At 42.0% G+C, this 57,671-nt stretch carries 62 protein-coding genes and 1 riboswitch (2 of these 63 running past the window's edge); of the genes, 57 read left to right on the forward strand and 5 right to left on the reverse strand.

Annotation, left to right across the window (positions count from 1 at the left end; genetic code table 11):
* The 5 genes from H2672_RS09285 to H2672_RS09305 form a co-directional block, all read left to right on the forward strand.
* Positions 1-16 carry the end of an ABC transporter substrate-binding protein gene (locus tag H2672_RS09285; RefSeq protein ID WP_186671028.1) on the forward strand. Its footprint begins 1,280 nt before the window's first position, so only the last 16 of its 1,296 coding nucleotides appear in the window; the start codon falls outside the window, past its left edge; its stop codon occupies positions 14-16.
* Between the two features lie 37 nt (positions 17-53).
* A complete protein-coding gene (locus H2672_RS09290; protein WP_186671029.1) occupies positions 54-938 on the forward strand; it encodes a carbohydrate ABC transporter permease in 885 nt (294 codons plus the stop codon).
* Between the two features lie 8 nt (positions 939-946).
* Complete coding sequence (locus tag H2672_RS09295; RefSeq protein WP_186671030.1) at positions 947-1,774, forward strand: carbohydrate ABC transporter permease; 828 nt, start codon at positions 947-949, stop codon at positions 1,772-1,774.
* A gap of 104 nt (positions 1,775-1,878) precedes the next feature.
* Positions 1,879-2,889, forward strand: a complete 1,011-nt coding sequence (locus tag H2672_RS09300) for an SIS domain-containing protein (RefSeq protein WP_186671031.1) — start codon at positions 1,879-1,881, stop codon at positions 2,887-2,889.
* Between the two features lie 341 nt (positions 2,890-3,230).
* Positions 3,231-4,046, forward strand: coding sequence for a Cof-type HAD-IIB family hydrolase (locus H2672_RS09305; RefSeq protein ID WP_186671032.1), 816 nt, complete (start codon positions 3,231-3,233; stop codon positions 4,044-4,046).
* Positions 4,047-4,314: 268 nt separating this feature from the next.
* On the opposite strand, the gene H2672_RS09310 is transcribed toward H2672_RS09305, so the two are convergent.
* Positions 4,315-4,644, reverse strand: coding sequence for a DUF3889 domain-containing protein (locus H2672_RS09310; protein ID WP_186671033.1), 330 nt, complete (start codon positions 4,642-4,644; stop codon positions 4,315-4,317).
* Between the two features lie 440 nt (positions 4,645-5,084).
* Between H2672_RS09310 and H2672_RS09315 the strand changes: the two genes are divergently transcribed.
* Positions 5,085-6,296: a NupC/NupG family nucleoside CNT transporter gene (locus H2672_RS09315; protein WP_186671034.1), complete on the forward strand. Its 1,212-nt coding sequence runs from the start codon at positions 5,085-5,087 to the stop codon at positions 6,294-6,296.
* A 353-nt stretch (positions 6,297-6,649) separates the two neighbouring features.
* Here H2672_RS09315 and H2672_RS09320 read toward each other — a convergent pair whose 3' ends face one another.
* Entirely contained in the window at positions 6,650-7,552 is a 903-nt protein-coding gene (locus H2672_RS09320) for an aldo/keto reductase (RefSeq protein WP_186671035.1), read from the reverse strand.
* Between the two features lie 316 nt (positions 7,553-7,868).
* Between H2672_RS09320 and H2672_RS09325 the strand changes: the two genes are divergently transcribed.
* The 12 genes from H2672_RS09325 (at position 7,869) to H2672_RS09380 (ending at position 18,635) form a co-directional block, all read left to right on the forward strand.
* The gene (locus H2672_RS09325) at positions 7,869-8,414 is read left to right on the forward strand and encodes an NUDIX domain-containing protein (protein ID WP_186671036.1); all 546 of its coding nucleotides are present in this window, start codon (positions 7,869-7,871) and stop codon (positions 8,412-8,414) included.
* Between the two features lie 174 nt (positions 8,415-8,588).
* Complete coding sequence (locus H2672_RS09330) at positions 8,589-9,104, forward strand: hypothetical protein (protein ID WP_186671037.1); 516 nt, start codon at positions 8,589-8,591, stop codon at positions 9,102-9,104.
* Between the two features lie 94 nt (positions 9,105-9,198).
* Positions 9,199-9,657, forward strand: coding sequence for a ferric iron uptake transcriptional regulator (fur, locus tag H2672_RS09335; protein ID WP_186671038.1), 459 nt, complete (start codon positions 9,199-9,201; stop codon positions 9,655-9,657).
* Between the two features lie 123 nt (positions 9,658-9,780).
* A complete protein-coding gene (xerD, locus tag H2672_RS09340) occupies positions 9,781-10,680 on the forward strand; it encodes a site-specific tyrosine recombinase XerD (RefSeq protein ID WP_186671039.1) in 900 nt (299 codons plus the stop codon).
* Positions 10,681-10,719: 39 nt separating this feature from the next.
* Positions 10,720-11,913, forward strand: coding sequence for a phosphopentomutase (deoB, locus tag H2672_RS09345; protein WP_186671040.1), 1,194 nt, complete (start codon positions 10,720-10,722; stop codon positions 11,911-11,913).
* 8 nt (positions 11,914-11,921) lie between these two features.
* Positions 11,922-13,226, forward strand: coding sequence for a pyrimidine-nucleoside phosphorylase (locus H2672_RS09350; protein WP_186671126.1), 1,305 nt, complete (start codon positions 11,922-11,924; stop codon positions 13,224-13,226).
* Between the two features lie 324 nt (positions 13,227-13,550).
* Entirely contained in the window at positions 13,551-13,904 is a 354-nt protein-coding gene (locus H2672_RS09355) for an anti-sigma factor antagonist (protein ID WP_186671041.1), read from the forward strand.
* Positions 13,894-14,340 carry an anti-sigma F factor gene (gene spoIIAB / locus H2672_RS09360; RefSeq protein ID WP_186671042.1) on the forward strand — a complete coding sequence of 149 codons (447 nt, stop codon included), beginning with the start codon at positions 13,894-13,896 and terminating at the stop codon, positions 14,338-14,340. The genes H2672_RS09355 and spoIIAB overlap by 11 nt, the downstream gene beginning before the upstream one ends.
* A gap of 3 nt (positions 14,341-14,343) precedes the next feature.
* Complete coding sequence (locus tag H2672_RS09365; RefSeq protein ID WP_186671043.1) at positions 14,344-15,132, forward strand: SigF/SigG family RNA polymerase sporulation sigma factor; 789 nt, start codon at positions 14,344-14,346, stop codon at positions 15,130-15,132.
* Between the two features lie 4 nt (positions 15,133-15,136).
* Complete coding sequence (locus H2672_RS09370; protein WP_186671044.1) at positions 15,137-16,588, forward strand: spore germination protein; 1,452 nt, start codon at positions 15,137-15,139, stop codon at positions 16,586-16,588.
* A gap of 66 nt (positions 16,589-16,654) precedes the next feature.
* Positions 16,655-17,983 (forward strand): diaminopimelate decarboxylase, encoded by a 1,329-nt coding sequence (lysA, locus tag H2672_RS09375; RefSeq protein ID WP_186671045.1) that lies wholly within the window; start codon positions 16,655-16,657, stop codon positions 17,981-17,983.
* A 289-nt stretch (positions 17,984-18,272) separates the two neighbouring features.
* Positions 18,273-18,635, forward strand: a complete 363-nt coding sequence (locus H2672_RS09380; protein ID WP_186671046.1) for a GNAT family N-acetyltransferase — start codon at positions 18,273-18,275, stop codon at positions 18,633-18,635.
* Here the strand turns inward: H2672_RS09380 and H2672_RS09385 are convergent, their stop codons facing one another.
* Entirely contained in the window at positions 18,636-19,148 is a 513-nt protein-coding gene (locus tag H2672_RS09385) for a DUF309 domain-containing protein (RefSeq protein WP_186671047.1), read from the reverse strand.
* A 46-nt stretch (positions 19,149-19,194) separates the two neighbouring features.
* On the opposite strand from H2672_RS09385, the gene H2672_RS09390 reads away from it, so the two are divergent.
* From H2672_RS09390 to H2672_RS09445, 12 genes are all read left to right on the forward strand, one after another.
* Entirely contained in the window at positions 19,195-19,944 is a 750-nt protein-coding gene (locus H2672_RS09390; protein WP_186671048.1) for a segregation/condensation protein A, read from the forward strand.
* 1 nt (position 19,945) lies between these two features.
* Positions 19,946-20,557: an SMC-Scp complex subunit ScpB gene (scpB, locus tag H2672_RS09395; protein WP_255485626.1), complete on the forward strand. Its 612-nt coding sequence runs from the start codon at positions 19,946-19,948 to the stop codon at positions 20,555-20,557.
* Positions 20,554-21,555 carry a D-alanyl-D-alanine carboxypeptidase family protein gene (locus H2672_RS09400; protein WP_186671050.1) on the forward strand — a complete coding sequence of 334 codons (1,002 nt, stop codon included), beginning with the start codon at positions 20,554-20,556 and terminating at the stop codon, positions 21,553-21,555. The genes scpB and H2672_RS09400 overlap by 4 nt, the downstream gene beginning before the upstream one ends.
* 321 nt (positions 21,556-21,876) lie before the next feature.
* Entirely contained in the window at positions 21,877-22,608 is a 732-nt protein-coding gene (locus H2672_RS09405; protein ID WP_186671051.1) for a pseudouridine synthase, read from the forward strand.
* A 94-nt stretch (positions 22,609-22,702) separates the two neighbouring features.
* Positions 22,703-23,233: a thiol-disulfide oxidoreductase ResA gene (gene resA, locus H2672_RS09410; protein WP_186671052.1), complete on the forward strand. Its 531-nt coding sequence runs from the start codon at positions 22,703-22,705 to the stop codon at positions 23,231-23,233.
* Positions 23,234-23,249: 16 nt separating this feature from the next.
* Entirely contained in the window at positions 23,250-24,899 is a 1,650-nt protein-coding gene (gene resB, locus H2672_RS09415) for a cytochrome c biogenesis protein ResB (protein WP_186671053.1), read from the forward strand.
* Positions 24,899-26,083, forward strand: a complete 1,185-nt coding sequence (gene ccsB, locus H2672_RS09420) for a c-type cytochrome biogenesis protein CcsB (protein WP_186671054.1) — start codon at positions 24,899-24,901, stop codon at positions 26,081-26,083. The genes resB and ccsB overlap by 1 nt, the downstream gene beginning before the upstream one ends.
* Before the next feature lie 400 nt (positions 26,084-26,483).
* Positions 26,484-27,203 (forward strand): response regulator transcription factor, encoded by a 720-nt coding sequence (locus H2672_RS09425; protein WP_186671055.1) that lies wholly within the window; start codon positions 26,484-26,486, stop codon positions 27,201-27,203.
* Entirely contained in the window at positions 27,196-28,980 is a 1,785-nt protein-coding gene (locus H2672_RS09430) for an ATP-binding protein (RefSeq protein WP_186671056.1), read from the forward strand. The genes H2672_RS09425 and H2672_RS09430 overlap by 8 nt, the downstream gene beginning before the upstream one ends.
* 45 nt (positions 28,981-29,025) lie before the next feature.
* Positions 29,026-29,589, forward strand: a complete 564-nt coding sequence (gene sigX / locus H2672_RS09435; RefSeq protein WP_186671057.1) for an RNA polymerase sigma factor SigX — start codon at positions 29,026-29,028, stop codon at positions 29,587-29,589.
* Complete coding sequence (locus H2672_RS09440) at positions 29,555-30,787, forward strand: hypothetical protein (RefSeq protein WP_186671058.1); 1,233 nt, start codon at positions 29,555-29,557, stop codon at positions 30,785-30,787. The genes sigX and H2672_RS09440 overlap by 35 nt, the downstream gene beginning before the upstream one ends.
* Before the next feature lie 812 nt (positions 30,788-31,599).
* Positions 31,600-31,731, forward strand: a riboswitch (FMN riboswitch).
* Between the two features lie 209 nt (positions 31,732-31,940).
* Positions 31,941-32,522, forward strand: a complete 582-nt coding sequence (locus tag H2672_RS09445; protein ID WP_186671059.1) for an ECF transporter S component — start codon at positions 31,941-31,943, stop codon at positions 32,520-32,522.
* Positions 32,523-32,588: 66 nt separating this feature from the next.
* Here H2672_RS09445 and H2672_RS09450 read toward each other — a convergent pair whose 3' ends face one another.
* Complete coding sequence (locus H2672_RS09450) at positions 32,589-32,840, reverse strand: ferredoxin (RefSeq protein WP_186671060.1); 252 nt, start codon at positions 32,838-32,840, stop codon at positions 32,589-32,591.
* A 109-nt stretch (positions 32,841-32,949) separates the two neighbouring features.
* Here H2672_RS09450 and H2672_RS09455 point away from each other — a divergent pair, with 109 nt between their 5' ends.
* The 6 genes from H2672_RS09455 to H2672_RS09480 all read left to right on the forward strand — a co-directional run bounded on the left by H2672_RS09455 (position 32,950) and on the right by H2672_RS09480 (position 38,781).
* Positions 32,950-33,990, forward strand: coding sequence for a YpbB family protein (locus tag H2672_RS09455; RefSeq protein WP_186671061.1), 1,041 nt, complete (start codon positions 32,950-32,952; stop codon positions 33,988-33,990).
* On the forward strand, positions 33,990-35,426 hold the full coding sequence (locus tag H2672_RS09460; RefSeq protein ID WP_186671062.1) for a RecQ family ATP-dependent DNA helicase: 1,437 nt from the start codon (positions 33,990-33,992) through the stop codon (positions 35,424-35,426). Before H2672_RS09455 ends, H2672_RS09460 begins: the two co-directional genes overlap by 1 nt.
* Positions 35,427-35,565: 139 nt before the next feature.
* Positions 35,566-36,234, forward strand: a complete 669-nt coding sequence (locus tag H2672_RS09465; protein WP_186671063.1) for a LysM peptidoglycan-binding domain-containing protein — start codon at positions 35,566-35,568, stop codon at positions 36,232-36,234.
* 359 nt (positions 36,235-36,593) lie between these two features.
* Positions 36,594-37,256 carry a metallophosphoesterase gene (locus H2672_RS09470; RefSeq protein WP_186671064.1) on the forward strand — a complete coding sequence of 221 codons (663 nt, stop codon included), beginning with the start codon at positions 36,594-36,596 and terminating at the stop codon, positions 37,254-37,256.
* Between the two features lies 1 nt (position 37,257).
* Positions 37,258-38,232: a YpdA family putative bacillithiol disulfide reductase gene (locus H2672_RS09475; RefSeq protein WP_186671065.1), complete on the forward strand. Its 975-nt coding sequence runs from the start codon at positions 37,258-37,260 to the stop codon at positions 38,230-38,232.
* 327 nt (positions 38,233-38,559) lie between these two features.
* Positions 38,560-38,781 (forward strand): hypothetical protein, encoded by a 222-nt coding sequence (locus H2672_RS09480; RefSeq protein WP_186671066.1) that lies wholly within the window; start codon positions 38,560-38,562, stop codon positions 38,779-38,781.
* A 259-nt stretch (positions 38,782-39,040) separates the two neighbouring features.
* Here H2672_RS09480 and H2672_RS09485 read toward each other — a convergent pair whose 3' ends face one another.
* On the reverse strand, positions 39,041-39,979 hold the full coding sequence (locus H2672_RS09485; RefSeq protein WP_186671067.1) for an asparaginase: 939 nt from the start codon (positions 39,977-39,979) through the stop codon (positions 39,041-39,043).
* Between the two features lie 60 nt (positions 39,980-40,039).
* Here H2672_RS09485 and prsW point away from each other — a divergent pair, with 60 nt between their 5' ends.
* The 21 genes from prsW to ndk all read left to right on the forward strand — a co-directional run.
* The gene (prsW, locus tag H2672_RS09490) at positions 40,040-40,723 is read left to right on the forward strand and encodes a glutamic-type intramembrane protease PrsW (protein ID WP_186671068.1); all 684 of its coding nucleotides are present in this window, start codon (positions 40,040-40,042) and stop codon (positions 40,721-40,723) included.
* Between the two features lie 74 nt (positions 40,724-40,797).
* Positions 40,798-41,589: a spore cortex-lytic enzyme gene (gene sleB, locus H2672_RS09495; RefSeq protein ID WP_186671069.1), complete on the forward strand. Its 792-nt coding sequence runs from the start codon at positions 40,798-40,800 to the stop codon at positions 41,587-41,589.
* A 93-nt stretch (positions 41,590-41,682) separates the two neighbouring features.
* Positions 41,683-42,969 carry a PepSY1/2 domain-containing protein gene (locus tag H2672_RS09500; RefSeq protein ID WP_186671070.1) on the forward strand — a complete coding sequence of 429 codons (1,287 nt, stop codon included), beginning with the start codon at positions 41,683-41,685 and terminating at the stop codon, positions 42,967-42,969.
* Positions 42,970-43,094: 125 nt separating this feature from the next.
* Positions 43,095-43,736 carry a flagellar brake protein gene (locus H2672_RS09505; protein ID WP_186671071.1) on the forward strand — a complete coding sequence of 214 codons (642 nt, stop codon included), beginning with the start codon at positions 43,095-43,097 and terminating at the stop codon, positions 43,734-43,736.
* Between the two features lie 384 nt (positions 43,737-44,120).
* Positions 44,121-44,798: a (d)CMP kinase gene (gene cmk, locus H2672_RS09510; RefSeq protein WP_186671072.1), complete on the forward strand. Its 678-nt coding sequence runs from the start codon at positions 44,121-44,123 to the stop codon at positions 44,796-44,798.
* Positions 44,795-45,379, forward strand: coding sequence for a lysophospholipid acyltransferase family protein (locus tag H2672_RS09515; protein WP_186671073.1), 585 nt, complete (start codon positions 44,795-44,797; stop codon positions 45,377-45,379). Before cmk ends, H2672_RS09515 begins: the two co-directional genes overlap by 4 nt.
* 78 nt (positions 45,380-45,457) lie before the next feature.
* Entirely contained in the window at positions 45,458-46,606 is a 1,149-nt protein-coding gene (gene rpsA / locus H2672_RS09520; RefSeq protein ID WP_186671074.1) for a 30S ribosomal protein S1, read from the forward strand.
* 292 nt (positions 46,607-46,898) lie between these two features.
* Positions 46,899-47,597 carry a peptidoglycan recognition protein family protein gene (locus H2672_RS19945; protein ID WP_186671075.1) on the forward strand — a complete coding sequence of 233 codons (699 nt, stop codon included), beginning with the start codon at positions 46,899-46,901 and terminating at the stop codon, positions 47,595-47,597.
* A gap of 101 nt (positions 47,598-47,698) precedes the next feature.
* Positions 47,699-47,926 (forward strand): transcriptional regulator, encoded by a 228-nt coding sequence (locus tag H2672_RS09530; protein WP_222439352.1) that lies wholly within the window; start codon positions 47,699-47,701, stop codon positions 47,924-47,926.
* A 312-nt stretch (positions 47,927-48,238) separates the two neighbouring features.
* Complete coding sequence (der, locus tag H2672_RS09535; protein ID WP_186671077.1) at positions 48,239-49,549, forward strand: ribosome biogenesis GTPase Der; 1,311 nt, start codon at positions 48,239-48,241, stop codon at positions 49,547-49,549.
* Positions 49,550-49,582: 33 nt separating this feature from the next.
* Complete coding sequence (locus tag H2672_RS09540) at positions 49,583-50,605, forward strand: NAD(P)H-dependent glycerol-3-phosphate dehydrogenase (RefSeq protein ID WP_186671078.1); 1,023 nt, start codon at positions 49,583-49,585, stop codon at positions 50,603-50,605.
* Positions 50,606-50,803: 198 nt separating this feature from the next.
* Positions 50,804-50,998: a DUF2768 domain-containing protein gene (locus H2672_RS09545; RefSeq protein WP_255485644.1), complete on the forward strand. Its 195-nt coding sequence runs from the start codon at positions 50,804-50,806 to the stop codon at positions 50,996-50,998.
* Entirely contained in the window at positions 50,998-51,720 is a 723-nt protein-coding gene (locus H2672_RS09550) for a hypothetical protein (RefSeq protein WP_370569627.1), read from the forward strand. The genes H2672_RS09545 and H2672_RS09550 overlap by 1 nt, the downstream gene beginning before the upstream one ends.
* 77 nt (positions 51,721-51,797) lie before the next feature.
* Positions 51,798-53,276 (forward strand): stage IV sporulation protein A, encoded by a 1,479-nt coding sequence (spoIVA, locus tag H2672_RS09555; protein ID WP_186671079.1) that lies wholly within the window; start codon positions 51,798-51,800, stop codon positions 53,274-53,276.
* Positions 53,277-53,438: 162 nt separating this feature from the next.
* Positions 53,439-53,711 carry an HU family DNA-binding protein gene (locus H2672_RS09560; RefSeq protein WP_067210384.1) on the forward strand — a complete coding sequence of 91 codons (273 nt, stop codon included), beginning with the start codon at positions 53,439-53,441 and terminating at the stop codon, positions 53,709-53,711.
* Between the two features lie 185 nt (positions 53,712-53,896).
* Positions 53,897-54,466 carry a GTP cyclohydrolase I FolE gene (folE, locus tag H2672_RS09565; protein ID WP_186671129.1) on the forward strand — a complete coding sequence of 190 codons (570 nt, stop codon included), beginning with the start codon at positions 53,897-53,899 and terminating at the stop codon, positions 54,464-54,466.
* Between the two features lie 68 nt (positions 54,467-54,534).
* A complete protein-coding gene (gene mtrB, locus H2672_RS09570; RefSeq protein ID WP_067210381.1) occupies positions 54,535-54,756 on the forward strand; it encodes a trp RNA-binding attenuation protein MtrB in 222 nt (73 codons plus the stop codon).
* 50 nt (positions 54,757-54,806) lie between these two features.
* Complete coding sequence (locus tag H2672_RS09575) at positions 54,807-55,541, forward strand: heptaprenyl diphosphate synthase component 1 (RefSeq protein WP_186671080.1); 735 nt, start codon at positions 54,807-54,809, stop codon at positions 55,539-55,541.
* A gap of 18 nt (positions 55,542-55,559) precedes the next feature.
* Positions 55,560-56,258 carry a demethylmenaquinone methyltransferase gene (locus H2672_RS09580; RefSeq protein WP_186671081.1) on the forward strand — a complete coding sequence of 233 codons (699 nt, stop codon included), beginning with the start codon at positions 55,560-55,562 and terminating at the stop codon, positions 56,256-56,258.
* Between the two features lie 24 nt (positions 56,259-56,282).
* Positions 56,283-57,263 (forward strand): polyprenyl synthetase family protein, encoded by a 981-nt coding sequence (locus tag H2672_RS09585; protein WP_186671082.1) that lies wholly within the window; start codon positions 56,283-56,285, stop codon positions 57,261-57,263.
* Positions 57,264-57,348: 85 nt separating this feature from the next.
* Positions 57,349-57,671, forward strand: the 5' portion of a protein-coding gene (gene ndk, locus H2672_RS09590; RefSeq protein WP_186671083.1) for a nucleoside-diphosphate kinase. The gene runs 124 nt beyond the window's last position; 323 of the gene's 447 nt are visible here — the first part of the coding sequence; its start codon is at positions 57,349-57,351; its stop codon lies off the right edge, out of view.

Below are 57,671 nucleotides of genomic sequence, written 5' to 3' on the forward strand. Positions count from 1 at the left end.
TGAAGCGAAATCATAATTATTGGCTACTTAACTATTCTCTGGGGGGGAGAAGGATGAAGTCTTTTCAAAATACGAAATCGGCACTTTTCTATATTTTGCCGGCGTTCCTTCTTATCTTAACGTTTGTATTCATCCCGATTATTTTTAACTTGTATTATAGTTTTTACAGTTGGAGCGCATTTAATATGGATGGAGTTTTCGTTGGCCTAAAGTATTATATAAAGCTCTTTAAGGATCCTGTATTCTATATCGCCTTAAAAAACAATTCATTATTCGCTATTATTTCAATACTAGTCCAAGTGGGTGGTGGACTAGTGATAGCGGCAGTTTTAGAGGATAAGGTGATTAGAAGATGGCAACCCGTGTTCCGTACAATCTTCTTCATCCCGTCCGTTATTTCAATTGCAGTAGTCGGGTTATTATGGCAGTTGCTATATAATCCCGATATTGGTTTGATTAACGAGGCGCTAAGGGCCCTAGGACAGAGCGAGTTGGCCCATGCATGGCTAGGAGATAGTAAAACTGCGATATATGCGATAGTTGCTATGTCTCAGTGGCAATATACAGGATATATTGTCATGCTTTTTTTGATTGCCATGCATAAAGTTCCAGGAGAATTTTATGAAGCCGCCACAATAGATGGAGCAAATCGGATACAAACATTTTTCCATATAACGATTCCTCAAATTAGAGAGATGATTTTAGTTGGTTCTATGATTACAGTTATTGGAGCTTTTAAAGTATTTGATGAAGTCTATATTATGACTTTTGGTGGCCCGGGTCGTTCCACTGAGGTGCTTGGTACGATGCTTTATAGAGCAGCTTTTCGTAACGATGAGATGGGATATGCTTCAGCAATTGCTACTGCAATATTTTTAATCACATTAGGATTGTCATTGCTCCAGATGAGATTAGCAAAATCGGGTAAGGAGGATTGAAATAGCTTATGAGAATTACAGAAAATATTTTCCGTATTTTTGTACTGATCTGGTTTATTGCCTATTCAATTGCCATTATCTACCCATTGATCTGGTTAGCAATGAATGGATTAAAATCTAATAGCGAGTTCTTTTTAAATACATGGTCATTTCCAAAAGAACCGATCTGGGGAAATTATGTAGATGCATGGAATGCAGGGGTAGGCAAGTTCTTTTTTAACAGCTTATTCGTAACGGCTGTATCAATCACGATTATTGTATTACTTGGGTCAATGGCTGCTTACGGATTGAGCCGCTTTAAATTTAAAGGAGTAAATGTCTTTTTAGTCATTATCCTAAGTGGGCTAATGTTGGCGCCACAAGTAAGTTTGATATCCCTATACAAAATGCTTCAGATCATGGGAATATACAATACGTATTGGGCATTAATTCTTCCTTACGTCGCATTCCAATTACCTTTTGCTATTTTTTTGATGAGATCTTATTTCCTTGCCATACCCAAAGAATTGGAGGAATCAGCGATAATTGATGGCTGTAATACATGGAAAGTATATTTGCATATCATACTGCCTATGGGTAAGCCTATTATTATTGCTGCCGCACTGTTAGCAACTATGAATGTTTGGAATGAGTTTGCATTTGCCTTAGTTTTTATTGAAGACTCTGCATTAAGGACAATTCCAGTTGGTCTAATGAATTTAAGGAGCCAGCTCAATACAAACTTTGGTGTTCAATTAGCAGGATTAGCTATTTCTGCAGTTCCGATGATTGTTGTTTTTATAGTTTTTCAAAGAAGTTTTGTTCGTGGCCTTTCCGAGGGTGGGGTAAAGGGTTGATTATATTATATAACCTTTGAGAATCTTGCTGAGTGGTATATACCATAAGACGAACTTAAGTGAATACCGATTTTTTCTGGTGTTAATAAAAGGAGGATGAAATAATGTTGAAATTTAATAAAGAAGTGTACTTAGAAAATGGGCGTATTACGTATGAGACACGGAATGAGATTGAAAGAATTGCTGATGAGATTTCAAATGAAGGCTTTAAAAATATATTTTTCATATCTGCAGGCGGATCTATAGCAATCATGTGGCCAATCCAAGAAATGCTAAAACAACTAACAGATGTACCCGTATATGCGGAGCAAGCTGGCGAAATTGTTTTAACAGGTCATAGACAATTAACAAAAGACTCGATTGTTATTATGGCATCGAAATCTGGCGATACAAAAGAGACGGTTGAGGCTGCAGAGTGGTGCCGGAATAATGGCTATCGAGTTGTGTCATTATTAGGAAAGCCGGAGACACCATTAGAAAAGTTAAGTAATTGGACTATACCAAACAAAGCTTTGAATGGAATTGAATTCCAGTACATGCAGTTGTTTCTTCTTGTGTTTAAGTTACTCTCTAATCGAAATGAATTTGCGGGGTATCAAAAGTTTGCAGACCAATTAGAAAAGCTTCCTGAAAATCTTTTGAAAGCAAAGCAGAAATTTGAACCAATAGCGGCTGAAATTGCCGAAAAGTATTACAATGAAGAGTATACGATTTGGATTGGGGATGGAGAGATGTGGGGTGAAGTCTACCTTTATTCTATGTGCGTTTTGGAAGAATGCCAATGGATGCGCACAAAGGCTGTTACCTCAGCTGAGTTTTTCCATGGAACACTAGAATTAGTTGAAGAAGACGTTCCTGTATTTCTAGTAAAAGGCGAAGGCAAACGTCGAGCAATTGACGATCGTGTGGAAAGATTTTGTGAAAAGTATACAAATAAATTAGTTGTCATTGATACAAAGGATTATGCCTTAGAAGGGATCGATGATGAATTCCGATGGATTTTAGCTCCGACTATTTCTTCAACACTATTAGTTGATCGACTTTCCCGCTACTTTGAAAAATATAGTGGTCATGATCTAGATACTCGTCGTTATTATCGTCAATTTGATTATTAATTAATAAGAAGTGAAGGCATGGATTATTTCCCTGCCTTTTATTATTGTTTTTTTCTTCTTCGGTGGTTAGATATAACATTTTAGAAGGAAGCTGTCGAGAAATCGTTGCAGCCTTACTCATAACAAAAGCGACGCATCTACTTTTAATGAACTTGCTATTTTTGTCAGTAGCCCACTAATACTGGAGGGGATTGCTGTAGTAACATGGGTATATGTTAAGGTTTGTTCTTATCTCAATATACGGTTTCATTAAATCAACCATAAAAAACATCTTCACTAGACAGTGCAGGCCACAACATGCGAGGATAACTAGATAGTATTAAGTAAAGGGGGAAGATTTCGTGTATAAACTAATTGCGATTGACCTTGATGGGACATTACTTACGGATGAATTGCAGATTACACCAAGAACAATCAAGGCGATTCAAAAAGCAGTAGAATTAGGATCGGTTGTCACGATTGCGACGGGGCGCATGTTTCCATCCGCAAAATTATTTGCACAGCAACTTGGCATAAAAGTACCGGTGATTACATATCAGGGTGCAATCATTAAAAACATTGATGACAATGAAGTGATGTATGAGCGACTTATTCCGCCTGACATTGCACAAAAGTTAGTTGAGATTGCTCGTGATAAAAAAATACATTTACAAGTTTATCAGAATGATATTCTTTATACCGCATCAGAAAACGACAAGATTATTGAGTACTCCGAAAAATCAAAGGTCCCATATAAGATAGAACCGGATCTCGGCAAACTTGTGGAACAAGGATTTACGAAAGCACTCTTTATCGAAGAGCCTGCCTACCTTGCAACCTTACAGGATGAATTGAGGGCATTGTTTGGAGAGGACGCACATATCGCCAAGTCTCTAGTAAACTACCTTGAAGTGTCACATCCGGAAGCTAATAAAGGATGTGCTTTATTGCACCTGGCGGGTAAGCTTGGTATCGATCGTACAGAAATTATCGGTATAGGTGATAATCACAATGATATTGAACTGATAAAGACGGCTGGTCTAGGCATCGCGATGGGTAACGGGGTCCAGGAATTGAAAGACATTGCGGATTATATCTCACTGACGAACAATGAAGAAGGGGTACTCCATGCTATCGAGAAATTTGTTTTAGAGCCTATGGGAGCAATAATTGAATGATGGTGAGGACCAGTTATTTTGATGTTGAAAATAGTTAAATAAGGCTAGCCCAAGAAAAAAACACCTTCGATAAATTCACTTTCATAAGTGGATCATTTACGAAGGTGTTTTATATTGTCTTAGTAATTTAGGCTAGTGCGAAAATTCCTGAATCATCAAGGGCTTTCTCGAATGCTTTTTGTATTTTCAGGTCTTGATGTATTAGTGGTTTTTGGTTTGCTGTAAATGCATTATCAATTTCAAATAGAATAGTCTCAACTAAGATAATTTATCTAGAAGTTTCTTCAAGTTTAATAGTAACTACTTTTTCAGTTGCGGTAGTATACTCAATTCTTACAAAAACGCCGAATTCGTTGTCACCATCTTTTAACCATAGCTTAAACTTTTCGATAGTTGAATCCTTTATCGATTCGCTTCCTTCATGCAAGTAGTCAACAATATTCGCATTGGGATATTTTGATTGTGTCTCTTTTATAGCAAGCTTTCCCCACTTGGCATAGGCTGGAATTTCTGGTTGTGAATGCTCAACAGTTGGGATATGTGTTGGTGCTGAATTAACTGTAGTAAAAACTCCGAGCGCAATAATTATTTTCCTCATAATCGATGACATCTCCTTTTTTATAGGATGAGTAATTTTCTTGAAATCATTCTAGGATCTATTCCTTGTCCTCGTTTAATCCACTTATCAATTTCAGCTGTTTTTTTCTTCGTAAATATTAGAAGACAATTGTAATCGGACTATCCATTTGGTCAGCTGTATTGACTTTAAGGGATAGTCTTTTGTCCGTGACTGAAAATGTGAGCAAATTCAAAAAATGACGGGTAAATGCGGATAAATGTGGAATACTAACCACTGAATCGTTTTGAAAACATAGTTTTCCCTGATTTCTGCACAATTTATTTACTTATGTCATTTCGTTTGCTAAACTCATTTAGTTGTCCGACGTCAGACGACAAAAAAGGTGTTTACATAGTGCGAATTGGCGTATTAGTAACAAAACTATAAATGGGAAATTTCCATATGAAGAGGTGTACTAGTTGAATTTATTGTGGGGGCTTTTAGGGATAGTTGTGGTGTTAGGAATTGCATTTCTTTTATCTAATGGAAAGAAATCGATTAATTACCGGACTATCGCAGTTGGATTAACTATTCAAGTGACATTTGCATTCGTCGTCTTGAAATGGGAAGCGGGGAGAACTGGGTTAATATGGTTTTCCGGACTCGTGCAAAATGTTATTGACTATGCGGGAGAAGGGGTTGCGTTTCTTTTTGGTCCGGCAGCGGATGTTAAAGGATTCGGTTTTGTTTTTGCGTTCCAAGTGTTGACGATCATCATTTTCTTTTCTGCCTTGATTTCCGTGCTATATTATCTTGGAATTATGCAGATGGTTATCAAAATGATTGGAGGCGCTTTATCGAAACTGCTTGGCACGAGTAAAGCTGAATCGGTTTCTGCGGCAGCGAATATATTTGTCGGACAGACGGAAGCTCCACTGGTCATCCGTCCATTTCTGGCAAACATGACGAAGTCTGAGCTTTTTGCAGTCATGACAGGAGGACTTGCATCTGTTGCAGGTTCTGTTCTCGCGGGTTATGCACTCTTGGGTGTTCCACTTGAGTATTTGATTGCAGCAAGCTTCATGGCTGCACCAGCCGGGTTAGTGATGGCGAAAATATTGATACCCGAAACCGAAAAGTCGGAAGTTGCCGATTTTGAGATGGGTAAGGATCAGGAATCAGTAAACGTTATTGATGCGGCAGCGCGTGGGGCAGCGGATGGATTAAAACTTGCCCTCAATGTCGGTGCAATGCTACTGGCGTTCATCGCGCTTATTGCGATGATGAATGGCATGTTAGGTGGACTCGGTAAGTTCGTTGGTTTCGAGTCGTTAACGGTTGAGGGGATTCTAGGCGTTGTATTTGCACCGCTTGCATTTGCCATTGGTGTGCCTTGGTCTGAGGCGGTTATAGCAGGGGGATTCATCGGTCAAAAGCTTGTGTTGAATGAGTTTGTTGCATATGCGGCATTCGCACCGGAAATTGCTTCACTTAGTCCTAAAACGGTTATCGTCGTCAGCTTTGCGCTTTGCGGCTTTGCTAATTTAAGTTCATTGGCGATCCTTCTTGGGGGCTTAGGTTCTCTAGCGCCAAGTCGACGTCCTGACATTGCACGACTGGGTATTCGTGCGGTGGCAGCTGGGATGCTAGCGTCGTTATTGAGTGCAGCTATTGCGGGGATGTTTATTTAATTAATAAAGTATGAAAAGCACATCCATTGGGTGTGTTTTTTTACGTTTCGTGTGCTTTTGGAGCCAGTATCTGGAGAGAAATCTAGTCCAAGTTGAAGCAATAATATAAGAGAACGTTAATTGAACTGGAAAAAGGAGCATAAACCATAGTGGTTTGTAGCTCCTTTTTTGTGCGGGGATTCCGTGCCGGTCATAAACAAAGCCATGGAGAGCATAACAGGTCCCATGGCGGTGATAACGAGCTCTATGCCGGTCATAACCAGGTGAACGGTCGCTGTCTACAGCAAGAAATGCCTTGAACCTGACGGGAAGTAACGTATACAGTTCATTGTTTGTTCCTACTTAGACGAGAGTCAAACGCGATGTTCTTTGTAATTGTGTATTTTTGTGATATTCCCTAACAGAGTGATTTCTTCGCCTGTCGTTTTTTTCTCATAAGCAATCACAGAATCAAGCAACTGATCTGTTGTGCGCGCACCAACGAGGGCGGATGCCACTGTATTGTCATGAAGAGTGAAAGCAATTGCCGCCGCGTGCAGGTCAACTGTTTGTTCACTTAGCGCTTGAACGGTACGTGTCAATTCACCGGCATCATACTCGACAAATCCATTTGCTTTTGCGGCTCTTGTCAAGCCTTCAGATGTCAAAAATCCTTTGGCAATGGTCCCACGCGTAATAACAGAGGCACTGGCTTTCTGGATCATTGGAAACCATTCTTCTGGTCTGCGGTCAAGCAGATTATATTGCATCATGACTGAGACTGCTGAACTAGTATCCAAGAATCGCTTAATGACATTTGGACGAATTGAAGAAATGCCGTATTGACGAATAAGCCCGTCTTTTTTTAAGCTTTCAAATGCATCAATTGTTTCCTCCGCGTGGTCTTCCATTGTCCCACCATGAAGCTGATAGACATCGATATAATCAGTGTCAAGGCGCAATAGGCTCTGTTTGACGGCTTCCATAATATGCTTTTTAGAAGAATCCCATGTCCATCCTTCACCCTCGGGATTCATCTTATTACCGGCTTTCGTCGCAACAATAATTTCATTCCGTCTTCCTTTTAGCGCTGATCCTAGAAGTTCTTCATTGTTACCGCCATTATACAAATCGGCTGTATCAAAATAATTGATGCCTGCGTAAATGGCGGCGTCGACGATGTTTTTCGATTCAACTAAGTCACCTGGCAGCGACATGCAACCAAGGCCAATTTCGGAAATGTATAGACCACTTTTACCCAACTCTCTTTTCTTCATGAAAGCACCCCCTGTTTTCTTCATGTCTAGACTTCAGCGCCTAGCCCCTAGGCCCACACGAAGTGGATCATACAGCTATTGCGACAGGACGTCGCGAACTTAGGCTGCCTTCCTCTGTCGCTTCAGTCCTTAAGTTAAAGGCAAAGATCGTCTTTATCTTAAGACCCTTCGACGTACAGGACGTACTAGTGCCGACGTCGCCACAGGACGTGGCGAATTTAGTCGGCCAGCGCTTTTCGGGTCTACCAAGGCGCTTGCGCTTTTCTTCATGGTACAATGACGTCACACTATTATCCATAAAAAGGAGTCGGAAACGATGAATAAATATGAAGAAAAGACAATTTCAGGTGAAACACTTTATAAAGGGAAAATTATCACACTGCGTGTTGAGGAAGTGGAACTTCCAGATGGTAAGAAAGCGACACGTGAATTGATCAAACATCCGGGGGCAGTTTCCATCATTCCGATTACTGCTGATGGAAAAATTGTGCTCGTTGAACAATATAGAAAAGCGCTGGAACGTACACTTATTGAAATTCCAGCGGGGAAAATTGATCCGGGAGAAGAACCGGCATTGACGGCGGTCCGCGAACTTGAAGAAGAAACGGGGTACGGGGCGAAAAAATTTACTTACATCCAGTCCTTTGCAACGTCTCCTGGTTTTGCAGATGAAGTCATTCATATGTATTTAGCGCAGGATCTTTATAAAATCGAAAACCCTGCTGCGGGAGATGAAGATGAATTCATAGGACTACTAGAAGTGACTCTTGAAGAAGCGCAAGAAATGGTTGAGTTAGGAAAAATTTACGATGCAAAAACTGCGTTCGCTGTTCTTTATGCCAAAAACCTTTTAACAAAGTGACCTAATTTTGAACGGACAAGCATATGTTGAATAAGGTGAGCCTTCAACCGGTGGAGAGGAGCTACATTCCCTATCGATTGAGGCGGAACTCAGACTAATTACGCCACGTCTTGTGGCAATGTCTGAGTTACCTAATGCCCGTTAATGCGGGATTAACTATGCGGAGGTGTAGCTATGGTCCGTTCTTTATCGTTCATCCACTTATTTGTCATTCTTGCAATTGGCTTTATCGGGGGAGCGCTACTATTTCGTGAGATGCCTGCGACTGCGGTAGAAAGGGTGGTTGCTTTTTATGATGCTCGGGTCGTTCTAGGGCACGAGGCAGGTTATATTAAACCTGTAGGCATGGCGGCCCTATTTTTCGTCGTTGCATTCGTACTGGCGGCGTTTAGAAAAACACGATTCACCGTATTATTTTTCGGTGCAGTGAAATGTGTTCTTTTCGGCTTGTCATCTTCCTATTTACTAGCTTCGGGCACGAAAATAATGGCCTATTCAATTTGGTGGTTTCCGTTTCAGTTCCTTATTTGTTTTCTATTTCTAGTGTATTGTGCGATTTTAAGTCCACCTTACTTTATGCGTTCAACGATGGGGAAAGGCCCCAATAAACGTGCATTACCGACGATAATTGGCATGTCAATTGCAATACTTGCTATCGAAATTATCGTCTTTCAATTCATTTTTAGGTAGAATAGGTTCTTCTTTAATTAACTGTCTGCTCCCTTTCTGTTGTCATAAGGAAAGCCCATTTGTTATAATGGAGACAGTTTGAGGGGGGCGTCGTATGGAGAGCCGAATCGATCGGATAAAAAAACAATTGCATGGGGCCAGCTACAAGCTGACACCTCAGCGCGAAGCGACGGTTTTGGTCCTCCTTGAGCATGAGGAAGACCATCTGAGTGCTGAAGATGTATTTTTGCTAGTCAAAGAGAAAGCACCGGAAATCGGGCTTGCTACCGTGTATCGTACGTTGGAATTGCTAACCGATCTTAAAGTAGTCGATAAAATCAATTTTGGTGACGGTGTATCGAGATATGATCTGCGGCAGGAAGGTGCTGCCCATTTCCATCATCATCTTATTTGTATCGAATGTGGAACAGTGGATGAAATTCAGGATGATCTTCTCGGAGATGTCGAAAAGATTGTTGAAAGTCGCTTTGAATTCGCTATTAAAGACCATTGGTTAACTTTTCATGGTATTTGCAAAAGATGTAAATCCGATGTGGATGAAAGTGAAAAGTGAGAAAAGGGATGGCATAATGCTGTCCCTTTTGTCGTTGGACTTAAACCTGTACTAACCGAAGGGGGGAAGGGATTTGTTCAAATTAAAGGCAGTTGGAAACTGTTTTTCTGTTTCCCGCTGGTTATGAAAGACATCCGTTTTGCGCTTGAAGATTATATACACTTCCTAAAAGTGGAGCGGCAGTTGTCAGGAAATACAATTATATCTTATAAGCGCGACCTAAATGAATACCTAGACTTTATGGAACAAGCAGGATATAAATCAATGGATGATGTCGATCGTCCCGCTGTAGTGGGGCATTTACATCAATTGAAAGAAGGCGGGAAATCGGCTAGGACCGTCTCTAGACATATTTCATCAATCCGTTCATTTCATCAATTCCTTCTTCGGGAAAAGGTCACGTCTCAGGATCCGACAGTCCATTTAGAGCTTCCAAAACTTGAACAGAAATTACCACGTGTTTTATCTATGGACGAAGTAGATAGACTAATCGAGGCTCCAGATTGTTCAAAGTCACAGGGTGTAAGAGATACTGCGTTGCTTGAAATTTTGTACGGGACGGGTATGCGTGTAAGTGAACTGATTGGACTTAATATGGATGATATTCATCTTTCGATGGGATTCGTCCGTGTATTTGGTAAAGGCGGGAAAGAACGGATTATTCCGCTTGGTGGGAAATCAATTACGGCCTGTAAGCGTTATATCGAAGAAGCACGGCCCATTTTCATCGAAAAACAAAAAGGTGCCGAGGCCTTATTTGTCAATATGAGGGGAACTAGGCTAACAAGGCAAGGTTGTTGGAAGTTGTTGAATGGACACGCCCTAAAAGCGGGTATACAGAAAGAGTTGACGCCACATATATTGCGTCATACGTTCGCTACGCATCTCATCGAAAATGGAGCGGATCTGCGGGCGGTTCAGGAAATGCTTGGTCATGCGGATATTTCCACAACACAAATTTATACACATGTCAGTCGTTCAAGGTTGAAAGAAGTCTATGTGAAATTCCATCCAAGGGCATAGAATTCTACAGGAAAGCTTATTTTTTAGGAGGAATAACTTATGGAGAAAAAACAATTTAAACGTGTCCATCTGATCGTGCTCGATTCTGTGGGCATCGGGGAATCACCGGATGCTCCTAGTTTTGGCGATGCAGGTGCAAATACGCTAGGGCATATCGGAGAAGCAATGGGAGGCCTACATATGCCGAACATGGGCAAACTTGGTCTTTCCAACATTAGTGAAATTAGCGGTATCGCCGTTGTAGATGAACCACTCGCTTTTTACGGTAAAATGCAGGAAGCATCTGTCGGGAAAGATACGATGACGGGGCATTGGGAGATCATGGGTCTTAATATTGACAAGCCATTTAAAGTATATCCAAACGGTTTCCCACAGGAATTGATTGCAGAACTTGAACGACGAATAGGACGTAAAGTGATTGGCAATAAACCGGCTAGTGGCACTGCAGTCATTGATGAATATGGCGAGGAACATATGAAGACTGGAGCAATTATTGTCTATACGTCTGCGGATCCTGTGCTGCAAATCGCTGCACATGAAGGGATCATCCCAATTGAAGAACAATACCGGATTTGTGAAATCGCACGTGAGTTGACATTGGAACCAGAGTTTTTAGTTGGTCGCGTCATTGCACGTCCATTTGTTGGAGAACCGGGTAACTTTACAAGAACAACGAACCGACATGATTACGCACTCAAACCATTTAATCGTACAGTTATGAATGAATTGGTATCCGCGGATTATGATGTAATGGCGATTGGCAAAATCGCCGATATTTTTAACGGTGAAGGCATTACAGAATCCGTTCGTACCGTGAGCAATATGGATGGCGTCGACAAATTACTGGATGTTATGAAAAAAGACTTCAAGGGTCTCAGTTTCACGAATCTCGTTGATTTTGATGCGTTATTTGGGCATCGGAGAGATCCGCTTGGTTACGGCAATGCACTACAAGAATTTGATGTAAGGCTACCAGAAATCTTAGAATCGTTGCTTGATGACGATCTACTGATCATTACAGCGGATCACGGCAATGATCCAACTTATCCAGGTACTGATCATACCCGTGAATATGTCCCACTCTTGGTTTATTCGCCTTCATTTAAAAAAGGGGGGGAAATGCCACTGAACGAGACATTTTCAGATATTGGTGCTACGATTGCGGAAAATTTTGATGTGAAAATGCCCGAGTTCGGTAAGAGTTTCTTGCGTTTATTAGATGAAAAGGTGTGATGAAGATGATCAGAATGGTAGATGTAATTGAGAAAAAACGAAATGGCGAAGTTCTTACAAAAGAAGAAATCACCTTATTTGTGAACGGCTATACAGATGCTTCCATCCCAGATTATCAAGCAAGTGCGTTTCTTATGGCGATCTATTTTAAAGGAATGACTGCTGAAGAACAGGGATACTTGACGATGGCGATGGTTGAATCTGGCGATCAGATCGACTTATCTGCAATCGAAGGGATTAAAGTCGATAAACATTCTACAGGCGGTGTTGGCGATACAACGACATTAATCCTGGTGCCACTCGTCGCGGCCTGCGGCGTTCCTGTCGCGAAAATGAGTGGTAGGGGTCTAGGTCATACAGGCGGGACACTCGACAAGCTGGAGGCCATAGAAGGGTTCCATATCGAATTGACAGAAGAGCAGTTCGTCAAGCAAGTGAATGATTTGAAATTAGCGGTCATCGGTCAAAGTGGCAACTTGACGCCTGCTGATAAAAAACTCTATTCATTGCGCGACGTGACGGCTACTGTTGACAGTATCCCACTAATTGCCAGCTCAATCATGAGTAAGAAGATTGCTGCGGGTGCAGATGCGATTGTGCTTGATGTGAAAACGGGTGATGGTGCATTCATGAAAACAGAGGCGGACGCGAGAGCACTGGCTCATTCGATGGTGGCGATTGGTAAACAAGTCGGTAGAAATACGATGGCGATCATTTCTGATATGAGCCAGCCGCTGGGGTTCGCAATTGGTAACTCACTTGAAGTGATTGAAGCGGTTGAAACGCTAAAAGGGAATGGTCCTGAAGACTTGACGGAACTTTGTCTAGTTCTTGGTAGTAAGATGATTGTTGCGGGAGGAAAAGCTCCTTCTGATGAGAAAGCTAGGGACATGCTGAAAGCAGTTATTGCTGACGGTTCAGCACTTGAATTGTTTGGTAAATTGATTGAAGCGCAAGGTGGAAATGGGGCAATCATTCATGATACATCCCTATTACCGACAGCCAACTATCAGATAGAAGTACCTGCGCTATCTTCGGGTTATGTAACGAAGATGGAGGCGGATGATATTGGTGTTGCCGCGATGCTTCTTGGTGCGGGTAGAGCGACAAAAGATGATGTAATCGACCTTGCAGTAGGTATTGTGCTCACTAAAAAAATCGGGGATGCCGTGCAAGAGGGAGAGCCACTTGCTATTATCCATTCGAATACGGAAAATGTAGAACAATCCATGTCACTGATCCAAAAACATATAACCATTGGAAAAGAAGCAGTGGCAAGCCCTCGCCTTATAGGCGACATGATTACGGGCTAAGAGTAGTTGAAACTCAAAGCTACCCTATCAACCAAATTTGGTTGATAGGGTAGCTTTTTGAAATTAAGGAATTGAACCTGACCGCAGTCCGACCTAGCATATCCCGTCCCTGACCAATGATAACCGAACCTCAATCAACCATAACACTCCAAAAACATTTCTTTTTTAGCGGATGTGTAAATCGTTTGGAAGACGTACATACTTTCATTAGTAGTGGGCAATGTCGAAACATAAGAACTTTACGCTGACTGTGACTAGTTCTGTCAGGAGAAAGGGTTTCGCCCTCCAAATGTGGAATATTTCGCAGGAAGGAGGGGGTTCAGCATGGCTGACATCGAAATTATTGATAATGGGATTTTAATTGCTACACTGCAAGGGGAATTGGACAATCATGAGGCAAATCGAATCCGGTCCCACATTTCTTCATCTATTTATAGCGGACAAGTTCGGGCGATTATTTGGGATTTGTCGAGACTTGGATTCATGGATAGCGCAGGAATCGGGCTCATTCTTGGAAGGATGCGCGATTTAGCACCTGTGGAAGGGGAAACGCTCATTTTGAATCCGTCCACGACAATGGAGAAGATATTTACATTTTCCGGTCTTGGACCAAATATAAGGCATTGCACGGTCGATCTAGCGATCGGGGAAATCGGAGGGGTATTACATGAACAATGAAATGACGTTATCATTCGTCGCAATTGAGGAAAACGAAGCGCTGGCAAGGATGGCAATGACTTGTTTTATAACGCCGCTGGACCCGACTATCGAAGAAATTTCAGAATTTAAGACCATTGTATCGGAAGCTGTAACGAATGCAATCATTCATGGCTATGAATGTGATGGGAAAAGCCTCGTCACTGTTCACGCTGTGATTGAAGAAAACAAAGTTACGATGACAGTCCGCGATGAAGGTATGGGTATTTTTGACGTAGAACAGGCGATGGAACCGATGTTTACCACTCGCCCCTTCATGGAGCGGTCGGGTATGGGATTTACGATAATGGAGAGCTTTGCCGACAGTTTGTCAGTCGAATCTGTATTAGGAAATGGAACAATCGTCAAGTTCGAGAAAACGTTTTCTCCGGTCCCGGAAGCAAGCAGAATGAGGTGACCCATGGACGCATCCGTTGAAATAAAACCGGCATTGTTGACCCAAGAAAAGATGAGGGAACTCATTAAAGTTTCACAAGAAGGTGATAAAGAAGCGAGAAGGATGATGGTGGAGGGAAATACGCGGCTTGTCTGGTCCATTGTCCAGCGGTTTGCTTCCCGTGGCGCCGACCCAGAGGATTTATTTCAAATTGGTTGTATCGGACTTATGAAATCGATTGATAAATTTGATTTATCGTATGAAGTGAAATTCTCTACGTATGCGGTACCTATGATTGTCGGAGAAATTCAGCGTTTTCTAAGGGACGATGGAATGGTGAAAGTGAGTAGGTCCATTCGTGAACTTAGTTTCAAAATCCGTCATGCAACGGATGATTATATTAAATTGCATGGTAAATCGCCATCAATTTCGGAGGTTGCAGCAGTTCTTGAAGTGTCCGTTGACGATGTCGTTCTCGCCTCTGATGCTTTACGCGACCCAGCGTCACTTCATGAACAGTTATATGAAAGTGAAGGGGATAGCTTAACGCTGATGGATCAGTTGCGAGATGACAGATCTGAAAGAGTGTTCGACCATATCCCGCTACGTGATGTCATTTCTAAATTAAATAAACGAGATCAAACGATTATTTATATGCGCTACTACCTGGATTGCACGCAAAGTGATATTGCAGAAAGAATTGGCATATCGCAAGTTCAGGTATCACGGCTTGAAAAGAAAATATTAGCCCAATTGAAATTATGGATGGGCGTTGATTCGGAAGAAATTATACTAAATGTGAGGACGGATTGAACTAATGGAAAAGCTATTCCAATCGGTGAATGAAGGGGAAGAGTGGTTCTATACCTGTTTCGGTAAAGATAAAACGTTCGATGCTACTGCCAGATCATTGCATCTTTGGGATATGCCTGTTCTGTTGCTTTATATTAATGGACTCATAGACGGTGATACAATCACGACTTTATTGACAGAAATGCAAGGGGCTAAAGGAAGGGAGGATGGAGACCAGGAGGATGGAGGGGAACGATTCCTCTCCTTTTTCCCGTATCACGCTGTTTCAACTGTGGGAGATCGAAACGAATTACTTACCTCGATATTAAGCGGACAAGCTGCCTTTATCACGCCTGAGGGCTATGTGTTTACGATTGACATTCGATCTTATCCTGGCAGGCAACCTGCAGAACCTGACAATGAAAAAGTCGTCAGAGGATCGAGAGATGGATTTACGGAGAATCTTATCCAAAATACCGCGCTTATCCGAAGGCGGCTTCGTACTGAGGATTTACGATTTGAAATGCATAAAGTGACGATGAATGGAAAAACAGATGTCTCAATCACTTATATGCAAGGGGCGGCAAGTGAAGAACATCTTGCTTATATCCGTGAAAGGCTTGATGAAATTCACCACGACGGACTGACAATGACGGATAAGTCGCTTGAAGAATTTTTGTTTAAACAGCGCTTTCATCCAATGCCGTTCGTTCGTTTCACGGAGCGTCCTGATATATGTGCGGCACATTTATTGGAAGGGCATATCGCAATCATCGTGGATACATCCCCCTCGGTTATACTTGTACCGGCCCCATTATTTCATCATCTCCAACATGCGGAAGAATACCGTCAGGCACCGCTAATTGGAACGTTTGTCAGGATTATGCGTTTATTTGCGGCTGTCATGAGTCTTGTTCTTTTACCATTTTGGTACCTAATCGCAACGAAACAACACTACTTACCCGATTTCCTCAGTTATATCGGACCGAAAGACATCGGGGAAATCCCATTACTTGTTCAACTTCTTATCGCAGATGGCGGAATCGAGATACTTCGTATGGCAGCTATTCATACGCCGACACCGATGTCGACCGCGATGGGGCTTGTTGCAGCGATTGTTATTGGACAAGTAGCGATAGACGTTGGTCTTTTCACCCCTGAAGTTGTTTTGTATGTGGCGGTAAGTGCCATTTTCACATTCTCAATACCCTCTTACGAATTAAGCCTTACGACAAAAATTTTCAGAGTGTGTATTCTGTTGTCTACCGCATTACTCGGAGCACCCGGCTTTTTCTTATCAGTCGCCGTACTTTTCTACTATTTATGTGCATTGAGGCCAATGGGCGTACCGTATTTATGGCCCGCTGTACCGTTCTTTCCAAAGGCAATGTTACGTGTCATTATTAGGTTTCCGATGACTGCCGATGCTCCTAGACCATTCATAACAGACTCTCCAGATAGAGATCGTATTTCTTAGATCATTGCCTCTACCCTTCTTTATATGATAAAATTTTAGTTATCTAATTCGAGAGGGGAAGGCAACATGCATTTTTACGGAACACAATCAGTCAACGAACGTGGCCATCTGACAATTGGCGGTACGGATACGGTTGATCTTGCACATACTTATGGAACACCACTTAACGTCTATGATGTTGCCTTGTTCCGTGAACGGGCAAGCGCCTTTAAGAAAACTTTTGAAACGATGGGTATCCATGCGCAGGTCGCTTATGCGAGTAAGGCATTTTCGTCCATTGCTATCTACGAAATTGCTGAACAGCAAGGACTTTCTCTGGATGTCGTTTCTGGGGGAGAACTGTTTACTGCAGTTTCTGCGGATTTTCCGCGCAATCGAATTCATTTTCACGGCAACAATAAAAGCTACACTGAGTTACAATTTGCATTCGATGAAAAAATAGGATGTATCGTTATTGACAATTTTTCTGAAATCGAACTGGTTAAGGAAATTGCTGAAACTCGTAAAGAATCCATGAACGTGCTTATCCGAGTAACACCAGGAGTGGAAGCCTCTACACATGATTATATTACGACAGGTCAGGAAGACTCCAAGTTTGGATTCGATTTAAAAAATGGCCAAACGGATGAAGCTTTCCTTCAGTTGTATAATCATCCCTACATAAATTTGTTGGGCATGCATTGCCATATCGGCTCTCAAATATTCGAAACAGATGCATTTCGTTTAGCGGCGGAGGCACTAATGAATAAGATGGTTGCTTGGCGCGATAATCACCAATTCATCTGCACTGTCCTAAACTTGGGTGGCGGATTCGGTATTCGTTATACCGAAGAAGACAAACCCCTTGAACCGTCTGTATACGTTGAAGAAATGGCGACTGTTGTTCTTTCAATGACACGAAGTTTGAACTACCCTTTGCCCGAAATTTGGATTGAGCCCGGCAGATCGCTTGTTGGAGATGCAGGGACAACACTGTATACTGTTGGTAGCTCAAAAGAAGTGCCTGGTATTCGGAAATATGTCGCAGTTGATGGCGGAATGTCTGATAATATTCGGCCGGCGTTGTACGGTGCAAAATATACTGCCGTTTCGGCAAACCGGATGGACGAGCCTCACGTCGATAAAGTGACGATAGCCGGGAAATGTTGTGAGTCCGGGGATAAGCTTATTGAAGAGGCTCAGCTCGCTAACCCGACCGAAGGGGACATCATCGCTGTTTTCTGTACTGGTGCTTATGGCTATTCAATGGCAAGTAATTATAACCGTCTTCCAAAACCGGCCGTCGTGTTCTGTGAAAATGGAGAACATCAGCTTGTTGTACGCAGGGAAACCTATGAAGACATTGTCAGATTAGACATTCCGTTGCAACTAGTTAGACGGGGGGAGAGGATTTGAGAAAACGCAACATCCTCCTTTTCATCTTTATTGTAGTTGCAGCAATTATGTGGGGAGCGGTATACTGGAAGTTCGTCATGCCAATCATTGATCCGCGATAAAGTAAAATTTCAATCAGTGGGTAGTTTAAATATCACTGATTGTTAGTTGCGGCCACAGGAATTATGTTCCGATTGGTCGGGCTTTTACTGCCCGTTACTGCGCGATAAAGGAAACTGCTTATCATTGGGGAACGTAGTTAGTTTTTCCCGATGACCAAAGTATTTTCAGAAAAGAAGGGATTCAATTGATGCTTTTGCGTTATAAGAAAATATATGAAAAAATCGCGATGGGGCTACTCTCTTATATGCCTGGCGATAAAACCGTCAAGAAATTGCAGGAATGGATTCACCGATATGAAACAGATGATAGTTGGCAGTTATATCTTTTGAAAAAAGATGAGGACTTCATCGGTTTAATTGGCATCGAATTGAGGGAAGAGGACTATACATTACAGCACCTTTCTGTCAATCCATCTTTCCGTGGTGAAGGAATTGGTCAAGAAATGGTGTTGAAGCTGCAAGCGCTCTTCCCTGATAAAGTCTGTATTGGAACTGAAGAAACTGATTTATTCATACAGAAATGTAAGCCTAAAGAAGAAGGTTCAGACTAATTAATGTCTGCCCTTCTTCTTTTCTTCGCGTTCCCGAAGAATATCACTGCGGTCTCTGAGCATATGTTTATGAATGACAGCATCGCTGCCGAATGGTAGAAGTGTCATAGATTGTTCTAACTTACTAGCCAGGCCGGTAATGCTAGCTGATAGGATAGTGAGTGGGAACGATTCGAATGGCAGATCTAGTTCCAACCGGTTGACTGCTTTTGTAACATCGTAAACTAACTTGTCAAAATCAATTTCTTCCGTGTATACAGGATAATTGGCAATGAAAGTCGGGAATTTTTTCATTGCCTTGTTGAGAGTACGGGATGCTCCTGGCTTATTGCCTCTGCGCCAATGATACATTCCTGTTGCAAGGAGGATATAAGCCGTCAGTGGGTGATCTTTATCACTGTCGGGAATAGACTTCCAATACTCCTCCAGTACTTCGTGGCATTCAAAGTAATCTTCATTACTATTGAAATAAACTATAAAATTTACGAATAGCGGATGATGATACGGGTGCATGTAATCAGCCCTTTCCATAGTCTGAAAGATAGGTAGGTGTCACGGAATGACATATCAAGTAAAATTAGAGGCTTTTGAAGGGCCACTAGATCTATTATTGCATTTAATCAACCGACTTGAAATTGATATATATGATATCCCGATGGCGGAACTGACAGCGCAGTACATAGAACACCTCCAAGCGATGCGCGTATTGCAATTAGATGAGCTAAGTGAATACCTTGTCCTCGCTGCGACGCTGATTGAAATTAAGAGCAAAATGCTTTTGCCAGTCCATGAAGGTGAAGATTTTGATGACGACTTTGATTTTGACATGGATGATGATCCACGTGACGAGTTAGTTGCGCGCTTGATTGAATACAAAAAATACAAAGAGGCAGCAATTAGTCTGAAAGAATCTGCAGATGAGCGATCCGGTCATTTTACCAAACCACCCGAAGATCTTACGGAGTTTGGTGAAATTGTGGCAAGTGAGTCGGATGAAAGTTTGAACGTCTTCGACTTAATTGGTGCATTTCAAAAGATGCTTAACAGGAAACGTTTGAAGGCACCTATGACAGCAAGTATATCTAGGACAGAAGTTTCTATCAGTGAAAAGATGGATGAAATTATGGCAATACTAGAAAAAGGCGGCGGGAAATGTGATTTCTATTCCTTATTCGAAAAGGGCGAGACAACCGATCTTGTCGTAACTTTTCTATCTTTGCTTGAATTGATGAAACGGCGGGACATCATTGTCAGTCAGGCTGGAAATTTCGACGATTTGACAGTGGCGTACCGACGGGAGGATGAGTGAAATGAAATTTAAAGACCGTTTGCCCGGGATGATTGAAAGTTTTTTATTCATAGTAGGGGATGAAGGGTTAACGATTAAACAGTTAACCTCTCTAACTGAGTGCAAAGAATCAGAAGTTGGAAAGGCAATTGATTTGCTGCAAATGAGTTATGAAGAACGCAAAGAGAGCGGCATTATGCTGAAGCAGTTTGGAGGGGCGTATCGCCTAGTGACGAAAGCTGATTTCGCAGAGGATATAAAACGGTTGTTGGAAAATCCATCTCCGAAATCGATGACTCAGGCATCCCTTGAAGTATTGGCGATTATCGCATACAGGCAACCTGTGACGCGTGTTGAAATCGACGATCTTCGAGGCGTCAAATCAGAGGGGCCTATTAACACGCTGATTGCCAAGGGACTCATAATGGAAAAAGGCCGATCAGAAGGAAGTGGACGAGCGATTCTCTTTGGCACAACAGACTTGTTCCTGGACCGTTTCGGGTTAGCATCACTAAACGGATTGCCACCCCTATCGCAGGAAGAAGAAGGCGAAACGGTGGAAACAGACTTGTTCATGACAAAGTTCCAAGAAGCATTTGCGATGGAAAATGACGGAGGAGGAAATATTTCTTGAAACGGGCGATAATCGTTGTCCTATTTTTCACGTTACTAGTTGGCGGAAGTTTGAAAGAAGTTGCTGCGTCTGGTCAAGCATGGGCCGTTATTGACGCTGACACGGGCAGATTATTGGAAGGGCATAACGAAAACGTTAGACTACCGATTGCTAGTCTAACAAAAATTTGGACGGCGTTTACGTTCATTGAAAGTGTTGCAACGCCCGAAGATGTCATCATTTCGCCACAAGCTGCATCTGCGGAAGGATCGTCCCTTTATTTACCGCAAGGGATGAAGATTGAAGCAGATGCCCTGCTAACTGGTCTGATGCTACGGTCAGGCAACGATGCGGCACGTGCGCTAGCAGAACATGCGGGCGGTTCAATGGATGGCTTTGTAGACCTGATGAATGACAAGGCACTGATGTACGGATTGAATGATACTGTCTTCTCGAATCCGTCAGGTCTGCATGATGAACGTCATTTGTCTACTGCGTACGAAACGGCGCTTATGCTACATTATGCGATGGGAAATGATCAGTTTCGTACGATTGCTACCACCAAGAATTTTAGTTACCAGGGGAAGGATCAGGCTTATAGCTGGCGTAACAAACATCGCCTCCTTCATTCCGAACCGACTGCGATTGCAGGAAAGACTGGTTTTACAAAAGCCGCGGGCAGGACACTTGCAACCTATTTCGAGAAAGACGGCAAAAACATCATTGTTGTCACTTTGAACGATGGTGACGACTGGAATACACATAAAAACTTGGCGAATAAAGTGTTTTCCTCTTTCAAAATGGTGACTGTCGCTAAAAAAGGGGTATATGATATTCTTCCTGGTGTAGAAGCGGAGCTGGCCAGGCCCATCCGCTTGTTGTTAAAAAAAGGGGAGAAATCGAACTTGTCGAATGTCCTAATTATCCCCCGTGGGAAAAATGAAAAGAGTACGGGGCATTGGACCGTGTCGCTCGGCGATGAGCCACTGATTACGGCGGAAGTCATTATAAAACAATGAAACATTGTTAATGGCGAAAAAAACAGTAAACTTCAAGCGTTTATTAATTGGTAAAATGCAATTGTGACGGTTTGGGGAAGACTGACGCTATATAGGTCAGTCCTCTTTTCATTTGCTACAAAGTGTGACATAATTTTTTCAAAGGTAAGAAAGTAAAAGTTTTTTGACTTGGAACAGTGTCTAGACTTCAGGCGCCAGCCGCTTGGGTCATAAGCAATCCAGCTATGTGGCAAAAAACGCCACTTCACTGGATTGACTTATGCCTGTCGCGTCTAGTGGGCGCCTTTCGCTTTTCTTACAGAATGAAGATGGGGTGACTTAATGGAAAGATTACAGAAAGTGTTGGCACAAGCAGGTGTGGCATCACGCAGAAAATCAGAAACACTAATTGTTGCAGGAAAAGTGAAAGTGAACGGTGTCGTTGTAACAGAGCTTGGAACAAAAGTATCTAGTTCGGATCGTGTAGAAGTTGAAGGCGTTCAGCTTGTTAAAGAGACTTACGTCTACTTCTTATTATATAAACCAAGAGGGATCATTTCGACAGTGGATGACGAGAAAGGCAGGAAGACAGTATTAGACTTATTCCCGCAAATCGAACAACGGATTTTCCCAGTTGGGCGTCTTGACTATGATACATCCGGCGTTATTATCATGACGAATGATGGCGATTTCTCTTACTTAATGACACATCCGAAATTCGGTATTAAGAAAAAGTATATTGCGAAAGTAAAAGGAATTCCTGGTCGTGAAGCGCTGCGCAAACTTGAGAATGGAATTGACCTAGAAGACGGCAAAACTGCCCCTGCACATGTAAAAATGCAGTCAGTGGATAAAAAAAGTGAAACTGCACTTATTGAGATTACAATACATGAAGGAAAAAACCGTCAAGTACGTCGCATGTTCGATGCGATTGGATGTCCAGTCCAAAAACTTCGAAGGGAATCATTTGGTAACGTAACGACTCACGGAATGAATGCTGGAGAAGCTCGGGAATTAACAAAACATGAAGTGAAACAGCTACGAGTCCTCGCGGAAACAGGGAAAATAGGCTGATTGTTCACAATCCCTTCAATTATGGTGCGTCTTTACAAAAGGCTATTTGTTATAATTAAAGGCAGAACTTATTTATTGTTAGGGGGCAGAACGTATGGCTAAGGCGGATCAAAAGAAAACACGTCTTATTATAAGGACAATCGTCCTGTTACTTCTCGTTTCGGCAGTTGTCTATACAATTGCATCGAAAGATAAAGTAAGGGTATTAGCGGTAGGAGATAAAGCGCCCGATTTCGAGCTTGTCGATTTGGAAGGCAATAAACAGCGGCTATCTGATTACAAAGGTGAGGGAGTTTTCCTGAACTTCTGGGGAACTTGGTGCGGGCCATGTAAAAAAGAAATGCCATATATGGAAAATCAGCATATAGCATTCGAAGAAAAAGGCGTCAATATACTTGCCGTTAATATCGCCGAATCTAATTTGAAGGTTGAAACGTTTATAGAACAGTATGGCCTGACGTTTCCTATCGTTATTGATAAGGACAAGAGTGTTAAGGAAGCCTATAATATAGTGCCACTTCCCACGACCTTCCTCATCAATAAGGATGGGAGAATAGAGAAAATTATAACAAGGGAAATGTCCGAAAAAGAGATTATTTCACTCATGGAAAGCATTCAACCCTAATAAGGAGTAATCCAAAATGAGCAAAATCAAATGCCAGTGCGGTCATGATAATCCATTTGGCACAGTGCTTTGTGAGCGATGTGGTAGACCGCAAACTGAAGAAGCGAAAGAAAGTAAACTTGTTGATATGCGCTACGAAGGTGCTGCAAGAAGATCGCAGACGTATAAACGGTCAATCATTGATAAAATATGGAATTTCTTTTCGAGTGTGAAAATCGGAATCAGTATTATCGTTGCAGTTCTCGCGACGGCCGCGATAGGTACGATTTTTCCGCAAAAAATGTATGTGGCCGCGTCAACTGAGGCGGAGTTTGCAGCTTATTACGAACGACTTTACGGATTGGCAGGCACAATTTATTACAAACTGGGTTTTCATGACATGTATAATAGCTGGTGGTTCATCACTTTGGTCGGGATGCTTGGAACGTCCATCATCATCGCCAGTGTTGACCGAGTTATTCCGCTTTATAAATCATTGAAAAAGCAACGTACGAAACGCCATCCTTCATTCATGAAAAAACAACGAATTTATGGCGAAGGACCGTCAGAAGATCCAGAAGCCGCACTTATAAAAGCGGAGGAGAAACTGAAGGAACTTCGTTACAATGTGAAGATTGAAAACGGAGCTTTGCTTGCAGAGAAAAACCGTTTTTCAAGATGGGGCCCATACGTCAATCATTTAGGACTTATCATTTTTCTATTTGGTATTCTACTGCGCGGTATCCCTGGATTTTATGTCGATGAAACGATGTGGATCCGCGAAGGGGAAACGCGCTCTATTCCTGGCGCAGAAGGTTATTATTTGGAAAGTAAACAATTCATCATGGAAAACTACACAAAAGAGGAAGCCGATGAGGTATTCGGTGATGCGCTCGAACGTGTTGGCATGATTGCGAAAAACTATCAGACGGATGTCGCTTTATACAAGACACCTGAAGGCGGTCTTCCAGGGTCCGATGAAATGGACTTCGTGAAAGATTACTCTATCATTGTCAATAAACCGTTGAAGTTTGATGGATATAATGTCTTTCAAATGGATTTCCGTTTAGATGAATTAAAATCCATGACATTCCAATTAACTGAAAAAGCTACGGAATCCTCACTTGGAGAGTTTACGGTCGATCTTACTAATCCGGAACGTGAATATGAACTTGATAGTGGCGCACGCGTTATTTTAAGCGATTATTATCCGGATTATGACGGCGTTAAAGATGGAGAGCCGATATCGAAATCTCCAATACCGAACAATCCTGCATTCATCTTTAAAATGGTGACGCAGGCCAAACCGGAGGGCGAGATGAGTTTCGTCGCCATCAAACAAACGCTTGAAACGGAAGTCAATGATTATAAAGTGAAATTTGTCAGTGCTGAAACCCGCGATATATCCGGGCTTACGGTACGGAAAGATAAAACATTATATCTTCTACTTTTAGGTGGAATTATCTTTATGATTGGTGTTTCGCAAGGAGCTTATTGGAACCATAGACGGATCTGGATTCAAAAAGGGTCTAATGGTGAGCTGCTGGTTGCTGGCCATACGAATAAAAACTGGTTCTCCTTGAAAAAAGAGTTGGATCAAGTGAAAGACGTTGCAAATTTACCTTCTTATGAAGACAGACAGGACAAGGAATCTATCTTGCAGGATAAGGAAGTGGACAAAGTATAATGGGACTTGCATCGTTAAGCGCCAACTTGCTGTTTGTTTCATTTATCGCTTACCTCGTCGCAACGCTATTTTTTGGCGGCGCGGTAAAGGGCGCTAAATCTGAAGCATCTTATAAAAATAACCGTTGGGGAAAAATTGCGATTACCATTACGGTCATTGGATTCATTACCCATGTCGGCTATTTCATCACACGCTGGATGGCATCAGGTCATGCTCCAGTAAGTAATATGTTCGAATTTACGACAGCATTTGGAATGATGCTTGTCGGGGCGTTCATTCTTCTGTTTTACTTATATAGAACACCATCACTGGGCTTGTTTGCTCTGCCAATCGCGATTATTATTATCGGCTATGCAAGTATGTTCCCGAGGGAAATTACACCACTAATTCCGGCACTGAAAAGTTACTGGTTGACAGTTCATGTAATTACAGCTGCACTAGGTGAATCAATTCTCGCGATTAGTGCTGTAGCGGGACTCATTTATTTATTGAAAAACATTGATTTGACGAAAAAAACGAAACAGCGTTTCTGGCTAGAAGCGGTTATCTTTACGCTTATCCTAGTTATCGGTTTCGTACTGTCTTCATCAGCGTTTAAGTTATCTGGCTATGAAGCACAGTTTACTTATATTGATAAAAATGAACAACCTGCTAAAATCGAATACAATTATCCACCACTTTTCGGAATGGCTGGCTACGAATCGCTAACACCAGATGCGATGACGCCGTGGGCTGAAATGCCACCAATCGTCAATGCGAAGACGTTGACGACATTCGTCTGGTCAGTCGCAAGTGGAATTCTTCTCTACTTGATTCTTAGACTCATTTTCCGTCGTCCAGTTGCGGCATTATTACAGCCGTTTGCTAAAAAAGCGAATTCGCAACTAATGGATGAAATTGGATACCGTGCGGTTATGATTGGCTTCCCTATCTTTACACTGGGTGCACTCATCTTCGCCATGATCTGGGCACACGAAGCGTGGTCAAGGTTCTGGGGATGGGATCCAAAAGAAGTATGGGCCCTTATCACATGGTTATTCTATGCTGCATTCCTTCACGTGCGTTTATCACGCGGTTGGGATGGCGAAAAATCGGCATGGCTTGCGGTTATCGGTTTCGTCATTATCATGTTTAACCTGATTGCTGTGAACTTGATCATCGCTGGTTTGCATTCATACGCTTAACTTATAAAAACTGCCTAGTAGTTAACTTCTACTGGGCATTTTTTTCGTTAATCGTATGGTGGCTGTTCGTCCGTCGCCATTCCTAAGTGCAGATACACTAAGTGCTTAATCCCGATAAATTTGTCGTGATCGTTTCGTTCAAAGCGAGCCGGAAATGTACAAGTGCAAATGGAGATTGTTAAGCCTTTCTAACAGGCACTTCATTTACTAAAATGGCTAATCAAAAGACGTGGAAATAATAATAGACATGATTGGACGTGTTTCCGCTTTTATTATGACTTAGACACCTGTTTGCCATTTGGGTGTTGCGTCTAAGAACGCCGCTACGGCTTTTCTGTTTCTTTTTTGAACAACGACTTGTACAATGAAGGGAGTAGCTAGTTGAAAGGGGTAATCATTTATGGATGAAAAAGTGACATTGTTAGTAGTAGACGATGAGGAGAGAATCCGTCGTCTGTTAAATATGTATCTTACTCGTGAAGGGTATGAAGTCGAAGAGGCTGTAGATGGTGCGGATGCACTCGAAAAAGCGCTTGTGAATCATTATGATTGTATTTTACTCGATTTGATGATGCCTGAAAAAGATGGATTAGAAGTATTAGAAGAACTAAGAGAAAAGAAAATTATGACGCCTGTCATGATGCTGACGGCAAAAGGCGAAGAGTCAGATCGAGTAACTGGTTTTGAGTCGGGTGCTGATGATTACATAGTGAAGCCTTTCAGTCCGCGTGAAGTTGTTCTACGGGTTAAAGCAATTCTTAGAAGGTCTGTGACGTTTCCGGGTGCCGCTTCATCTTCTACATCGAAGGACTTGGTCGTCTTCCCTCAATTAACGATAGATCACGATGCACACAGGGTCACAGCTGAAGGAGAAGAAGTGGCGTTGACTCCTAAAGAATATGAATTGCTCTATTTCCTTGCGAAATCACCTGATAAAGTATTTGACAGAGAGCAACTGTTAAAAGAAGTGTGGCACTATGAATTTTTCGGCGATCTTCGTACAGTAGATACGCATGTCAAACGACTACGTGAAAAGCTAAGCCGTGTTTCTGAACAAGCAGCAAAAATGATTGTTACTGTTTGGGGAGTCGGTTACAAGTTCGAGATTCCTAATGAATAGAATATGGAATTCAATTGTCGGGAAGCTATGGGCAACCATATTGCTTCTCGTTTCTTTTGTATTGTTTATTGTTACGGCTTTGCTCCTCGAATTCCTAGACAACTTCCATACGCAACAGGCTGAGGATTCATTGCGAAGGGAAGCAACGACAATCGGGAAAATTGTTAATGATCACGAAAGTCAATCTTCGATGAACTTGATTATTGATGACATTCTTGACGATGAGACGAATGCAATGATTGTCGATTCCAATGGGGAAGTTACGCATTCATTCAATAACGGATTGAACAAGGGTAGAATAGAAAGTAAAGTGCTCTATGAATCCATGTTTTACGCTAACCGAAAGAAGAATACTCAAGTTGTGAAAGAGATGATTTTGCCTTCGATTAATGAAGATAATGTCATGGAACAATACCTTGTCCTATCCTATCCACTCGAAAAAGGACAGCAACTTGGGAGCTCGGTGATCATTTACCAAAGCCTCGAAGCCGTTCATCGAACAACAGAAAGTACTACGCGCATTGTATTCTTATCCGCATTTATTGCTTTTATTTTGACAACATTTTTCGCCTTTTTCCTGTCAACGAGAATTACTTCCCCTTTACGTGGATTGAGACAGGCGGCATTTGAATTATCGAAAGGGAATTTCGATACAAGATTGCCTGTTATGCAAAATGATGAAATTGGCCAGCTTGCAACTGCATTCAATCAGATGGGTAGGCAGCTTAAATACCATGTTGAACTTATTAATCAGGACAAAGAGCAGCTTTCAAGCATCCTTACATCGATGACTGATGCTGTCATTACATTCAATCGAGATTACACAATCCTGGTAAGTAACCCACAAGCTGAACAGTTATTGCAGAATTGGTATTTAAAAACCGGGTCACAAAAGGGGAACCATCACATCCCTCCGGCGATTTTTCATATGCTTGAGCATGTTATTTCGTTCTCCGAAGAAGTCGAAGACGAATTGGAATTAGGCGGGCAGTTCTATGGGATTTCTATCAGTCCGTTGTATAGCGGAAATAGTATTCGCGGGGCGGTTGCTGTCTTACGTGATATGACAGATCAGCATAAACTGGAGAAGCTTCGATCCGATTTCATAGCAAACGTTTCCCATGAACTTCGGACGCCGATTTCTATGCTTCAGGGATATAGTGAAGCAATTATTGACGGCGTTATAACAAGTGATGAAGAGCGCGATGAAATGGTGCAGATCATCCACGATGAATCGAAAAGAATGGGTAGGCTCGTGACGGATCTTCTCAATCTCGCAAGGATGGAATCAGGTCATATGCGACTTTACAAAGACGAACTATCGATGATTCCTTTCCTTGACCGGATAGTAAATAAATTCATGCAAGTTGCGCGTGAAGCAAATGTCGATTTGTCTTTTGACTTCGCGGAAGATACAGAGCTTATTTCAAATGTAGATGAAGACCGTATGGAGCAAGTCTTTACGAATTTAATAGACAATGCAATCCGTCATACGCCTGATGGGGGAAGTGTTAAACTAGGAATACAAAAACAGATTGATATGATTGAAATAACAGTGACAGATACAGGTGTTGGAATTCCACAAGAGGATTTGCCGTATATCTTCGAACGTTTCTACAAGGCAGATAAAGCGAGAACTAGAGGCAAGGGTGGAACAGGTCTCGGCCTCGCCATTGCCAAAAGTATTATCGATTCACACGGTGGCAAGATCGCTGCAACAAGAGGTGATACTAAAGGAACAATTTTCAGTTGCATATTGCCCTTAAAAAAGATGTAACTTAATAGCTTGAAATACGACTAATTGATAGAACGGGGGGATTTCATGAACGACTCCGTTTTCCATCGGCTTTATGAACAGTACCACCAAGATGTGTTCAAGTTTCTTATCTATTTGACAAGAGACCGTGACCACGCTGAGGACCTCATGCATGAAGTGTATGTGAGGGTGCTACGTGCATACGTCGGTTTTGAAGGGAAAAGTTCGGAAAAGACATGGCTTTTTTCAATTGCCAAAAATGTCGCGATTGACCATTTTAGAAAAAACACAGTTCGTAAAAAGCATCTGTTCGATAAATTCGACTGGGAAAAGAGTGAGCTCGTATCGACGGGAATCCTCCCTGATGAACTCGTAACACTCAGCGAAGAGATGCAAGAGCTGTTACAGGCGCTTAACACATGCACTGGGGATCAAAAAATGGTCATCATCATGCGTTATTTCCAGGATCTTTCCATAGCTGAAACGGCCGAAATACTTGGCTGGACAGAGGGGAAAGTTAAAACAACACAACATAGGGCAATCAAGGCACTGCAAAAGAAATTGAATGCACTTCCGACAGAAGGGGGGAAACTAAATGACCCACAAAAATTGGAACGACAACAAGATTGAAAAACTCCTCGGTGATATGCCCGGCGTATCAGATGATCGTCCAATGTCGGAAATACTGGCACGGCTAAAGCAAGATGAACGGCTGATTTCACCCCGCCGTAAAAAATCCAAGAAGTGGATGCCGGCACTTGTCGCTGTTGCTGCTTTGCTCGTTATTGGCCTGTTGGTTCCTTCTATGCTTGGTCAAAATGAGGTATCAATGAAGGACCAAAGTACCGAGAGTAAAATGATGAAAAATGAGAACGCCGATACTGCAACAAGAAGTGCGGAAATGGAAAACGCATCGATTACGGATGGAAATACGGATGTGGGCACAATGGGTAGATCCTCGGTTTTGATGGCGGACGAAACAGGGGGCGCCCATAATTTTGCCATCTACTCTAAAGATGTTATCGATAGTACACTATTCCATTTAGGTCTTGCGGGTGATCAAGCTTCAAGCATCCCTGTTACATTTAGCATTCCGAATAGTCAAATCGAGGAAGATTTTGGTTTTTTGAAACCAACGAGTTATGATTTGTATAAAAAGTATGCAGATCGTCTCGATGAAGGTGCACTTGGTTTTCAAGAGTACCATCCTTATAAAGGCGACATAGTCGCGGATAATCATGTAATTATCCACCAGCTGCCGAAAGGTCATGGTTATGACATAGCTTCAGCTTCGACCGAAGTATATCTAAACACTTTACAAGATACGTTTTACGGTTACCAGGAGGTCCGATTTGAGAACGAGGATGGAACTGTAGCCATGTTCTCTGAGGAAGGTCAGCCGAGCACGCCGTTGATTTTGAAGAGTGGTCGTAATCATTTTAATTACTATCTGTTTGAACAACAAGATGGACAGCAGTTCCTGTCATCAAACTTTTCACAGCCACAGCCATCGCTGAACGAGGCATTGCAGCAGATGAAAGTGAAACCGAATGATGTTTTTCAACCAGTGATTCCAAGCACTATAGATTTTGAAGTAAAGCTAGATGACAAATTGACAACCGTCAAATTTGCACAACCGCTGGATTTGGACTCAATGGAGCCGGAAAAAGCGATGCTAATGGTGGAGGGCATGCTCCTAACAGCAGCCAGCTTTGGTGAACAGCTTCAATTTGAAGGTGTCATCCAAGAAGAATGGAACGGTTTTAACTTCAGTCAGCCCTTACCGATTCCGGTTGGATCTAATCCGCTTCCGCTATTATTGAAGTGAATCACGTCTGTTGATTAATCATTTATTTGCATAAAATACTGGTGAGAAGGGCTTGGTAGTCTCTTTTTTACTGGACCATTTCCGGTCCGCTTTCGGCTAACTATTCATGACAGATTTACTGAGGGGTCTTAGTGTGGCTAGAAGTGACTTTGTCACTTCTAGCCACACTCTTCTCTGTAATCCTGTTGTGAATAGTTGCCTGTCCCGTTCCTACGATGTTCAAGTGAAAACTACAGTTATGTTTGAAAGAAAAGAATAGATGACTTTCTATAGAGAGTGTAAGTGCCCGAAGATGCAATTTCGGGCACTATTGCTCGTTGTACAATGCGTTTCTTGCTTACTTCTAGCAAAGAGTTTGGATGTAATCGTGTAATACCTACTAGAAAGTGACATTTCTTTAATGAAATAAGAGAAAACCCTATAGAAAGTTTCAGCTGCCAAAATTGCATCTTTGGCGGCTTTTCTCCAGTTAAAAAGCCAGCTATTCTTTCGTCCGAAAAAGCCCTAGCACTTCGTGTACGCATGCATTTGGAGCGCGGCGGATGAAGGATCACCATACGATTACCGGAAAAGATGTGTAGGGATGCGACAAAGTCGCATCCCTACACATCAAGACATCCGGGTAACGGTATAGTAGTCATTCAATCCAAAGTAATCCAAATGTAACTATATACTTAGCACTGTGTAATCAAGTTATTTGCTGGTTACTTTGGTTAATCAACAGACCTGAAAGTGGAAAGGTAGCGCTTTGTAAACACTCTAGTTTACAAAGCGTTTTTTTTTGGATACAATAGAGTAGTAACAAAATATTGATTCATCTTCGGGGCAGGGTGTAATTCCCGACCGGCGGTAAAGGAAAGTCACTTTCCAAGCCCGCGAGCTTAACAGCTGATACCGGTGTAATTCCGGAGCCGACAGTATAGTCTGGATGGGAGAAGGTGAAGGTGCGGCCATCTTTTTGTATTGTCTACAAAAAGAGGTGCTTATTTAAATGTGGGTTAAAAGAGAATGAAATCGTCTCTTTTCTACTCTCTATTTGAGTATACCTTTCGAATCCCTCGAGCTTATTTGCTTTTGGGATTTTTTGTCGACATATATAGGATGGAACGGCCTTTCCTCTTTTGAAGTGAATCGCAAAAGGAGAGAGGAACAAATGGCTAACAAGAAGTTAAGAAAGATGATTCTCATCGCAATATTAGGGAGTATTTCAACTGTCTTGATGCAGTTTAACTTCCCGTTACCTGCACTACCTGGATTCCTGAAAATTGATTTCAGTGAAATTCCAGCGGTTTTGGCAATAATGACGATGGGACCTGTTGCAGGTATTGCAGTCGAACTGCTTAAAAATATCATGCATTGGTTCATGTCAGGCAGCCCCACAGGTGTTCCTGTTGGCGAAATTGCAAACTTCGCTACTGGTGTACTATTTATATTACCAATCTATTTCATTTACAATAAATTCAAAACATCCAATGGTCTAGCTGGGGGACTTATTGCTGGAACAGTCTCAATGGCAGTTGGGATGAGTGTCTTGAATTATTTACTGTTTTTACCGATGTATACGTATTTTATGAATTTCCCAGCAATGGCAGGCAGTGAGTTAACTACCTTTATTGTTTTAGGGATTCTACCTTTTAACTTGATAAAGGGAATTATGCTAATGATTATTTCTATGTTGCTTTTCAAGAGCATGAAAAAATGGATTGCGCAACAGCGCACCCAATTAACTACTTAATAATAGTATAACTTTAAAAGAAAGGTCGTCCCGGTATTTTCCGGGACGACCTTTTCTGCGTTTTTGTTACTCTTCGTATTTAAGTGCATCGCCATCAAATGGTGCGTCAGCGGTTTTGATTGAATCGGTTGGACAGCCATCGAAAGCGTCTTCCAAATCTTCCATCAGTTCTTCTGGAACTTCAGTCGTTCCCATGTTATCATCGAGGATAACGTAAGCAATTCCTTCGTCATCATAATCGTATATATCCGGGGCAGCAGCTCCACACGCACCACATGCTATACATGTATCCTGATCAACGATTGTATATTTAGGCATAGTCTTTCTCTCCTCTTTTCTCCGTACAAACAATTTACTTCACCTTTCATTCTAATGATGTTGACAAGAGTTTTCAACAAAAAACATTTGTTAATCGGAGGAATTCAATATGAATCTAAATTCAATACTATTAACCATCATAGGCAGAATAGACGGTGAACGCACAATCTATGCGGGACTTCACCTATTACGCGGCAAACGATCGGGACAAACACTGCAAGATGTCGAATACTATGGCCTAAAGGAATTCTTTGGTATTGTACCGAAACTGACAGCTGAACGATTCGATGAGGCGGCTAAACAATTAAGTGATTGGGGTTTCATCTCAACGATGGATGATTCATTCGTCAAACTAACGGAGCAAGGTCGCGTGGAAGCAGGAAAGTTACCCCCCTATAGATTTAACGGCTGGGATTATAGGGGCCGGGAAATGATTTTTTTCGGAAGGTTATCGCTCGCTGTGCAGACGGTTTCGAATTTCAAAGCGGGGGAAAAGTCGTTCATGCCCGCTCAAAAAGATCGTGATATTCAGTCCTTTGTTAAAATGTTAGTACATAATCAGCCAATCAGTGACCCTTTGTTTGCTAAAGATATAGGGGAGGAACTTAGGCTATGTATAACGCGAAGTGAAATGGATGAAAGACAAAAAATAATTATTACCCATCGCTTAAGTGGTTTCGGTCTGACAGGCTGGACATGGGATCAGTTAGCGGATAATTTGAAACTAAATGCATTCGACATCCGTCTACTATTTATAGAAACACTACATATGATGCTTGCCGTCATTATACCGTCTACCGATTTGCCTTTTTTGCGAAAAATAACTGAAAGTGTCAAGGTTTCGACGTATTTGACGGATTCTTCTGTAAAAACAAAGCAGCTTTTCGATCGAGGCTTTTCTCTTGATGAAATTGTGACGGCACGCAACTTGAAAAAGAGTACAATCGAAGATCATTTTGTAGAAATGTCAATTAATGATGAAGAATTTCCTCTGACTCAGTTTGTTTCAGCGGAAGATGCAGAAGCGGTAGCTGGTAAAGTGAAGGAAATCGGTACCCGTAGACTTCGCTTGCTAAAATCTGAATTCGAAATGTTATCCTATTTTCAACTTCGCCTTATCTTAGGTGCGCGGACCGGGGGAGGCAACTAATGGCTATCCACAAATTATTAAAAGAAAGATTCGGTTTTGATCAATTCAGGGTTGGTCAAGAAGATGTCATCCGAGATGTGATTGCGGGTAAGGACACGATTGCTATTTTACCTACAGGTATAGGGAAGTCGCTTTGCTACCAATTACCTGCCTATGTACTTGAAGGTACAGTCTTAATCGTTTCACCACTCGTCGCGTTGATGGAAGACCAAGTGGCGATCATGAAGAGGAATGGCGAAAAACGGGTTGTTGCATTAAACTCATTTCTTACCTATTCTGAGAAAAACAGGATAATGGCGGAATTGGGCCGTTATAAATTCATTTTCATATCACCTGAAATGTTAGTGCAAAAAAATGTGTTAGCTCATTTTCGTAATATTCATTTGTCGTTAATCGTTGTCGATGAAGCTCATTGCATTTCACAATGGGGATTTGATTTTAGACCTGACTATTTACGGCTCGGAGAATTTTTCGGAGAATTGAATCGACCGGGTATTTTGGCTCTTACCGCAACGGCAGATGATAAAGTAAAGGCTGATATTTGCCGATATCTGCAACTTCAATTGCCTGCAATTCACCAACATTCGTTGGATCGCCCGAATATTTCTTATTCAATTGTCAAAATCGAAAATGGCATGATGAAAACGGATTGGATTAAGAACCGCTTAGTAGCTACGCCGGGTCCTGGAATCATCTATGTTGCATCGCGAAAACGTGCGGATGAACTATCTACCCTTCTTCAGGGGGAAGGCATCTCCGTCGCATCTTATCACGCAGGGAAAGAGCAGGAAGATCGTTCGTTCATCCAAGAACAATTTATCACGGGTGAAATAAGCTGGATATGTGCTACAAATGCGTTTGGAATGGGTATACATAAAGACGATATTAGGCAAGTGATTCATGAACATGTACCCCAAGCCATCGCCAGTTACATTCAGGAAGTGGGACGTGCAGGACGTGATGGTGAATTATCAGCGGCGACGTTACTCTTTTCGGCCGATGATGAGGGGAGAACTCGCTTCATCATCCAAGATGATATCCCTCAAGAATGGGAAATCAAACACTATGAAAGTCTTCTTGCGGAGAACTATTTGCCTGCTGAAGCTGCAGAGCTGGCAAGAATTAGCGAAACAGGGAAACGTGTCATAGACTACTACATCGAACGAATGTCGATAGAAGGTGTCATTATTCGTATGAATGAATTAATACGTGAAAAAGAGGCACAACTACAGATGATGCTTCGATTAGTTCATTCGGAAAAATGTATCCGAGAAGAGATTTTAGGTTTTTTTGGGGAGGCATGTGGAATGAAACCGAAGTTTTGCTGTTCGGTTTGCGGAACAGCGGATGGTCTACTGCTAGATGCACAAAAACCAAACGTTTCGGATAAACGAATGATGGATTGGGAGGAAAGACTTACGGGGCTTCTTGGATAACGGGTCCTTTGTCGATTAAACTTAATTCAGCAGAAGTACACCTGCTAACCCCGGCGAAGATACACCAAGGTGTATTTGATTTTTACGACAAAATTCGTCATAATGAAAGAATAGCAAGATGTGATAGGAGAATGTAGCGATGAAAAATGATGATTATAAGACTGACTTTGAAGAGCACAGAAAGGAAATTGGTCTAGACGAGGGGCATGATGTTGGTAAGCTTCCATCGCGTAGCGAATTGCATAGGAAAGGTCGTAAACCTAAAAAGAAATCCAGCCATACGATGATTAATGTTATTCTTGGACTATTCACACTTATTCCAGTACTCATTTTAGTGTATATTATTTCTGATTTTTATACTCCGGGTGATCGTACGTCAGCAAAAGGTGGAGACACCGGCACGCTCTTTGAAATGAACAGTGAGAAACCTGATAAGAACAGTGCTGTTGCTGATAAAGATGATGAAAAAAAAGCAACTAATTTAGAGGACGAAAAAACTGCCGGGAAAACTGAAACAAAAGTTGAGGAGAAACCAGTATCTAAACCTGTAGTGAATGTCAATCCGACACCCGAAGAGAAACCAGAAGTTAAGGTAGAACCTAAGCCCGAGAATAAACCGGAAGTAAAACCGGAAGTAAAACCGGAGCCCAAGCCAGTAGCAAAAACGCATACGGTTGGCAGTAATGAAAATCTTTATCGAATTTCATTGAAATACTATGGTAGCGGTGAAGGCGTCGACAAAATTAAAAGTGCTAACGGTTTATCATCAAATGAAATCAGGGTTGGACAGAGGCTTGTCATTCCTTGATTAATAGCGGTGTGAAAAAAGGCGAAGTATAGATTCTTTGCCTTTTTCTTATGACGATAGGAAAGTTTAGGCTTTTCGACACGGAACAGTGTCTAGCGCCTAGCCCCTGGCCCACACGAAGTGGGTTATGCAACAGTTGCACAGGACGCGGCGAATTTAGTCAGGCAGCGCTTTTTGGGTCTACCAAGGCGCTTGCGCTTTTCTTAAGAAAGGTGGTCATGATTACGGTTAATAAAATGATAGGATCATCAGTATCGCTGATGATTGGATTTTTAATATACATGTTTATGAGCGCTAGAAGAAGGAATGTAGTTTACCATAACATGGATGTCTCGCCTGGATGTCGGGTTGACAAAAAAATGTCGGTGTTTTTCATTTCAGATATCCACCGGCGTAAAATCGATGATAAGTTGTTAGCGAAAGTTCAATCCGCCCATGAAATCGATATTGTTATCATCGGTGGCGATCTTGCCGAAAGAGGCGTACCGCTAATGCGGATAGCTGAAAATATCCGTAAGTTAGCGCAATTGGGACCGCTGTTTTATGTTTGGGGTAATAATGACCGTGAAGTTGGCGAAGAAGAAATGAGAGAGCTTATTACTCGTTATGGCGGGAAAATCCTTGACAACGAAAGTGTCGCTGTTCCCGGGCACCCGTGTTGGGGTATTGCCGGTACAGACGATCCGTCAAGTCTTAATGTCGATATTGACTCTACTCTCCGTTTTGTTAATCAGTATGACAATGTTATTTTGGTCACACATACGCCTTCGCTATTCAGGAAAGTGGAGCAGTTATATGAGCCTCGATTGATGCTTGCAGGGCATACACATGGCGGGCAAATTCGAATCGGTAAATACGGTCTGCAGGATAAAGGAACGTTCCGATTAAAAAAGGGTAGGGCAAAGCTAATCAGCAATGGGTATGGCACGTCTACGTTGCCGCTGAGGCTTGGCGCAGCACCTGAATGCCACATTATCGTCGTAAATTATGGGGAAAGCGTAGTAAAGGAGTGTTTTAACTAAAATGATACAAAAAGATGCAATTGTTGTAGGGGGAGGTCCTTGTGGCCTGTCAGCGGCAATAGAATTGCAAAAACAAGGACTTGATGTTCTTGTTATCGAAAAAGGCAATATCGTCAATTCGATTTATCATTATCCAACGCATCAGACGTTTTTCAGTTCAAGCATGAAGTTGTCAATTGGGGATATTCCATTCATCACAGCTATAGACAAACCGAAGCGAAATGATGCGCTTGTTTATTACCGGAAAGTTGTGGAATTGAAAGAAATCCCTATCAATAGTTTTGAAAAGGTAGAGAATGTTACGAAAGGAAGTACGGGATTCCATGTTTTGACGGATAAAGACGAGTATTTAGCAACCAATGTAGTAATCGCGACTGGCTACTACGACAATCCAAATCGACTGGGTATTGAAGGGGAGAATCTTCCGAATGTCTTCCACTATTTTGAAGAGGCACATCCTTACTTCAGAAAGAAGGTCGTTGTTATTGGAGGGAAAAACTCTTCAATTGATGCTGCCCTCGAATTGGAACGTGCTGGGGCGTTGGTTTCAGTTGTGTACCGCGGTTCCGATTATTCGCCAAGTGTTAAGCCGTGGATTTTACCTGGATTCGATAGCCTCGTTCGAAGTGGTAAAATTGCCATGCATTTTAATACGGATGTCGTCGAAATTACTGACGCTTCCGTCACGATTGAAATAGCAGGGGAGTTATTTGATATAGAAAATGATTATGTCTTTGCGATGATTGGCTATCACCCCGACCATACCTTTTTAAAAAAGATTGGTATTTCGATTGAAGAAGAAAGTGGTCGTCCCTCTTTCAACGAAGAAACAATGGAAACGAATGTCGAAGGGCTCTTTATTGCAGGCGTTATTGCTGCAGGGAATAATGCAAATGAGATTTTTATCGAAAATGGTAAATTTCATGGTGAACTAATTGCCCGTGAGATTGCATCAAAACGAAATACCATAAAATAAAAAAAGGCTACTTTTCCACTTGATTCAACCAGGAGGGAGAGTAGCCTATTTTGTAGTCTATGAAATAATAAAATCTTGTACTGTGGATAAATTGGTAGGTAGAGATTTTACGTATAGACTCTGGCGCACATCGGGGCTGAATAGGCGCTTGCGCTTTTGTTCTTAACATTAATAATGTTAAAAATGAAAGGGATAATTTACTATATAAATTATGTTGAAATTTATTGCGTTAGGTAGGTAAAATGGTAGAGAGATTAAAAAATACTGAAAAAAACTGAAAAAAACTGATTCGAACGGCGTGGTTTACGAGGAGGAAGCGGTATAAAAATGTTGGCGCACCCAGTGACGGGTCATATAGTCCGTGAAAATGATTATGGAATGATACTTGATTGGCATAGGATTCAATTCATTAAGCTTGATGATTGCAAGTTAATGGAAGCAGACGGTGAATTTAAAAAGGTTGGAATATGCGAAGGAAAACCATTTGAATCAGTTTTAACACACGAAGATTATTTCGAAGGGAAATTCTTCATTTATCAGATACATTAAAAGAATATAGCGTGGAATTTGGTAGTCGGTGTGTGGTGTCAGTAACTTACACGATGCATTTTTCTCCATGCAACTAATGATTGCTTTATCTATGCGAAAAGATGTAGCCAGAAAAAATGGCTGCATCTTTTTTGATTTAAATAATTTTGTTTGGTAATGTTTTTTGATTATGAAATCGCACGAACAAACCTATTTCTAACGCGAATTGTGACAAATTGCATATCCACATTTTTTTCGTTCTTGCCGAATAATTAAAAATTCATTTCGAACATAGTTCAAGCAATAATTTTAAGCGTGCTTTTTGGCCGCTAAGCCCGTGCTCAAACCGCACGCCCATATCTTTCAGCATCTTTCCTCCGCCCTCGTACGCATAAATATCCTGCGCAATCCCGTTGAAGCATCTAGAAACTAGGATAACTGGAAGACCTTCAGAAAGTAGACGTCGGATTCCAACGACCAAATCAGGTGGTACGTTCCCTTGGCCAAGTCCTTCAAGTACAACTCCGTCATAGCCAAGGGTAGATATCGCAACAAGCAAATCGGATTCCATTCCGGCATATATTTTAAACATGGCCACTTTTTTATTGATGGATTCGACAGGCAGATAAGTTCGTGACAATGGTGCATGATGGAAATGAATAGCTGACTTTGTTACGATGCCAATGGGTCCGTATTGCGGACTTTGGAATGTAGATACGCTACTACTATGTGTTTTCGTCACGTTGGTCGCTGTATGGATTTCATCATTAAGCACGACGAGTACCCCTTTACCATTTGCAGCGTTTGCTGAGGCAACCCTGACGGCGGACATTAGGTTATAGACGCCATCCGACCCGATTTCATTGGAAGAACGCATTGCACCCGTTAAAACAATGGGGATATTGAAATTCGTTGAGAGTTCCAGGAAATACGCGGTCTCTTCAAGCGTGTCTGTGCCATGTGTAATGACAATGCCATCATAGGAATTATTCTTTATAAGACTGGAAATCAGTTCTTCGAGTTCCAGCATCCGTTCAGGTGTAATATGTGGAGAAGGTAAATTGAAAGCTTCCACTTCTGTTATGTTGGCGAATTGCTGAATGTTGTCGATTTCCAATGCGAGGGGATTTGCCGCGCTTAACATAACGCCGCCGGTTTTTGTATCCAGTTCCATTGAAATCGTACCGCCTGTATGCACAAGCAGAATATTTTTCTTCATATGCAGTTCCTCCTATTTAAGGGAAATCATGGTATAATAAAGCGGAATGGGGGCCGGCCGATGATCGTATTGTTCACTGTAGCGATTGCGCCGGGATTAGCGCTCTTTAGCTATTTTTATTTGAGAAAACAGATTGCGAAAGAACCATCACTTACATTATTCCATACATTCATATACGGCGCTATCATGACTTTTCCAATAATGTTCATCCAACACGTATTTGAAGAAGAAAACATCTTCTCCAACTATTTCATTCGAAATGTTGTTTTTACGAGCGGACTTGAGGAGTTTTTTAAATGGCTTATCCTTTTGCTTGCCATTTATAGGCATGTTGAATTTGAAGATGCATACGATGGAATTCTATATGGTGCCAGCGTATCTTTAGGTTTTGCGACGGTTGAAAACATTATTTACCTACTTACATTTGGAGCGGATACCGCATTTCTACGGGCTTTACTGCCTGTTTCAAGTCATGCGCTATTCGGTGTAGTAATGGGCTATTATTTTGGGCGAGCCAAATTTGCTGTAGAATCAAACATCAATATGTATTTGTTTCTAGCATTACTTGCCCCGTATAGTCTTCACTTCATTTATAATGGCATACTCACTGTAGACAATCTTTGGCTCTATCTGATTATACCTTTCATGCTATTCCTTTGGTGGTTCGGCTTAACTCGAGTTAAATATGCACATACGTTCGCGATGCAGCAATTTAGACGCAAAGCGCGAACAAACACAAAATGATTCAGCTTTTGCTGGATCATTTTTTATTTGTTAATAATATTAATGATTTTGGACAAACTATAGAAAAAGGAGGAATGAAAGTGAAAAAACTGGTCATCCGTATGGTAACAATCATCTTGCTCCTTGGATGTGCATATGCAACATCACCTGTCCAAATAAAAGCATTCAGCTCTCAAAATGTCGCACGCGGCGCATTTGGAGATGATGTAATCGAGCTGCAGTCGAGGCTTCAGTATATAGGTTATTATACAGGGACGATTGATGGGACATTCGGCTATGGAACCTATTGGGCATTGCGCAACTTCCAAGAGAAGTATGGACTTCCGGTAGACGGAATTGCAGGATTGAAGACTCGGAAAAAGTTGGTGGATGCGTCACAGTATGATGAGAAATTCGTAAAAGATAATTTGAATAAAGGGAATAAGTTCACGTATTACGGAAGTAAACCGCTTGCATCTCAGGTGGGCAAAGGAGCGGGTAAAACAGAAAATGTTCAATTGCCCGCCAAGTATTCGGACCAAGACCTCAAGTTAATGGCGAACGCCGTCTATGGTGAGGCGCGAGGAGAACCATACGAAGGGCAAGTTGCTGTAGCGGCGGTCATTTTGAACCGGATAGAGCATCCCGATTTCCCGGATACAGTTGGCGGGGTCATTTTCCAACCGCTTGCTTTTACCGCTGTTGCTGACGGGCAAATTTGGCTGACACCGAACGAACGGGCGAAAGAGGCTGTTCTCGATGCTATTAATGGATGGGATCCCTCGGAAAATGCAATTTACTACTTCAATCCAATTACAGCGACGAGCAAATGGATTTGGTCACGACCTCAAATTAAAAAAATAGGATTGCATATTTTCGCCAATTAATCACCACGGGAAAGCATCGAAAACTTGTGATAAAGGAGGGGAGGCGAAAGTTTCCGGAAACCATGAAAGTTTCCGGCGATATTTTGCCAAAATATGAAAAAAATAATCTTTGTATTAGTTTACTCAATAGCGACGCTTTCTATTTTTTCCTACGGTAAAACCGCTGAAAATGAACAACTCTCTATCGCACTTAGTGGACAATACGCCAATAAAATGACAGATGCATCAAAGAAACTAGAAGAATTGGATACAGCGGTAAAAAAGACTTTATTGTTTAACGAAGCGGATGGCTCCTCAAAAGCGCGCGATGACATTTGGCGTCTGTCATCCGATATTAAAAACTCTGTATCTTCATTACCATTGGATCCAAGTTTTTCAACATCCTGGATGAATTATCTTGGACGACTTGGTAATTATGCCAAGGAGGCAGACCGTGCAGCCGATAACGTTGAATATCACCGAGTTATGGAGTTGGCATCTAAGAACCTTCGTTCAATGGCAGATGAGTGGCAAGTTGCTACTGCGGGCATGGTCAGTGGAAATTTATCGATTGATGGCTGGAAAAAGAGATTGGATGTTGCCGATTCGGGTCATGACTGGACTGGTATGGGTACCAGTGTAAAGCAGTATGCGGAGAGTGATTTCCCGCTGACAGCAAGTGAGTCGGATTCAATGAAGAAAAAAGATTTGAAAAACATGGCGGATCCTGCAGTGACACGGGAAGAGGCTATAGCTGAGTTCAAAAAACTTTTCCCACATCTGTCTAATGAAACAATTGGAGTAGAAATGAGCCAACCAGGCTCTCCTTATCCGTTTTATCACATTCGTTTTGCTGAAGCGGAGTCAGTCGGTTATATTGACATCACGGAAAAAGGGGGTCATGTCCTTTCATTCCTAACAGAAAGGCCGTTTGGTAAGGAAAGCCTACCGTTCGAAGATCTTAAAAAGAAAGCGGAAACGTTTTTAAAAGATGCTGGCTATAAGGACCTTGTTTACGAGGAAGCAAGGGAAAATAATACGGCGTGGCATATGGTTTATGTCAGAGTAGAACCGGAATATGGGGCGAAAGTATTTTCAGATGTAATCCATTTAAAAATTGCGAAGGATAATGCAGGCATCGTCGGTCTGGATGCATCCGAGTATATTAGGAAAGAAAAGACTGCGCGACAGCCGATAACGAAAAAGGATTGGAAAACATTTTTCCACTCGGGCGTCGAAATTGTCAAAGAAGAGTATGCGTATGTTGAAAATGATCGATTAGAACAAAGATTAGCACATTATTTGACGGTCACGATAAATGAGAATGGGCAAATAGGCACATATGCTGTAATCGTCGATACGGAGACCTCGGAAGTGATCAAAACCGAGAAATTACAGTAAATTAAAGTGTAAATAGTCGTTGGAATTTCCATCCCGTCATGACATAATGGTATGTATGAATAGCGACACGCGCCGATAGCGCCTGAAGCTGGACCATATGACATAGGGATGGCAGGTGTTTTAATATGCTACTTTCGATTGGGACGATTATTGTTATCGATAAAGACTTTACAAAAGATAGCGAAAAGTTCAAAAGTAAAGTGGTTGATGTAGGAGACGGATTCATAATGATTGACTATCCAACCCATATCGAGACGGGACGGACAGCGTTTTTTATGGATGGCACACAGTTGCACGTTACGTTCATAGACAGTATGAAAATGTCCTATGCATTCCGGACTGAAGTGGGCGGTCGGCTTAATAAAGGGATTCCGATGATTAAATTATCCTATCCTGGCGATGAACAACTTATCAAGATTCAACGACGTGAATTTGTACGGGTAGAATCAGCTATCGATATTGCTGTTGAAAAAGATGGACGTTTCACCCAGTTTGTGGCGGCAGACCTTAGCGCAGGGGGAGTCGCACTCACACTTCTTAATCCAGACACTTTCAAAGAAGACGAGTTGCTGTCGCTGACTATCGTGTTACCTTTCATGAACCATGATATTAAATATGTCAAAGCCGGTGCGCGGGTCATAAGGGTTTGGGAGAAAGATGGCAGACTAATTGCTTCACTACAATTTGAGACAATCAATCAGATTGAGCGTCAATATGTTATCCGATTCTGTTTTGAACAGCAGTTGCAAATGAGAAATAAAAAATAGAATTTAGTAGGGGAAAGTCTGCGTGATTGGGACTTTCCCCTTTTTAATTATTCGATTTCCAATAAGCTTACCAAGGTGCTTACGCTTGGGCCTACACGAAGTAGGTCATGCAGTTGTTGCGACAGGACGTCGCGTCTTTAGACTGCGTTCCTTAAGTGTCTAGACTCCAGCGCCTAGACCCTGGGCCCACACGACGTGGGTCATGCAGCTGTTGCGACAGGATGTCGCGGATCCCTAAGCTGCCTTCCTCTGTCGCTTCGGTCCTTAAGTTAAAGTCAAAGAGCGCCTTTATCTTATGGGCCTCCAGCGCTTTTCGGGTCTACCAAGGCGCTTACGCTTTTCTTGTGATACAATATTGTCTAATTGATTACGGGGGTAGATGAAATGGCATTAGAAATAAAAATCGCAATTGATGGCCCGGCTGCGGCTGGAAAAAGTACAATTGCTAAAATCACAGCTGAGAAATTGGGTTATACGTATATCGACACTGGTGCTATGTACCGTGCACTTACGCATAAGGCGTTAGTTCGCAACATAAATACTAGTGATGGAAAAGAACTTGAAAAGTTATTGGAAGAGACGGAGATTGTTCTTAGGCCGTCAATAAACGGCCAAGTGGTCATTGTAGATGGTAAAGACGTAACAGAAGACATCCGTTCACAATTAGTAACTGCAAATGTATCCTCCGTTGCCACGCATATGGGTGTCCGCCAGTTGATGGTTGATAAACAGCGACAGCTAGCCATCGGTAGGGGTGTTGTAATGGATGGGCGCGATATCGGGACAGATGTCTTACCGGATGCGGAATTAAAGATTTTCATGACAGCCTCTGTTGAGGAAAGAGCAATGAGACGTCATATAGAAGATGAAAAACGTGGCTTCACAACGTCTCTAGAACAATTGAAAGCTGAGATTGCTGAACGTGATCGTGCGGATAGTGAAAGAGAAGTGTCTCCACTCAGACAAGCGGAAGATGCCGTTCTAATCGATACGACTTCGATGTCAATTACAGATGTGGCGGAAAAAATCAGTGAACTCGCAGAAAAGAGGATGAACTTATGAACTTATATCCACTAGGTAAAATTCTCTGCAGTGCAATCTTTTATCCGTTATATCGCATTAAAGTAATTGGTGCGGAGAACTTCCCGAAAGAGGGGGGCGTTCTGCTTTGTACGAATCACATCGACAATGTCGACCCTCCGGTTGTTGGCAGTACTTGTCCAAGACCTGTTCACTTCATGGCTAAGGAGGAGTTATTCAAAATGCCGTTGCTAAAAAGCATTCTTCCGCAAGTGAATGCATATCCTGTGAAACGAGGTATGAGTGACAGGGAAGCATTCCGGAATACATTGAAAATACTCAAGTCGGGGAAAGTTGTCGGGATGTTTCCGGAAGGGACGAGAAGTAAGACGGGTGAACTTGGAAAAGGGCTTGCAGGCGCCGGCTTCTTCGCGCTAAAGGGGGGCGATGCGGTCGTAGTGCCTTGTGCAATTATAGGGCCTTACAAAGCTTTTAGAAGATTGAAAGTTGTCTATGGAAAACCGCTCGATCTGACAACGTATCGTGAAAATCGGACTTCAGCTGAAGATATGACAGAGGTCATCATGAGTGAAATTCAAAAACTTATCGAACAAAATAAATAAGATAAGGGTAATTTTTTGTTATTTTGAATAGATTCGCATAATATAGAAGTAGGATTCTTTATGAAGGAGGACTACATAATGACCGAAGACATGAACTTAGAAACAGCGAACATCTACAATGAAGGTGACCGTGTTACTGGGAAAGTGACTAAAATCGAGGAAAAGTCTGTGACAGTTGAAATTGCGGGAGCACCGTTTGATGGTGTTATTCCAATCAGTGAACTATCTAGCCTTCACATTGAAAAAGCTGAGGATGCAGTTGCAGAAGGCGACGAACTTGAACTAATTATCACAAAAGTGGAAGAAGATAATTATGTACTTTCAAAACGTAAAGTCGATGCGGAAGATGCATGGGGTTCTCTTGAAGAGAAATTCAATAATAAAGAAACAATAGAAACGGAAGTAAAAGACGTTGTTAAAGGCGGACTAGTTGTTGACCTTGGCGTACGCGGCTTCATTCCGGCATCACTCGTCGAAGATTATTTCGTCGAAACTTTTGAAGAATATAAAGGCCGTATAATGACATTTAAAATTGTTGAAATGGATAAGGAAAAAAATCGTTTAATTCTTTCTCATCGCGCAGTTATCCAAGAAGAAAAAGCATCACAGAAAGGTGAAGTTTTGGATAAACTTAAAGAAGGCGTAGTACTGGAGGGGACTGTTCAACGTCTTGCAACATTTGGTGCTTTTATTGATATCGGCGGCGTTGATGGACTTGTTCATATTTCCCAACTTTCTCATGATCACATTGAGAAAGTTTCAGATGTTCTAAAAGAGGGCGACAAAGTACAGGTGAAAATCCTTTCGATCGACCGTGATTCAGAACGAATTTCACTTTCCATCAAGGATACATTGGCCGGCCCATGGGAAGGGATTGAGGAGAAGGCTCCTAAAGGATCGACGTTTGAAGGGACTGTGAAACGTCTCGTCTCATATGGTGCATTTATAGAAGTGTTCCCTGGCGTAGAGGGCCTTGTCCATATTTCGCGTATTTCTCACCAACACATCGGCACTCCACATGAAGTGTTGAAAGAAGGTCAAAAAATTAATGTCAAAGTACTAGAAGTCAATACGGATGATAAGCGTTTATCCTTAAGCATTAAAGATCTTATTCAAAAAGAAGACAATAACTCATACGGAAATTATGAAATGCCAGAAGAAGCATCAGGTTTTTCAATGAGCGATGTCATCGGAGATCAATTGAAAAACTTTTCAACTAGAGAATGAGTAGAATGAAATTTTGTTTAGCTTACCTAGTGTGACTAGTTTGTGAACAGTATGAACGAGTATTTCAATGGATGATGATGCCCTTTATGGGTATCATCATCTTTTTTTGCATAGGAAATGTTGACATTCCCGACCCGCGGATAATTAATAACGTATGGATTGTCATAGGGGTTGTCTAGATAGCTCCATATAATAGTAAGCAAGGTGTTTTCTTGTCGTCATGATAAGTCGGTTATTACTAGAGACCATTATTCCGGCGACGGGGCTTTAGTAAAGAAGGAAGGTGAATAATATGCCATATACAATAATCAACAACTACATTCCAACGTCTCTCTATCCACTGAAAGCGACGTACTCAATGACTCCGGAATACATCACCATCCACAATACGGCCAATGATGCGACGGCTATCAACGAAATTGCTTTCATGACGCGGAACACAGCCGCGACCTCGTACCATGTGGCGATCGATGATAAACATGTAGTACAAGCCATTCCGTTTACGCGTAATGGTTGGCACGCGGGAGATGGTGAAGGCGCAGGGAATCGGAAATCCATTGGAATTGAAATCTGTTACTCGGAATTGGGTGGTCAAAAGTATGCGGATGCAGAAAAAAATGCAATCGACTATATAGCACGCTTACTTAAGCGATACGACTGGGGTATTGATCGTGTGAAATTGCATCGGGACTGGAGCGGAAAAAAATGCCCGCATCGTATCATAGATGAGGGGCGTACGACGAACGTTCGAAATGCCATTGCTAAACGCTTGGCAGAATTAAATACCTCAACGCCACCAAAGGAGGATGTACGAATGTTTAATCCAAGCTCAGCGACACTTAAAGTTGCTTACGAACTTTACCTAGCAGATGCCATTAAAGAAGGATTGATTTCCGACAAATGGTTAACAGACTATAAGGCTGGCAAGTTGTCACTTGATGATGCACTTGCACTAAAAGTCATTATTGATCAGCGCAAGAGAGGTAATTAAGGTAGAAGAAACCAAAAGGCGGCAAATCCATCAGGGACAGTCGTCTTTTTTATTTGTCATAAATAGAACATTCATTCCGTATGTTGGTAGTAAGGGAGGGAATGAGTGTGCGTAATCAATTGGTCAAGTCGATGAAGTACAAGGAGTCATTGAATATGATTTACATGGCGAACGACGGTCACATTAGTAAGCGGCGAATTAGGGTGCTGCAAGTAGGCGAGGTATCGTTTCGTGCATACTGTTTTCTTCGTAAATCCAATCGTGCTTTTAAAATAGACAATGTGCTGGCGCTTGTACCTATTAAGGTGAAAGGAAATACGGTGATTTAAATTAAGCTTTGGCGCCATACTGGGGGAGTTAAAGCGGATCGAGGGGGATTTCTTTGTGCTTTTGCGCGCCTAGAGATTGTTCTGTGTGAACTTTGGTACCCGGTGTGTAGGGCCAGCTGCTGCCACAATTTAAAGGACACAAATGGCATCAGTAACTGGCACGATGCGTTTTTTTGTCCGTTTGCCTAGAGATAATGATATACTGTCGTAGTGTGACAAAGACAGTGTTTACAGTTATAAATGTGCCTGTTTAGACGCGTTAATGATTATTGTGTATAATATGCAGAAGATAAGCTGGAAGGATGTTAGATTATGAATAAACCAACAGTAGCGATCGTCGGTAGGCCGAACGTCGGGAAATCGACAATATTTAACCGAATCGTTGGTGAACGAATTTCAATCGTAGAAGACGTTGCGGGTGTAACGCGTGACCGTATTTACAGCTCCGCAGATTGGCTCGCACATGAGTTCAACCTAATTGATACAGGAGGAATCGATATTGGAGACGAGCCTTTTCTTGAGCAGATCCGATTACAAGCGGAGATTGCAATAGACGAAGCGGACGTTATCATTTTCCTCGTGAATGGCCGCGAAGGGGTAACGGATGCTGATGAGCAAGTTGCCAAGATATTGTACAAAACGAAAAAACCTATCGTACTTGCTGTAAACAAAGTTGATAATCCAGACATGCGGGACATGATTTATGATTTCTATTCCCTTGGATTCGGAGAACCTTATCCGATTTCTGGTGCACATGGACTCGGTCTAGGAGATTTGCTTGATGCAGTAGCGAACGACTTCCCAGAACCAGGCGATGAAGAAATCGAAGAAGATGTCATCCGGTTTTCGTTAATTGGGAGACCGAACGTTGGAAAATCATCACTTGTCAATGCATTTTTAGGTGAGGAACGGGTCATCGTCAGTGACATACCGGGAACAACAATAGATGCTATCGATACGGCGTATGAATATGAGGGACAGAAGTATAAGATTATTGATACTGCTGGTATGCGTAAAAAAGGAAAAGTGTATGAAAACGTGGAGAAATATGCTGTTCTTCGTGCACTAAAAGCGATTGATCGCTCAGATGTTGTTCTCATTGTTATCAATGGGGAAGAAGGCATACGTGAGATGGACAAGCGAATCGCAGGCTACGCAGAAGATGCTGGAAAAGGCGTTATGTTTGTTGTCAATAAGTGGGATGCTGTCGAAAAAGATGATAAAACGATGAATAAATTTATTGCGGACATCCGTGATAATTTCCTATTCCTCGACTACGCACCGATTTCTTTTGTTTCGGCAAAAACGAAACAGCGTGTTAATACTTTGTTTGAAAAAGTTAAAATAGTTAATGACAACCATGCACTTCGTATTCAGTCGAGTGTCTTGAACGAAGTGATTGAAGATGCTGTAGCAAGGAACCCGGCACCTAATAATAAAGGCCGTAGATTGCGTATTTATTATGCTACGCAAGTAGCTGTTAAGCCGCCAACTTTTGTCGTTTTTGTGAACGATGTTGAAATCATGCACTTCTCTTATGAACGCTTTTTACAAAACCGTCTTCGCGAGTCATTTGGCTTCGAAGGAACTCCAATCAGGATTATTACACGGGCAAGAAGCTGATCGACGTTACGGAAGAAAGGGTGTCTGTATGACATGGAAAAAGTAACTGTTATCGGAGCCGGAAGCTGGGGAACGGCGATTGCTTTTGTCCTGGCTGAAAATGGTCATGATTGCTTACTTTGGGCGAGGCGTTCTGACCAGTCCGCTGAAATTAACGAAAATCATACAAATAATTCATATTTACCGGGTATTTCGTTACCAACTAATTTGAAAGCAACATCAGATTTGGAGGCGGCGGCAATGCACAGTGATACTGTCATCATCGCCGTTCCCACAAAAGCAATTCGTGATGTCTGTTCCGAACTGAATGCAATGGCAATAAGCCCTAAATTGATTGTCCATGTTTCAAAAGGTATTGAACCGGATTCGTTGAAGCGGATCTCCGAAATGATTTCGGAAGAGCTAGATTCCTCGAAATCGACGGCTATTGTCGTTCTATCAGGACCAAGTCATGCTGAAGAAGTTGTTCTGCGTCATCCGACGACAGTAACGGCTGCATCATTCGATTTGGAAGCGGCAGAAAAGATTCAGGATCTATTTATGAACAATTATTTCCGTGTCTATACAAACCCGGATATAGTTGGAGTGGAAATCGGGGCTGCGCTTAAAAATGTAATTGCATTGGCAGCCGGTATTTCTGATGGACTAGGATACGGCGATAACGCCAAAGCTGCGCTTATTACGCGTGGATTAGCGGAGATTTCAAGGCTTGGCGTGAAAATGGGTGCGAATCCACTTACATTTTCAGGTTTGACAGGTCTAGGAGATTTGATTGTCACGTGTACGAGTGTTCATTCACGCAATTGGAAAGCGGGCAATATGCTTGGAAAAGGGAATAGTCTAGACGAGGTCGTATCAGGCATGGGTATGGTCATCGAAGGTGTACGGACAGCTAAAGCGGCGCATCAGCTTGCAGCCCAGCATGGCGTCTCTATGCCGCTCACAGAGGCACTGTACTCCATACTGTTTGAAGGCATACCCCCAAAACAAGCCGTGGACCAACTTATGAACCGTATGAAGAAGCAGGAAGTTGAAGATCTCTTCGGCAACCGTTGACTTTTAACTTTGTAATTCAAAAAATGGTGAAAATTGACTTCAGATTACGTTGTTAGCTTCCCCCCGCTCTTCACGTATTATAGGTTCACTCATTGTGTGCAAGCGCGGGCTTGGGGCTGTGCTTGCTGGTCCTCTTTGGTCCTTTTTATCCTCATTTTGACTATTGATTATACGAAAGGAGGACTTCCTTTGTCCTCGATGGATAAAATGTGGCTGTCGTTCTATGCAATGGGATTCATGGTTATTTCCATGGGTCTTATTTATGCGAGCCGACATAAGCTTCGAAATAAAGTATTGAAATTACTATTTGCTATAGTTGCCTATTCTTTACTAATCTTCTCATTTTTAGCGATGATCTATCTCGTATTCAATGGGCCGAAAGGGGGGGCGTGATGACAATGTCAGTAAAAAAAATCGGACTACTCCTCATATCTTCCTTGGTTTTTGTTCTATCCGGATGTATGTACCCATCCGAGAAAACAACTGAACAGGAAATTCCGTATGCTGACCAGCTGGAATCAATGCAAAAAGCGGTCAATGCTTATCAGCAAAATTCGGGAGGATTATTGCCCATCAAAACACGTGACCTTGAAACCGATATTTACATCAAATATCCAATTGATTTCTCCAAAGTTGTCCCAGCTTACACGGAAAAAATGCCTTCCAATGCATATGAAACGGGTGGAATCTATCAATATGTGTTGATAGACGTTGAAACAAATCCAACGGTAAAGCTTGTTGACTTACGCACGGCGGAACATATTCGTGATTTAAACCTAAGGAAAAACGTCAATGGTAGGGCTCCATTCAAGGAGTCCGTGGGTGATCATGTCTACGCAGTTGATTTCGAAGCAATGGGCTTTAAAGAGCCGCTGACGGTCCCTAGTCCATACTCAGATGCAGTCTTACCGATTGTTATCGCTGGGGATGGCATTTTTTACATTGATTATTCGATTGACTTGAATCGGATGTTACAAGAAAAGACCCAGATCGTTAAACCAGGGGAAGATATTCGTTTCCTATTAACGGATAACTATCCCATTTTACCGGCCTATTCATTACCTTATACGGTGAATGAAGACAACGAACCAATATTCATGAATAAATCAAAATGAAAAACGTTTCATGCCACGTGCATGAAACGTTTTTATTTTACATAAACTAATATGCGCATCTAAAGGAGGACGATAGAATGAAAGAGGAATTATATGAAAATTTGGCTAGACGCACAGACGGTGATATTTATATCGGTGTTGTCGGTCCTGTCCGTGTAGGGAAATCTACGTTTGTGAAAAGAGTTATGGAAGAAGTCGTAATTCCAAATATGACGGAAGCATCGGATCGAATTCGTGCGCAGGATGAGCTTCCTCAAAGTTCACCAGGCTCAGTTATCATGACGTCAGAACCGAAATTTGTGCCCGCACAAGGGACTTCGGTATCTGTAGGGGATGGTGAGTTGAAGTTTCAAATTAGGCTTGCTGATTGCGTTGGCTATGTGATAGACGGTGTAAAAGGCTATGAAGATGAGAATGGGCCGAAACTGGTTCACACACCATGGCACAACGAGCCGATACCGTTTGAAGAAGCGGCGCGTATTGGTACGGATAAGGTGATTCGTGATCATTCTACCATTGGTATTCTTGTGACGACGGATGGAACGGTAAACAATATTCCGCGAGCAGCAGCCCAAGTTGCTGAGGAGGAAATTGTTGCTAAGTTGAAAGATATTGGCAAGCCCTTTGTCATTGTTCTGAATTCTAAAATGCCTGCCAATGATAGAACAGTCGCATTAAAACAAGAGCTGCATGAAAAATACGGGGTTCCTGTCATTGCGATAAGTGCTGATCAGTTAAACGCACAGGAAATTCAACTTATTTTAAAAGAAGCATTATACGAATTTCCGATTTCAGATATTGAAATTCAAAAACCAGATTGGATGGAAGTACTCGGAAGTGAACATGAGCTGAATGCCAACATCGACAGAGTGATTAATGAAGGATTTTTGGGCGTATCAAAAATCCGCAAAATACAGGAGTTAGCAGAAAGTTTAAAAGACGAAAAATATGTTAAGCATGCAGAAGTCATTGAAGTAGATGCTGGTAAAGGGAAAGCAATCGTGAAAATCTCTATGGATGAACAGGCTTTCCGTGAAATTTGTGAAGGAATTATGGGACAGGAAATCGGCTCGAAAAAAGATTGGTTGTTGTTCGTTCAGGAAGCGGCCAAAGCGAAAAAGTCCTATGACATGTACTCAGAAGCAATCGATACGGCTAGGAAACAGGGCTACGGTGTTGCTCTTCCGACGATTGAGGATTTCAATCCTTCCGCACCGGAACTCATTAAACAGAACAACTTTTTCGGCGTTCGTATGAAAGCAACAGCACCGTCGCTTCACATTATTAGGGTTGATATGGAAGCTGAATTTTCTCCATTAATTGGCTCCGAATTTCATAGCCATCATCTATTAAAAGAATTGAAGAATGCCTATTTACATGATAGAAAGGCTTTATGGGAAACGCAGCTTTTCGGAACGCCGCTCCATGAAGTCATGAAAGAAAGCATCCGTTTCAAAACAGCTTCCGTTCCGATGAAAGCAAGGAAACGTCTGCGGGAGACGATTGAACAGATGGTAAACGACGGAAATAAAGGCATGATTACATTTATCGTATAAAGGAAAAAGATCCGTCAAAAGCGGATCTTTTTCTGTTTTTTTAGCTAAAAGTGCATGATATTAGCGATTACGCGATAATATTGTTGCGTCGGGGATTTTCTTGTGATACTCTTTTTACAGTATTAGAAGCTAGCTAATGCCCTTTGAGAGGAGGTGAATGGTGTGAATAAAACAGAATTGATTACCTCTGTAGCTGAAGCAGCAGAACTGACTAAGAAAGATGCTACAAAAGCTGTCGAAGCTGTATTCGATACGATCCAATCTACTCTTGCAAGTGGTGAGAAAGTACAATTGATCGGTTTCGGTAACTTTGAAGTTCGTGAGCGTGCAGCTCGCAAAGGACGTAACCCTCAATCTGGGGAAGAAATCGATATCGCTGCAAGCAAGGTACCAGCTTTCAAAGCAGGTAAAGCGCTTAAAGACGCGGTAAAATAATCCTTAATTTTACATAGAAGTCCGTCCGTCGTGTCTAATTCATTAGATGCTTGGGGCGGACTTCTTTCCATTAGCGATGCCAGTTACTGCCACCACAAGTAGAGTGAATGAACTGTACGGAAATGGGCGAGTATGCTACTATTTTTGTTGGAATAGCTTTATTTCCGATTGGGAGGTTTCGAATGATGAATGTTGTCGATTATGAGAAAATAGAGAAAGCAGTTTCAATGATCCTTGAAGCAGTTGGTGAAAATCCCGAGCGTGAAGGGCTGATAGATACTCCGAAACGTGTCGCAAAGATGTATGCCGAGGTATTTGAAGGATTAAATAAAGATCCTAAGGATTATTTTAAAACAGTGTTCCATGAAAATCACGATGAAGTTGTACTTGTGAAAGACATACCGTTCTACTCGATGTGTGAACATCACCTTGTGCCGTTTTTTGGGAATGCACATATTGCATACATACCGCGCGACGGAGTTGTTGCTGGCCTAAGTAAATTGGCGAGAGCTGTCGAAACGACTGCCAGAAGACCACAACTTCAAGAACGTATCACATCCACAGTTGCGGAAGCGATGATGGAAATGCTAAATCCAATAGGTGTATACGTAGTAATCGAAGCGGAACATCTGTGTATGACAATGCGAGGCATCAAGAAACCGGGTGCGAAGACAGTCACTACGGTTGCGCGTGGTATATACGAACAGGACGATGTGAAACGGGCTGAGATCCTATCACTAATTAAGATGTCTTGAAGCCTTTGCGAGTAACGCCTTTTCTATGATATGATAAGACCATACAAGAATAGACAGGAGAGGTGAAAATGACACAAACCGACTATATCGTTATAAAAGCGAAAGAAGACGGCGTGAACGTAATCGGTCTGACACGAGGGAACGATACGAAGTTTCATCATACGGAGAAATTAGACCGTGGTGAAGTGATGATCGCACAATTTACGGATCATACGTCAGCAATGAAAATACGTGGCAAAGCTGACGTTCATACTGCATACGGTGTCTTGTCAAGCGAAGGGAAAGACTAATTCGCATTTGACACACTTTTCCGTAGACGTCTTTGAATGGAGATTCGACGATGGAAACCCAAAAAATTAAACTGCATATCGAAAATTATATAGGTGAAGTAGAGAATGCAATTCGTGAACCGATTGTAGATCGGGATGTTGGTCGAATAGCAATCGATGCTGTAAAAGCATTTATTCTCCTGTTGCCAATGTTGAACGGGGAAAGATGGAACAATCGTTTACATACTGCGTCAATAGCAGTTGGTGCTGTTCATGCTGCTTTTGACGCGCATGATTCGATTAATGTGTATGATGCTACATCAAAGCAACAGCAACTTACTGTTTTGTCTGGGGATTATTTCAGCGGAATCCATTATCGGCTACTCGCATCCCTGCCTGAATTTGGTTTCATCCGTTCCTTGTCTGAAACAATCGGACAAATCAACGAGACGAAGACAATTTTTCACGACCAATTACCGGATGGTCCTGAAAAGTTGATTGAAACAGTTAGAATAATCGAAGCAGGATGTATAACTGATTTTTTATATACATTCGGATTTGCACAATATGTCCCGCTAGCCAGTGCAGCATTGTCCCTTCTTTGGTTTGACGAGGGGAATGCCGATTACAATTCTGTTTCGGATAAGCGCTCGCCCCACACAATGAATACTGCTGATACGGATCATGCAATTTTTCAGCTTCATGCTGAAATGCAGAAAGCGCTTGATACAGCTGATTATCTTCAGCCTTTTTTACAGCGGAAAATCCGTAACCTGGTGACACCGTTAATTGGTAAACTGAATTGAAGAAAAGAGGTATAACTCTTGTCAATATCAAAAGAACAGAAAGTTCACACCGTTTTTGAAAAAATATCCGTTGATTACGATAAGATGAATTCCGTAATCAGTTTCAACCAACATAAGAAATGGCGTGATGACATCATGTCACGCATGAACGTCCGTGAAGGCGCTCGTGCGCTGGACGTCTGTTGCGGCACCGCTGATTGGACAATTGCCATTGCGGAAGCTACAGGCGCCACTGGGCATGTGACAGGACTCGACTTCAGCGAAGGCATGCTAGAAGCGGGGAGACCAAAAGTTGCAGCATATCCAACTATTACGCTTGTACAAGGGAATGCGATGGAATTACCGTTCCCTGACAATACCTTCGATTTTGTTACAATCGGTTTTGGGTTGCGTAACGTACCGGATTATTTAGCGGTTTTGAAAGAAATGAACCGCGTCTTAAAGCCGGGTGGAATGATTGCATGTCTAGAAACTTCTCAATCTGAACTTCCGGGCTACAGACAGCTGTTCCGATTTTATTTCAAATTCATTATGCCCATTCTTGGGAAAATATTTGCGAAGAGTTACAAAGAATATTCATGGCTTCAAGAATCGGCAGATGATTTTCCGGGTATGAAACAACTTGCTCAGCTATTCACGGAAGCAGGCTTCACTGGAGTGTCCTTTAAGTCATACAGTGGTGGCGCCGCGGCTGGCCATGTGGGATATAAACAATAAAGACAGCAGGGGAAGGTAATCGTTTTGGAGAAATTGAAGTTATTGTCGCTTTATGGTGATTTCCGAAAGGATCTCGTTTATATAGAAAAGGAACTTGAACGATCCCTCAATTCATCTTCCCCCATCATTCGGCAAGCATCACTTCACCTGCTTCGTGCGGGTGGAAAAAGAATTCGACCTATATTTGTAATTCTGTCTTCCAAGTTTGGTAACTATTCGTTGAAGGATGTGGCTAAGGTTGCTGTCTCACTTGAGCTTGTCCACATGGCATCTCTTGTTCATGATGATGTTATCGATGATTCAGATATGCGTCGTGGCCTTGAAACGGTAAGGGCGCGCTGGGATAACCGAATTGCGATGTATACAGGGGACTTCATCTTTTCACGTGCACTTACATCGATAGGTGAGATTGAAATACCTGCTGTTCATCAGCTGCTTGCAGAGACTATGCTTGAAATTTGTAAAGGTGAAGTCATCCAGATTGATCATCAGCGAAAAACTGATCAGACGATTCGGGATTATTTGCGCCGCATCAAACGAAAGACCGCACTTCTCCTGTCATCCAGTTGTGAGCTCGGCGCTCTTGTTTCAGGAGCTGATCCTGCGAATGTAAGGAAATTGCGTCGCTTCGGTTATTTTGCGGGAATGGCTTTTCAAATTGTTGATGACATTCTTGACATTACATCGACGGATGAAGAACTTGGAAAACCGGCAGGCAGTGATCTGTTGAATGGTCATCTGACATTGCCCATCCTATACATAAAAGACGATGTGAATTTCCAACCTTATATGGAGCGGTCGTTTGACGGGACTTTAACGGAATCAGACCGTGAAGAAATGTTGACCTATATACGCAGTACAGAGGCGATTCAGATGGCGCAAGCTGTGAGCGATTTGTATTTGCAAAAAGCAATGGATGAAATAAGTGCGCTACCTGATGGTGATGCAAATGCTAAAAAGGCATTCATGCAAATTTCTGCATTCATTGGCAGACGGAAGTATTAATGCATTAACAGTTGAAAAATCAGGCATCGGGTGGTACGATCGAAAAGGAGAAATCCTGATACATATATAAGAAGGAGTGTTAAATATGGAAAGAACATTTTTAATGGTTAAACCAGACGGCGTTCAACGTAATCTAATCGGTGAAATCGTGGGTCGTTTTGAAAGCAAAGGTTTCCAACTTGTAGGCGCTAAGCTTATGACTATTTCACAAGAACTTGCTGAGCAACACTACGGCGAGCATAAAGAGCGTCCTTTCTTCGGCGAGCTTGTTGATTTCATCACTTCAGGTCCTGTATTCGCGATGGTTTGGGAAGGCGAAAACGTCATCTCAGTTGGTCGTTTAATGACAGGCGCAACGAACCCGAAAGAATCTGCACCTGGAACAATCCGCGGTGACTTCGCAGTTAC

The organism is Sporosarcina sp. BP05, assembly GCF_014282005.1.
In the GTDB taxonomy this organism is placed as follows: Bacteria; Bacillota; Bacilli; order Bacillales_A; family Planococcaceae; genus Sporosarcina.

What these genes read in the sequence shown, in the direction of transcription:
- H2672_RS09290 (WP_186671029.1), top strand. Translation starts at nt 54, where the DNA reads ATGAAGTCTTTTCAAAATACGAAATCGGCACTTTTCTATATTTTGCCG.
- H2672_RS09300 (WP_186671031.1), top strand. Translation starts at nt 1,879, where the DNA reads ATGTTGAAATTTAATAAAGAAGTGTACTTAGAAAATGGGCGTATTACG.
- H2672_RS19945 (WP_186671075.1), top strand. Translation starts at nt 46,899, where the DNA reads ATGCCATATACAATAATCAACAACTACATTCCAACGTCTCTCTATCCA.
- H2672_RS09515 (WP_186671073.1), top strand. Translation starts at nt 44,795, where the DNA reads ATGAACTTATATCCACTAGGTAAAATTCTCTGCAGTGCAATCTTTTAT.
- lysA (WP_186671045.1), top strand. Translation starts at nt 16,655, where the DNA reads ATGCATTTTTACGGAACACAATCAGTCAACGAACGTGGCCATCTGACA.
- xerD (WP_186671039.1), top strand. Translation starts at nt 9,781, where the DNA reads ATGAAAGACATCCGTTTTGCGCTTGAAGATTATATACACTTCCTAAAA.
- H2672_RS09390 (WP_186671048.1), top strand. Translation starts at nt 19,195, where the DNA reads ATGACATATCAAGTAAAATTAGAGGCTTTTGAAGGGCCACTAGATCTA.
- H2672_RS09405 (WP_186671051.1), top strand. Translation starts at nt 21,877, where the DNA reads ATGGAAAGATTACAGAAAGTGTTGGCACAAGCAGGTGTGGCATCACGC.
- H2672_RS09470 (WP_186671064.1), top strand. Translation starts at nt 36,594, where the DNA reads ATGTCGGTGTTTTTCATTTCAGATATCCACCGGCGTAAAATCGATGAT.
- resB (WP_186671053.1), top strand. Translation starts at nt 23,250, where the DNA reads ATGAGCAAAATCAAATGCCAGTGCGGTCATGATAATCCATTTGGCACA.
- resA (WP_186671052.1), top strand. Translation starts at nt 22,703, where the DNA reads ATGGCTAAGGCGGATCAAAAGAAAACACGTCTTATTATAAGGACAATC.
- sleB (WP_186671069.1), top strand. Translation starts at nt 40,798, where the DNA reads ATGAAAGTGAAAAAACTGGTCATCCGTATGGTAACAATCATCTTGCTC.
- H2672_RS09370 (WP_186671044.1), top strand. Translation starts at nt 15,137, where the DNA reads ATGGAAAAGCTATTCCAATCGGTGAATGAAGGGGAAGAGTGGTTCTAT.
- H2672_RS09355 (WP_186671041.1), top strand. Translation starts at nt 13,551, where the DNA reads ATGGCTGACATCGAAATTATTGATAATGGGATTTTAATTGCTACACTG.
- H2672_RS09545 (WP_255485644.1), top strand. Translation starts at nt 50,804, where the DNA reads ATGGATAAAATGTGGCTGTCGTTCTATGCAATGGGATTCATGGTTATT.
- H2672_RS09575 (WP_186671080.1), top strand. Translation starts at nt 54,807, where the DNA reads ATGGAAACCCAAAAAATTAAACTGCATATCGAAAATTATATAGGTGAA.
- H2672_RS09475 (WP_186671065.1), top strand. Translation starts at nt 37,258, where the DNA reads ATGATACAAAAAGATGCAATTGTTGTAGGGGGAGGTCCTTGTGGCCTG.
- H2672_RS09320 (WP_186671035.1), bottom strand. Translation starts at nt 7,552, where the DNA reads ATGAAGAAAAGAGAGTTGGGTAAAAGTGGTCTATACATTTCCGAAATT.
- deoB (WP_186671040.1), top strand. Translation starts at nt 10,720, where the DNA reads ATGGAGAAAAAACAATTTAAACGTGTCCATCTGATCGTGCTCGATTCT.
- H2672_RS09505 (WP_186671071.1), top strand. Translation starts at nt 43,095, where the DNA reads ATGCTACTTTCGATTGGGACGATTATTGTTATCGATAAAGACTTTACA.
- folE (WP_186671129.1), top strand. Translation starts at nt 53,897, where the DNA reads ATGAATGTTGTCGATTATGAGAAAATAGAGAAAGCAGTTTCAATGATC.
- spoIVA (WP_186671079.1), top strand. Translation starts at nt 51,798, where the DNA reads ATGAAAGAGGAATTATATGAAAATTTGGCTAGACGCACAGACGGTGAT.
- H2672_RS09310 (WP_186671033.1), bottom strand. Translation starts at nt 4,644, where the DNA reads ATGAGGAAAATAATTATTGCGCTCGGAGTTTTTACTACAGTTAATTCA.
- H2672_RS09530 (WP_222439352.1), top strand. Translation starts at nt 47,699, where the DNA reads ATGAGTGTGCGTAATCAATTGGTCAAGTCGATGAAGTACAAGGAGTCA.
- H2672_RS09480 (WP_186671066.1), top strand. Translation starts at nt 38,560, where the DNA reads ATGTTGGCGCACCCAGTGACGGGTCATATAGTCCGTGAAAATGATTAT.
- H2672_RS09325 (WP_186671036.1), top strand. Translation starts at nt 7,869, where the DNA reads ATGAATAAATATGAAGAAAAGACAATTTCAGGTGAAACACTTTATAAA.
- fur (WP_186671038.1), top strand. Translation starts at nt 9,199, where the DNA reads ATGGAGAGCCGAATCGATCGGATAAAAAAACAATTGCATGGGGCCAGC.
- H2672_RS09465 (WP_186671063.1), top strand. Translation starts at nt 35,566, where the DNA reads ATGAAAAATGATGATTATAAGACTGACTTTGAAGAGCACAGAAAGGAA.
- spoIIAB (WP_186671042.1), top strand. Translation starts at nt 13,894, where the DNA reads ATGAACAATGAAATGACGTTATCATTCGTCGCAATTGAGGAAAACGAA.
- H2672_RS09460 (WP_186671062.1), top strand. Translation starts at nt 33,990, where the DNA reads ATGGCTATCCACAAATTATTAAAAGAAAGATTCGGTTTTGATCAATTC.
- H2672_RS09365 (WP_186671043.1), top strand. Translation starts at nt 14,344, where the DNA reads ATGGACGCATCCGTTGAAATAAAACCGGCATTGTTGACCCAAGAAAAG.
- H2672_RS09485 (WP_186671067.1), bottom strand. Translation starts at nt 39,979, where the DNA reads ATGAAGAAAAATATTCTGCTTGTGCATACAGGCGGTACGATTTCAATG.
- H2672_RS09385 (WP_186671047.1), bottom strand. Translation starts at nt 19,148, where the DNA reads ATGCACCCGTATCATCATCCGCTATTCGTAAATTTTATAGTTTATTTC.
- ccsB (WP_186671054.1), top strand. Translation starts at nt 24,899, where the DNA reads ATGGGACTTGCATCGTTAAGCGCCAACTTGCTGTTTGTTTCATTTATC.
- H2672_RS09440 (WP_186671058.1), top strand. Translation starts at nt 29,555, where the DNA reads ATGACCCACAAAAATTGGAACGACAACAAGATTGAAAAACTCCTCGGT.
- rpsA (WP_186671074.1), top strand. Translation starts at nt 45,458, where the DNA reads ATGACCGAAGACATGAACTTAGAAACAGCGAACATCTACAATGAAGGT.
- H2672_RS09430 (WP_186671056.1), top strand. Translation starts at nt 27,196, where the DNA reads ATGAATAGAATATGGAATTCAATTGTCGGGAAGCTATGGGCAACCATA.
- prsW (WP_186671068.1), top strand. Translation starts at nt 40,040, where the DNA reads ATGATCGTATTGTTCACTGTAGCGATTGCGCCGGGATTAGCGCTCTTT.
- mtrB (WP_067210381.1), top strand. Translation starts at nt 54,535, where the DNA reads ATGACACAAACCGACTATATCGTTATAAAAGCGAAAGAAGACGGCGTG.
- H2672_RS09330 (WP_186671037.1), top strand. Translation starts at nt 8,589, where the DNA reads ATGGTCCGTTCTTTATCGTTCATCCACTTATTTGTCATTCTTGCAATT.
- cmk (WP_186671072.1), top strand. Translation starts at nt 44,121, where the DNA reads ATGGCATTAGAAATAAAAATCGCAATTGATGGCCCGGCTGCGGCTGGA.
- H2672_RS09380 (WP_186671046.1), top strand. Translation starts at nt 18,273, where the DNA reads ATGCTTTTGCGTTATAAGAAAATATATGAAAAAATCGCGATGGGGCTA.
- H2672_RS09445 (WP_186671059.1), top strand. Translation starts at nt 31,941, where the DNA reads ATGGCTAACAAGAAGTTAAGAAAGATGATTCTCATCGCAATATTAGGG.
- H2672_RS09450 (WP_186671060.1), bottom strand. Translation starts at nt 32,840, where the DNA reads ATGCCTAAATATACAATCGTTGATCAGGATACATGTATAGCATGTGGT.
- der (WP_186671077.1), top strand. Translation starts at nt 48,239, where the DNA reads ATGAATAAACCAACAGTAGCGATCGTCGGTAGGCCGAACGTCGGGAAA.
- H2672_RS09500 (WP_186671070.1), top strand. Translation starts at nt 41,683, where the DNA reads ATGAAAAAAATAATCTTTGTATTAGTTTACTCAATAGCGACGCTTTCT.
- H2672_RS09540 (WP_186671078.1), top strand. Translation starts at nt 49,583, where the DNA reads ATGGAAAAAGTAACTGTTATCGGAGCCGGAAGCTGGGGAACGGCGATT.
- H2672_RS09550 (WP_370569627.1), top strand. Translation starts at nt 50,998, where the DNA reads ATGACAATGTCAGTAAAAAAAATCGGACTACTCCTCATATCTTCCTTG.
- H2672_RS09295 (WP_186671030.1), top strand. Translation starts at nt 947, where the DNA reads ATGAGAATTACAGAAAATATTTTCCGTATTTTTGTACTGATCTGGTTT.
- sigX (WP_186671057.1), top strand. Translation starts at nt 29,026, where the DNA reads ATGAACGACTCCGTTTTCCATCGGCTTTATGAACAGTACCACCAAGAT.
- scpB (WP_255485626.1), top strand. Translation starts at nt 19,946, where the DNA reads ATGAAATTTAAAGACCGTTTGCCCGGGATGATTGAAAGTTTTTTATTC.
- H2672_RS09455 (WP_186671061.1), top strand. Translation starts at nt 32,950, where the DNA reads ATGAATCTAAATTCAATACTATTAACCATCATAGGCAGAATAGACGGT.
- H2672_RS09425 (WP_186671055.1), top strand. Translation starts at nt 26,484, where the DNA reads ATGGATGAAAAAGTGACATTGTTAGTAGTAGACGATGAGGAGAGAATC.